At 63.3% G+C, this 57,245-nt stretch carries 55 protein-coding genes (2 of these 55 running past the window's edge); 16 read left to right on the top strand and 39 right to left on the bottom strand.

The genetic code is table 11. The features are described 5' to 3' along the window. On the bottom strand, positions 1–1,838 hold the 5' portion of the coding sequence (locus GCT13_RS07335) for a hybrid sensor histidine kinase/response regulator (protein WP_152756447.1). 604 nt of this gene lie to the left of the window's left edge; 1,838 of the gene's 2,442 nt are visible here — the first part of the coding sequence; the start codon lies at positions 1,836–1,838; its stop codon lies off the left edge, out of view. A gap of 140 nt (positions 1,839–1,978) precedes the next feature. Next, on the bottom strand, positions 1,979–2,500 hold the full coding sequence (locus GCT13_RS07330) for an Lrp/AsnC family transcriptional regulator (RefSeq protein ID WP_152756445.1): 522 nt from the start codon (positions 2,498–2,500) through the stop codon (positions 1,979–1,981). Positions 2,501–2,697: 197 nt separating this feature from the next. On the opposite strand from GCT13_RS07330, the gene GCT13_RS07325 reads away from it, so the two are divergent. Continuing rightward, positions 2,698–3,714 carry a 1-aminocyclopropane-1-carboxylate deaminase gene (locus GCT13_RS07325; protein ID WP_152756443.1) on the top strand — a complete coding sequence of 339 codons (1,017 nt, stop codon included), beginning with the start codon at positions 2,698–2,700 and terminating at the stop codon, positions 3,712–3,714. Between the two features lie 104 nt (positions 3,715–3,818). Here GCT13_RS07325 and GCT13_RS07320 read toward each other — a convergent pair whose 3' ends face one another. After that, positions 3,819–4,586 (bottom strand): DUF4410 domain-containing protein, encoded by a 768-nt coding sequence (locus GCT13_RS07320; protein ID WP_152756441.1) that lies wholly within the window; start codon positions 4,584–4,586, stop codon positions 3,819–3,821. Positions 4,587–4,926: 340 nt separating this feature from the next. Between GCT13_RS07320 and GCT13_RS07315 the strand changes: the two genes are divergently transcribed. Next, positions 4,927–5,742 carry an NAD-dependent epimerase/dehydratase family protein gene (locus GCT13_RS07315; protein ID WP_152756438.1) on the top strand — a complete coding sequence of 272 codons (816 nt, stop codon included), beginning with the start codon at positions 4,927–4,929 and terminating at the stop codon, positions 5,740–5,742. Between the two features lie 90 nt (positions 5,743–5,832). Here GCT13_RS07315 and GCT13_RS07310 read toward each other — a convergent pair whose 3' ends face one another. From GCT13_RS07310 to GCT13_RS07285, 7 genes are all read right to left on the bottom strand, one after another. Beyond that, positions 5,833–7,056 carry a porin gene (locus GCT13_RS07310; RefSeq protein WP_152756436.1) on the bottom strand — a complete coding sequence of 408 codons (1,224 nt, stop codon included), beginning with the start codon at positions 7,054–7,056 and terminating at the stop codon, positions 5,833–5,835. A gap of 163 nt (positions 7,057–7,219) precedes the next feature. After that, positions 7,220–8,980 (bottom strand): L-arabinonate dehydratase, encoded by a 1,761-nt coding sequence (gene araD, locus GCT13_RS07305; protein WP_321574225.1) that lies wholly within the window; start codon positions 8,978–8,980, stop codon positions 7,220–7,222. Positions 8,981–9,123: 143 nt separating this feature from the next. Beyond that, entirely contained in the window at positions 9,124–10,062 is a 939-nt protein-coding gene (locus tag GCT13_RS07300; RefSeq protein WP_152756431.1) for a dihydrodipicolinate synthase family protein, read from the bottom strand. Positions 10,063–10,361: 299 nt separating this feature from the next. Then, on the bottom strand, positions 10,362–11,540 hold the full coding sequence (locus GCT13_RS07295) for a PT domain-containing protein (RefSeq protein ID WP_152756429.1): 1,179 nt from the start codon (positions 11,538–11,540) through the stop codon (positions 10,362–10,364). Between the two features lie 95 nt (positions 11,541–11,635). Beyond that, entirely contained in the window at positions 11,636–12,448 is an 813-nt protein-coding gene (locus GCT13_RS07290; protein WP_152756427.1) for a hypothetical protein, read from the bottom strand. A 179-nt stretch (positions 12,449–12,627) separates the two neighbouring features. After that, the gene (locus tag GCT13_RS48190; protein WP_193727595.1) at positions 12,628–12,771 is read right to left on the bottom strand and encodes a hypothetical protein; all 144 of its coding nucleotides are present in this window, start codon (positions 12,769–12,771) and stop codon (positions 12,628–12,630) included. A 91-nt stretch (positions 12,772–12,862) separates the two neighbouring features. Further along, positions 12,863–14,167 (bottom strand): MFS family transporter, encoded by a 1,305-nt coding sequence (locus tag GCT13_RS07285; protein ID WP_152756425.1) that lies wholly within the window; start codon positions 14,165–14,167, stop codon positions 12,863–12,865. Positions 14,168–14,573: 406 nt separating this feature from the next. Here GCT13_RS07285 and GCT13_RS07280 point away from each other — a divergent pair, with 406 nt between their 5' ends. Together GCT13_RS07280 and GCT13_RS07275 are read left to right on the top strand one after the other, a co-directional pair. Then, on the top strand, positions 14,574–16,988 hold the full coding sequence (locus GCT13_RS07280) for a hypothetical protein (protein WP_152756423.1): 2,415 nt from the start codon (positions 14,574–14,576) through the stop codon (positions 16,986–16,988). Positions 16,989–17,347: 359 nt separating this feature from the next. Next, positions 17,348–18,178 (top strand): DUF1521 domain-containing protein, encoded by an 831-nt coding sequence (locus tag GCT13_RS07275; protein WP_152756421.1) that lies wholly within the window; start codon positions 17,348–17,350, stop codon positions 18,176–18,178. 112 nt (positions 18,179–18,290) lie between these two features. Here GCT13_RS07275 and GCT13_RS07270 read toward each other — a convergent pair whose 3' ends face one another. From GCT13_RS07270 to sctC, 15 genes are all read right to left on the bottom strand, one after another. Beyond that, entirely contained in the window at positions 18,291–18,488 is a 198-nt protein-coding gene (locus GCT13_RS07270) for a hypothetical protein (RefSeq protein WP_152756418.1), read from the bottom strand. 224 nt (positions 18,489–18,712) lie between these two features. Beyond that, positions 18,713–20,029, bottom strand: coding sequence for a FliI/YscN family ATPase (locus GCT13_RS07265; RefSeq protein ID WP_227746743.1), 1,317 nt, complete (start codon positions 20,027–20,029; stop codon positions 18,713–18,715). A gap of 15 nt (positions 20,030–20,044) precedes the next feature. Further along, positions 20,045–22,129: a flagellar biosynthesis protein FlhA gene (locus GCT13_RS07260; RefSeq protein ID WP_152756414.1), complete on the bottom strand. Its 2,085-nt coding sequence runs from the start codon at positions 22,127–22,129 to the stop codon at positions 20,045–20,047. Position 22,130: 1 nt separating this feature from the next. Further along, positions 22,131–22,871, bottom strand: coding sequence for an EscU/YscU/HrcU family type III secretion system export apparatus switch protein (locus tag GCT13_RS07255; protein WP_152756411.1), 741 nt, complete (start codon positions 22,869–22,871; stop codon positions 22,131–22,133). Further along, entirely contained in the window at positions 22,868–23,593 is a 726-nt protein-coding gene (locus GCT13_RS07250; RefSeq protein ID WP_152756409.1) for an EscT/YscT/HrcT family type III secretion system export apparatus protein, read from the bottom strand. The genes GCT13_RS07255 and GCT13_RS07250 overlap by 4 nt, the downstream gene beginning before the upstream one ends. Further along, a complete protein-coding gene (gene sctS / locus GCT13_RS07245; protein WP_152756407.1) occupies positions 23,593–23,868 on the bottom strand; it encodes a type III secretion system export apparatus subunit SctS in 276 nt (91 codons plus the stop codon). Before sctS ends, GCT13_RS07250 begins: the two co-directional genes overlap by 1 nt. Beyond that, entirely contained in the window at positions 23,865–24,512 is a 648-nt protein-coding gene (locus tag GCT13_RS07240) for an EscR/YscR/HrcR family type III secretion system export apparatus protein (protein WP_152756405.1), read from the bottom strand. Before GCT13_RS07240 ends, sctS begins: the two co-directional genes overlap by 4 nt. Continuing rightward, entirely contained in the window at positions 24,509–25,492 is a 984-nt protein-coding gene (locus tag GCT13_RS07235; RefSeq protein ID WP_152756403.1) for a FliM/FliN family flagellar motor switch protein, read from the bottom strand. Before GCT13_RS07235 ends, GCT13_RS07240 begins: the two co-directional genes overlap by 4 nt. Then, complete coding sequence (locus GCT13_RS07230) at positions 25,489–26,220, bottom strand: flagellar biosynthesis protein (RefSeq protein WP_152756401.1); 732 nt, start codon at positions 26,218–26,220, stop codon at positions 25,489–25,491. The genes GCT13_RS07235 and GCT13_RS07230 overlap by 4 nt, the downstream gene beginning before the upstream one ends. Then, on the bottom strand, positions 26,214–26,789 hold the full coding sequence (locus GCT13_RS07225; protein WP_152756399.1) for a hypothetical protein: 576 nt from the start codon (positions 26,787–26,789) through the stop codon (positions 26,214–26,216). Before GCT13_RS07225 ends, GCT13_RS07230 begins: the two co-directional genes overlap by 7 nt. Continuing rightward, positions 26,786–27,607 carry a type III secretion system inner membrane ring lipoprotein SctJ gene (gene sctJ / locus GCT13_RS07220; protein ID WP_152756397.1) on the bottom strand — a complete coding sequence of 274 codons (822 nt, stop codon included), beginning with the start codon at positions 27,605–27,607 and terminating at the stop codon, positions 26,786–26,788. The genes GCT13_RS07225 and sctJ overlap by 4 nt, the downstream gene beginning before the upstream one ends. Next, positions 27,607–27,939, bottom strand: coding sequence for a hypothetical protein (locus GCT13_RS07215; protein WP_152756394.1), 333 nt, complete (start codon positions 27,937–27,939; stop codon positions 27,607–27,609). The genes sctJ and GCT13_RS07215 overlap by 1 nt, the downstream gene beginning before the upstream one ends. A gap of 66 nt (positions 27,940–28,005) precedes the next feature. Then, complete coding sequence (locus GCT13_RS07210; RefSeq protein ID WP_152756392.1) at positions 28,006–28,191, bottom strand: hypothetical protein; 186 nt, start codon at positions 28,189–28,191, stop codon at positions 28,006–28,008. A gap of 102 nt (positions 28,192–28,293) precedes the next feature. Further along, positions 28,294–29,394 (bottom strand): FHA domain-containing protein, encoded by a 1,101-nt coding sequence (locus tag GCT13_RS07205; protein WP_152756390.1) that lies wholly within the window; start codon positions 29,392–29,394, stop codon positions 28,294–28,296. Next, complete coding sequence (gene sctC / locus GCT13_RS07200) at positions 29,391–31,052, bottom strand: type III secretion system outer membrane ring subunit SctC (RefSeq protein WP_321574224.1); 1,662 nt, start codon at positions 31,050–31,052, stop codon at positions 29,391–29,393. Before sctC ends, GCT13_RS07205 begins: the two co-directional genes overlap by 4 nt. A gap of 461 nt (positions 31,053–31,513) precedes the next feature. Between sctC and GCT13_RS07195 the strand changes: the two genes are divergently transcribed. The 4 genes from GCT13_RS07195 to GCT13_RS07180 all read left to right on the top strand — a co-directional run bounded on the left by GCT13_RS07195 (position 31,514) and on the right by GCT13_RS07180 (position 33,458). After that, entirely contained in the window at positions 31,514–31,843 is a 330-nt protein-coding gene (locus GCT13_RS07195) for a ribbon-helix-helix domain-containing protein (RefSeq protein WP_152756384.1), read from the top strand. 86 nt (positions 31,844–31,929) lie between these two features. Further along, positions 31,930–32,286, top strand: a complete 357-nt coding sequence (locus GCT13_RS07190; protein WP_152756382.1) for a hypothetical protein — start codon at positions 31,930–31,932, stop codon at positions 32,284–32,286. Between the two features lie 333 nt (positions 32,287–32,619). Next, positions 32,620–32,928 carry a putative quinol monooxygenase gene (locus GCT13_RS07185; protein WP_090865212.1) on the top strand — a complete coding sequence of 103 codons (309 nt, stop codon included), beginning with the start codon at positions 32,620–32,622 and terminating at the stop codon, positions 32,926–32,928. Between the two features lie 143 nt (positions 32,929–33,071). Next, positions 33,072–33,458, top strand: coding sequence for a DUF488 domain-containing protein (locus tag GCT13_RS07180; RefSeq protein WP_152756380.1), 387 nt, complete (start codon positions 33,072–33,074; stop codon positions 33,456–33,458). Positions 33,459–33,491: 33 nt separating this feature from the next. Here the strand turns inward: GCT13_RS07180 and GCT13_RS07175 are convergent, their stop codons facing one another. Beyond that, a complete protein-coding gene (locus GCT13_RS07175) occupies positions 33,492–34,205 on the bottom strand; it encodes an SDR family oxidoreductase (RefSeq protein WP_152756378.1) in 714 nt (237 codons plus the stop codon). A gap of 173 nt (positions 34,206–34,378) precedes the next feature. On the opposite strand from GCT13_RS07175, the gene GCT13_RS07170 reads away from it, so the two are divergent. Then, positions 34,379–35,293, top strand: coding sequence for a LysR family transcriptional regulator (locus GCT13_RS07170; protein WP_152756377.1), 915 nt, complete (start codon positions 34,379–34,381; stop codon positions 35,291–35,293). Between the two features lie 223 nt (positions 35,294–35,516). Next, positions 35,517–37,190, top strand: coding sequence for a methyl-accepting chemotaxis protein (locus GCT13_RS07165; RefSeq protein WP_152756375.1), 1,674 nt, complete (start codon positions 35,517–35,519; stop codon positions 37,188–37,190). 34 nt (positions 37,191–37,224) lie between these two features. Here GCT13_RS07165 and GCT13_RS07160 read toward each other — a convergent pair whose 3' ends face one another. The 11 genes from GCT13_RS07160 to GCT13_RS07110 form a co-directional block, all read right to left on the bottom strand. Further along, positions 37,225–38,454, bottom strand: coding sequence for an NnrS family protein (locus tag GCT13_RS07160; protein WP_152756373.1), 1,230 nt, complete (start codon positions 38,452–38,454; stop codon positions 37,225–37,227). Positions 38,455–38,520: 66 nt separating this feature from the next. Beyond that, a complete protein-coding gene (locus GCT13_RS07155; RefSeq protein WP_152756370.1) occupies positions 38,521–38,907 on the bottom strand; it encodes a hemerythrin domain-containing protein in 387 nt (128 codons plus the stop codon). 194 nt (positions 38,908–39,101) lie between these two features. Continuing rightward, entirely contained in the window at positions 39,102–39,725 is a 624-nt protein-coding gene (locus tag GCT13_RS07150) for a hypothetical protein (RefSeq protein WP_152756368.1), read from the bottom strand. Positions 39,726–39,815: 90 nt separating this feature from the next. Next, positions 39,816–40,475, bottom strand: a complete 660-nt coding sequence (locus GCT13_RS07145; protein WP_152756366.1) for a hypothetical protein — start codon at positions 40,473–40,475, stop codon at positions 39,816–39,818. A gap of 286 nt (positions 40,476–40,761) precedes the next feature. Continuing rightward, positions 40,762–41,826, bottom strand: a complete 1,065-nt coding sequence (locus tag GCT13_RS07140; RefSeq protein WP_152756364.1) for a LacI family DNA-binding transcriptional regulator — start codon at positions 41,824–41,826, stop codon at positions 40,762–40,764. Between the two features lie 57 nt (positions 41,827–41,883). After that, entirely contained in the window at positions 41,884–43,209 is a 1,326-nt protein-coding gene (locus GCT13_RS07135; RefSeq protein ID WP_321574223.1) for an MFS transporter, read from the bottom strand. 125 nt (positions 43,210–43,334) lie between these two features. Continuing rightward, on the bottom strand, positions 43,335–44,072 hold the full coding sequence (locus GCT13_RS07130) for a ribonuclease activity regulator RraA (RefSeq protein WP_152756359.1): 738 nt from the start codon (positions 44,070–44,072) through the stop codon (positions 43,335–43,337). Between the two features lie 27 nt (positions 44,073–44,099). Next, positions 44,100–45,848, bottom strand: a complete 1,749-nt coding sequence (araD, locus tag GCT13_RS07125) for an L-arabinonate dehydratase (RefSeq protein WP_152756357.1) — start codon at positions 45,846–45,848, stop codon at positions 44,100–44,102. A 248-nt stretch (positions 45,849–46,096) separates the two neighbouring features. Next, a complete protein-coding gene (locus tag GCT13_RS07120; protein ID WP_152756355.1) occupies positions 46,097–46,405 on the bottom strand; it encodes an EthD family reductase in 309 nt (102 codons plus the stop codon). Positions 46,406–46,559: 154 nt separating this feature from the next. Beyond that, positions 46,560–47,594: a transporter gene (locus tag GCT13_RS07115; RefSeq protein ID WP_152756353.1), complete on the bottom strand. Its 1,035-nt coding sequence runs from the start codon at positions 47,592–47,594 to the stop codon at positions 46,560–46,562. 230 nt (positions 47,595–47,824) lie between these two features. Continuing rightward, the gene (locus tag GCT13_RS07110) at positions 47,825–48,568 is read right to left on the bottom strand and encodes an SDR family oxidoreductase (protein WP_152756351.1); all 744 of its coding nucleotides are present in this window, start codon (positions 48,566–48,568) and stop codon (positions 47,825–47,827) included. A gap of 115 nt (positions 48,569–48,683) precedes the next feature. Here GCT13_RS07110 and GCT13_RS07105 point away from each other — a divergent pair, with 115 nt between their 5' ends. Then, complete coding sequence (locus GCT13_RS07105) at positions 48,684–49,607, top strand: LysR family transcriptional regulator (RefSeq protein WP_152756348.1); 924 nt, start codon at positions 48,684–48,686, stop codon at positions 49,605–49,607. 156 nt (positions 49,608–49,763) lie between these two features. After that, positions 49,764–51,338, top strand: coding sequence for a methyl-accepting chemotaxis protein (locus GCT13_RS07100; RefSeq protein WP_152756346.1), 1,575 nt, complete (start codon positions 49,764–49,766; stop codon positions 51,336–51,338). Between the two features lie 71 nt (positions 51,339–51,409). On the opposite strand, the gene GCT13_RS07095 is transcribed toward GCT13_RS07100, so the two are convergent. After that, on the bottom strand, positions 51,410–52,120 hold the full coding sequence (locus GCT13_RS07095; protein WP_193727594.1) for a FadR/GntR family transcriptional regulator: 711 nt from the start codon (positions 52,118–52,120) through the stop codon (positions 51,410–51,412). Positions 52,121–52,271: 151 nt separating this feature from the next. Here GCT13_RS07095 and GCT13_RS07090 point away from each other — a divergent pair, with 151 nt between their 5' ends. The 4 genes from GCT13_RS07090 to GCT13_RS07075 all read left to right on the top strand — a co-directional run bounded on the left by GCT13_RS07090 (position 52,272) and on the right by GCT13_RS07075 (position 57,085). Beyond that, positions 52,272–53,072: a (Fe-S)-binding protein gene (locus tag GCT13_RS07090; RefSeq protein ID WP_152756342.1), complete on the top strand. Its 801-nt coding sequence runs from the start codon at positions 52,272–52,274 to the stop codon at positions 53,070–53,072. After that, entirely contained in the window at positions 53,069–53,800 is a 732-nt protein-coding gene (locus GCT13_RS07085; RefSeq protein ID WP_152756340.1) for a LutC/YkgG family protein, read from the top strand. Before GCT13_RS07090 ends, GCT13_RS07085 begins: the two co-directional genes overlap by 4 nt. Continuing rightward, the gene (locus tag GCT13_RS07080; RefSeq protein WP_152756338.1) at positions 53,797–55,242 is read left to right on the top strand and encodes a LutB/LldF family L-lactate oxidation iron-sulfur protein; all 1,446 of its coding nucleotides are present in this window, start codon (positions 53,797–53,799) and stop codon (positions 55,240–55,242) included. Before GCT13_RS07085 ends, GCT13_RS07080 begins: the two co-directional genes overlap by 4 nt. A gap of 118 nt (positions 55,243–55,360) precedes the next feature. Next, positions 55,361–57,085, top strand: a complete 1,725-nt coding sequence (locus GCT13_RS07075; protein ID WP_152756336.1) for a lactate permease LctP family transporter — start codon at positions 55,361–55,363, stop codon at positions 57,083–57,085. Between the two features lie 50 nt (positions 57,086–57,135). Here the strand turns inward: GCT13_RS07075 and GCT13_RS07070 are convergent, their stop codons facing one another. Next, positions 57,136–57,245, bottom strand: the final stretch of a protein-coding gene (locus tag GCT13_RS07070; RefSeq protein WP_152756334.1) for a Fe2+-dependent dioxygenase. Its footprint extends 574 nt past the window's final position; only the last 110 of its 684 coding nucleotides appear in the window; its start codon lies off the right edge, out of view — the gene reads right to left on this strand; its stop codon occupies positions 57,136–57,138.

The raw sequence follows: 57,245 nt of genomic DNA, 5'->3' as shown, positions 1-57,245 counted from the left end.
TCGCTGAACAGCAAGTCGACTTTCGCGCCGCTGCGCAATACGGTCAGCGCTTCCGACGCATCGTTGGCCGTCAGCACGCTATAGCCGAGCTGCGACAGCATGTCGACCACGGTCAGCTGCACGCGCCGGTCGTCCTCGACGACGAGCACCGTTTCGTGCCCGCGCAAGCCCGTCTCCGGCTCCGTCCCGGCTGGCTCGACGGGCAGCGTGACAGCCGCTTCGAGCGAGCGCGGCAGATAGATCGTCACCGTCGTGCCCACGTCCGGCGTGCTCGACAGTTCGATATGTCCGCCGCTTTGCAGCACGAAACCGTATGCCATGCTTAGTCCGAGGCCCGTGCCCTGGCCCTCGGGCTTCGTCGTGTAGAACGGATCGAACGCGCGCTCGACGACTTCGGCGCTCATGCCCGTGCCCGTATCGGCGACAGTCAGCTTCACGTAGTCGCCGGGCCCGATCTGCGAGGCCGTCGTGGGCTTCCTGTCGAGCACGGCATTCGACAGTTCGAGCGTCAGCACGCCGCCCGCCGGCATCGCGTCGCGCGAGTTGATCGCCAGATTGAGCACGACGTTTTCGAGCTGATGCGTATCGACGAGCACGTTCCACAGTTCGCCGTCCGCAGGCGTGTCGTGGATCTTCACGTGCACGCGTTCGCCGAGCGCGCGGCGCAACAGGTCTTCCATGCCGCGCAGCATGTCGCGCAGATTCGCGACGACGGGCAGCAGCGCCTGGCGGCGCCCGAATGCAAGCAGTTGCGACGCGAGCTTCGATCCGCGCTCGACGGCCTCGATCGCGCGGCCGATGCGTGCCCTGCTCCACGCATCGTCCTGTCGTGCGCCGAGCAGTTCGAGATTGCCGCGCAGCACTTGCAGCACGTTGTTGAAGTCGTGCGCGACGCCGCCCGTCAGCTGGCCGAGCGCTTCCATCTTCTGCGACTGAAACAGCGCGTGGCGCGTCTGGTCGAGCAGTTCGGCTGCCTGGCGGCGCTCGGTGACGTCGCGCGTGATCTTCGCGAAGCCGATCAGCGCGCCGTGATCGTCGCGGATTGCATCGATCACGACGTGCGCCCAGAAGCGGCTGCCGTCGCGCCGCACGCGCCAGCCTTCCGCCTCGAAGCGCCCTTCGCGCGCGGCCGTCGCGAGTCCGCGTTGCGGCACGCCCGCGGCGGCATCTTCCGGCGTGTAGAAGCACGAGAAATGCGAGCCGATGATCTGCTCGTCGGTATAGCCCTTGATGCGCCGCGCGCCCGGGTTCCAGTTCGTCACGCAGCCTTCCGGCGACAGCATGAAGATCGCGTAGTCGTTCACGCCCTGCACGAGCAGGCGAAAGCGCCGGTCGCTTTCCATCGCGGCATCGTACGCGTTCTTCTTGTCGCTGATATCGCGCACGACGCGGCCATAGCCGAGCAGCTCGCCGTCGGGCGAATACAGCGCCGTCATGATGACGTTCGCCCAGAAAAGGCTGCCGTCCTTGCGCACGCGCCAGCCGTCGAATTCATGGCGGCCCTCGTCCCGCGCGTGCCGCAGCCCCGTCTCCGGCAGGCCGGCGCGACGGTCTTCTTCGGTGTACAGCACGCGCACATGCTGGCCGATAATCTCGTCCGCCTTGTAGCCCTGAATGGTCTCGCCGCCGCGGTTCCAGCTGATGATCGTGCCATCCGGCGAGAGTGCAAAGATCGCGTAGTCGGTGGTGGACTCGGCCCACAGGCGCAGCCATTCGGTGCTGAGATTCGTGGCGCGCGCATCCATGCCGCTCGCCGCGTCGCACTGCGTCGCGTGCGGGGTGTGTCGTTCCGCATCGGTTCCGGCAGCATTGCCGGCGAGTTTGCTGTCGTCGCTCATCGCCCAATGTCCGATCGTCCCTTCTGGCCGAACCCGGCCTGGCCTTGCCTTATCTTGCCCGGTCCGCGCGGCTATTGTATAAGCGCGCGCCCGTCGTGGGCATGCCGTTCAAACCCTGACGCCACAGCGCTTTGTGCGTATCACAGCGGAAATCTGGTGCTGGAGAGGATTTCCTTGAGCACCATGAAGCTGCGGATTTGCCGCACGCCGGGCAGGTACAGCAATTGCTCCGCATGCAGACGGTTGAAGCTCTCGCTATCGCGCGTTCGCACCAGCATGAAATAGTCGAACTCGCCCGTGACGACGTGGCATTCCATGCAGCCCGACACCTTTTGCGCGGCCTTTTCGAACGCAGCGAACGTCTCGGGCGTCGAGCGATCGAGCACGACGCCGATTACCACCAGCATCCCCGCGCCGACCGCTTTCGGATCGAGCAGCGCGACCGTCGCGCGGATCAGCCCCATCTCCTTGAGCCTTTCGACGCGCCGCAAGCAGGCGGGCGCGCTCAGCTTCACCTTCGCCGCGAGCGCGACGTTCGAAATCGATGCGTCCTGCTGCAGCTGCTTGAGGATCGCGCGGTCGATGCGATCGAGCTGCGAAAGCGGCGTCTGTTCGGTTCGACTCGTGCCTGTACTCGATCTTCGTAATTTTGTTGCGCACATATGTGTTGGTGAAAAACAAAAGAATGTTGATGTCGGTTGTGGCGTTCCAAAAGTATCTCCAGCCGTTTTATTTCGCAAGCTCATTTCGCCGGGTCTTTTCTATCATGTCTGTCAGCGCGCGGCATCGTTTGCCGCTTCGTTTGCGCGCGAACATCGGGCGCTGATGCGTGCCCTTCCCAGACCAACGGACCTCGACCATGAACCTGCAACGCTTCCCCCGCTATCCCCTGACCTTCGGGCCGACGCCGATCCAGCCGCTCAAGCGGCTCTCGCAGCATCTCGGCGGCAAGGTCGAGCTTTACGCGAAACGCGAGGACTGCAACAGCGGCCTTGCGTTCGGCGGCAACAAGACGCGCAAGCTCGAATACCTGATCCCCGATGCGCTCGCGCAAGGCTGCGATACGCTCGTGTCGATCGGCGGCATCCAGTCGAACCAGACGCGTCAGGTCGCCGCCGTCGCCGCGCATCTCGGCATGAAGTGCGTGCTCGTGCAGGAGAACTGGGTCAACTACTACGACGCCGTGTATGACCGCGTCGGCAATATCCAGATGTCGCGCATCATGGGCGCCGACGTGCGGCTCGTGCCCGACGGCTTCGACATCGGCATTCGCAAGAGCTGGGAAGAGGCGCTCGACAGCGTGCGCGCCGCGGGCGGCAAGCCGTATGCGATTCCCGCCGGCTGCTCGGAACATCCGCTCGGCGGCCTCGGTTTCGTCGGGTTCGCGGAGGAAGTCCGCCAGCAGGAAGCTGAGCTTGGTTTCAGGTTCGACTACATCGTCGTGTGCTCGGTGACGGGCAGCACGCAGGCGGGGATGATCGTCGGCTTCGCGGCCGATGGGCGCGCGGATCGCGTGATCGGCATCGATGCGTCCGCGAAGCCCGAGCAGACGCGCGAGCAGATCACGCGTATCGCGAAGCGCACTGGGGAACTGGTCGATCTGGGCCGCGACATCACCACGCAGGATGTCGTGCTCGATACGCGCTATGGCGGTCCCGAATACGGCTTGCCGAACGAGGGCACGCTGGAGGCGATTCGTCTGTGCGCACGGCTCGAAGGCGTGATGACCGATCCCGTGTACGAAGGCAAGTCGATGCACGGAATGATCGACAAGGTGCGGCTCGGCGAATTTCCCGAGGGCTCGAAGGTGCTGTATGCGCATCTGGGCGGCGTGCCCGCGTTGAGCGCTTATAGCTTCCTGTTCCGCGAAGGCTGATTGCGCGGCTGCGTACAGGCGTCATGCCCTCCAACGAAAAATGGCGATGCCCGCACGGCATCGCCATTTGTTTTTCGCAACGTGTCGCGCTTACTTCCCGAGATTTACTTCACGGTATCGCTCGACATCCATCCTTCCGCGACACCGATCTGCGCGACCTGCTTCGCCACCGAATCGGCGAGCTTCTTCGCATCACTCGTGACGGTGTCGCTCTTGTGCTCCGAGCCGACATGCACCGCGCCGCCCACTGCCGCCGATGTCGCGACGTGTCCCACCGCCGCGCCGACACCCGCCGTTTCCGCGACGCCCGGCATATGGCCACTGTTCGCATCGGCGTCGAAGGTCTGCACGAGCTGCGGCATGCCGCCCGCCGGCTTGTACATCACCTGCACATGCGCCTTCACTTCGCTCTTGCCCGCGCCGAGTCCGATCAGCATGCGACGGCGATGATCGCCCGCGTCGATCGACGCGACGTTGCCTTGCACGATCAGCACGTTCTCGTTGGCGGGCGGCGGCGCGTCGGTACGGATCGCGTGTACGCCCATCGATCGCAGCTTCGCGACCACTTCGTCCGTCAGCTCCTCGCCGGCCGCGACGGCTTCCCTGGTCTGCTGCGACGCTTGCGACGAGCCGGAAAAGCTCGTGGTCAGCTTGTGGACGATGCCGCTGTTGTCGAGCTTCACCGCATCCGGATTGCTCGCGAACGTGTACACGTAGACGTTCTGCGGAGTCGCTTGCGTGAGCGTCGAGTATTGGGCCGTGTTCGTGACGCTGGCTGCTGCGCAGCCGCTCAGCAGCATCGCGCTGAATGCGAGCGCAGCCGAAGCGCTGCGCAGAGTCTTGCCACGAACGGAGTGAAGAGAAGCAAACATGTGAAGTCCTGTCATCGGTCAGAAAATTGCGGGGATCGTCCGATGGCGGGTTGCTTCGCTGGTGGCGGCATCGGCGATTTCACGGTTGCGTGAATCGCCGGTTTCGTTGTGTTCTGCAGCTCAGCACGCGGAACGCAGTATGGGTGTGCGGCCGCGCGAAGGCTATCGACGAATTATGTCGGTTCATGTCATCGGCCACGGGGCCTTGCGGGACGGGCGTTGCGAGCTGTTTCTGCGCGGCCTTTTTCTTCGAGCCGATTGCGGCGCGGATGTGTTGTAATACAACTTGTCGCATTGCCCGGAAGTCCCCTGCTAACCCCTTTGCCACAAGGTTTGGACCATGACGAAAAAGATTGCGTTGAGCGGCGCAGGCGGCCAGTTGGGCCGCTTCCTGCGCGTCGCGTTGAACAGGCGCGGCGTGAATCTGCGTTCGGCGGCGGGTTCGCGCGCGCTCGATCCGCTGTTCGACGGCGAAGATGTGATGCACGGTGATCTGCGCGACCCTGCCGTGGTCGACCGGCTGATGCAGGGCGTCGACGTGCTGATCCATCTGGCTGGCACGAGCGTCGAGCGGCCGCTTGCCGAGATCATCGAGAACAATCTGCGCGCGCTCGTCGAAGTGTACGAAGGCGCGCGCCGCCACGGCGTGCGGCGCATCGTGTTCGCGAGCTCAAATCACGCGATCGGCATGTACCCCGTCGAAGACAAGCTGCCGCTCGACTGCGCATTCCGGCCCGACGGTTTCTACGGGCTCAGCAAGGCATGGGGCGAATCGCTTGCACGCATGTACTGGGACAAGCATGGCATCGAAAGCGTGTGCATCCGCATCGGCAGCTGCATCGAGAAGCCGACCGAATTCAGGCACCTGAGCACGTGGCTCGGACATGACGACTTCCTGCATCTGATCGACCGCTGCATCGACGTGCCGGATATCGGCTTCGCGGTGGTCTGGGGCGTGTCGAACAATACGCGCAGCTACTGGGACAATTCGGGTGCCGCGCGTCTCGGCTACCAGCCGCGCCAGAACTCGGAAGACTACGCCGCCGAGATTCTCGCAAAGCCGAATCCGCTCGATCCCGTCGCGCAGCGTTTTCAAGGCGGCGGATTTGTCACGATCGACTACACGCCCCCCGAGAAACGCAACGTGAAGCGCTGAGCACCCGTGTGCACAACGACTGCGATCAATAAAAAAGCGCCGCAATCGCGGCGCTTTTTGCTGGCTTCAATGCGTGAACAACAGTCGGCATCAGAACCGATGCACGATACCCACGCCCACGCCGACCATGCTGCGCGATGACGAAGGCGTCGAGTTGAAGCCGTCGCCGAGTGTCGCCGTTGCGTTGATGATCGACCGGCCGTTCGTGCCGAGCGTTTGTCCGTTTGCACGCTGATACGCCTGCAATGCATACAGGCCCGTGCGCTTCGACAGCGAGTAGTACTCGGACAAATTGAACTGCTGGTACTGCGCGCTGCTCGTGATGCCGTTGGCCTTCGTCGCGCGCGTGTAGCTGTAGCCCGTCGCGAAGTCCCATGCGGCCGTCGGCTTCCAGTGCAGCACGATGCCGCCCGTGTTCCAGATCGCCTCGCTGTGGAACGCCGAGCCGGCGCCGGGAATGTACTGCACGTTCGTGTACGTCGCCGTGATGTCGAACTGGCTGTTGAACGTATAGCCCGCGCCGACTGCGAAGCGCTGCTGCGCCTGCGCCGTCTGATAGCCGTTGGTCACAGCGGAGATGCCGGCCTGCGCGCCCGCATTCGACGTCGTCGAATCGGCACCGAATGCGCCGCCGCCCACCGTCGAGTTGTTGATGCGTGAGAAGCCCACGGCAACACCGACAGGACCCTGCGCGTATTGGACCGCCGCGCTCCACGTCGAGCCCTGGTTCACGCTGCCCGGCACACCGGCCAACGAATACGAGCCGCTGAACTTGAAGCCATACAGCTGCGGCGACATGTACAGCAGCGTGTTGTTCGCGCGATAGATCGTGTCGAGGCCATCCACGTCGCCGGGGTGGGCGCCGTAGAAACCGGTGAGCCAGGTGGTCGGGCTATACAGCGACAGCAGCTGGTAGTACGACGCATACTGGCGGCCCGCCGTCAGCGTGCCGTACGTGCCGTTCGTCACGCCGACGAACGCCTGGCGGCTGAACATCAGGTTGCTCGTCGACATCGCGCCGCTGTTCGCGCTGAAGCCCTCTTCCAGCGTGAAGATCGCCTTCGTGCCACCGCCCAGATCTTCCGCGCCCTTCAGGCCGAAGCGGCTGCCTGCCCACACGCCCGTGATCATCTTGAACGTCGAGTGGCCGCCCGACGTCGAGCCGAGCGTCGTCGAGCTCGACTGATAACCGATGCCGTTATCGACGATGCCGTACAGCGTCACGCTGCTTTGCGCGAACGCGGGCGCCGCCGTGGCCAGCGACGCGCCGATCACCAGTACCGCCTTCACGCCAGGAAATTGCTTCCTTTCCATCCTTATCTCCTCCTTCACTTCGTCTCGATGTTGTTGCGTGGTGTGATCGCGATGCACGGCATGGCGCCGCGTCCGCGAGGTTGCTTCGTTGCTCGCTTCCATTCTTCAAAAGATCAAAAGACGGCTGGCAGGTGTGTCGCGTCGTTGCGCGTGACCTACGCGCTTAGTGAATCTCCGGCTCACCGGACGTGGTGCCCGCGCCGCCGCGTTGCAGGAAATCGAAATCGCAGCCTTTGTCGGCCTGCAGCACGTGGACCTGATGCATCGCGCCGTAGCCGCGCGAGAAGCGCGGCTCAGGCGCGACCCATTCGGCCTTGCGCCGCGCGAGTTCGTCGTCGGGCACGAGCACATTCAGCTTGCGCTGCGGCACATCGAGCTCGATCAGATCGCCGTCGCGCACCAGCGCAAACGGCCCGCCGATAAACGATTCGGGCGCCACGTGCAGCACGCACGCGCCGTAGCTCGTGCCGCTCATGCGCGCATCGGAAATGCGCAGCATGTCGCGCACGCCCTTTTGGAGCAGCTTCTTCGGGATCGGCAACTGGCCCCACTCGGGCATGCCCGGCGCACCCACGGGGCCCGCATGCTGGAGCACGATCACGCAGCTTTCGTCGATGTCGAGGTCTTCGCTATCGATGCGCGCGGCCATGTCGTTGTAGTCCTCGAACACGACCGCGCGGCCCGTGTGCACGAGCAGATGCGGCTCGGCTGCGCCCGGCTTGATCACCGCGCCGTCGGGCGCGATGTTGCCGCGCAGAACAGCGAGACCGTTGTCCGGCATCAGCGGATTGCTGCGCCGGCGGATCACGTCGTCGTTGAAGATCTGCGCGCCTTCGAGGTTCTCGCCGAGCGTGCGCCCGTTGACCGTCTTCTGCGAGCGGTCGATCAGATCGCCCAGTTCCGCGAGCATCGCCTGCAGGCCGCCCGCGTAATAGAAGTCCTCCATCAGATACGCGCCCGTCGGCCGGATGTTCGCGAGCACGGGCGTGCGGCGCGACAGGCTGTCGTAGCGGTCGAGCGTCAGTTCGATGCCCGCGCGGCGCGCGAGCGCGATCATGTGCACGATCGCATTCGTCGAGCCCGACAGCGCGAGGCAGGTCGTGACCGCGTTGTCGATCGATTGCGTGGTGAGGATGTCCGATGGCTTCAGGTCTTCCCACACCATCTCGACGATGCGCATGCCCGTCTTCGCGGCCATCTGCGCGTGACGCGAGTCGGGCGCCGGAATCGACGCGAAGCCCGGCAGCGTGAAGCCGAGCGCTTCGGCGGCGCTCGTCATCGTCGATGCCGTGCCCATCGTCATGCAGTGGCCCGGCGAGCGCGCGATGCCGCCTTCGACGCCCTGCCAGTCCTCTTCCGTGATCTTGCCCGCGCGCAGATCGGCCCAGTATTTCCATGTGTCCGAGCCGGAGCCGAGCGTCGCGCCGTTCCAGTTGCCCCGCAGCATCGGACCGGCGGGAAGGAAGATGGTCGGCAGGTTCATCGAGATCGCGCCCATCAGCAGCGCGGGCGTGGTCTTGTCGCAGCCGCCCATCAGCACGACGCCATCGGCGGGATACGAGCGCAACGTCTCTTCCGCTTCCATCGCGAGGAAGTTGCGGTAGAGCATCGTCGTGGGCTTCTGGAACGGCTCGGAAAGCGTCTGCACCGGCAACTCGATCGGAAAGCCCCCCGCCTGCCAGATGCCGCGCTTTACTTCTTCCACACGCTGCTTGAAGTGCGTGTGGCACGGGTTCATCTCGCTCCATGTGTTGAGGATCGCGATGACGGGCTTGCCCGCATATTCCTCGCGGCTGTAGCCCATCTGCGCGGTGCGCGAGCGGTGCCCGAACGAGCGCAGATCGTTCACGCCATACCAGCGATGGCTGCGCAGTTCTTCTGGCGTCTTCCTCGCTCTCTTCCGTTCGTTTCCGTCGGTGCTCACGTTCGTTTCACTCCAGATCAAGCTTCTGTTCCGCTGTGATGTATTCCACTGCGATGCGGCTGCACGTCATGCGGATGCGCCGCGCGATCGTCGCGCGGCGCATCCGTGGTCATTCGATTCGGGGCAATCGATTCGTTCATCAATCACGCGCGCGCATTGCCGGCAAGCTCGCGTTCGAACGCGAGCAGTTCGCGCGCGGCCTGCGCAATCGCTGCGTGCTGTTCGACGGGCGCTCCGCTCAGTAGAGGCAGAATCGAGCCCATGTCCGCGATGCCCGACAACGTGACGGCATCGTGCAGCACGCGAATCAGCGAGATCTCGTCGCGCAGCGTTTCGAGCGGCATGAACGCGTCGTAGAGGCCCTGTGCTTCCACGTCGCGGCCGGCCTTGACTGCGGCGAGCAGCGCCATCACCGCGTGCGAAGCGATGCAGCCCGAGCCCGTCGTCCACGAAGCGAGGCCGAAGTCGCGCATGTGCACGAGCGCAGGGCGCTCGCCCATGCCGGAGATCACGCGCGAAGCGCTCACGCTTTCCAGCAGGCGCCGCAGGTACGGATCGTCGGCCGGATTGTCGCGGACGATCGCGTACTTCACCGCGATCAGCGTGCCGCGATCGATGAGGCGCGCGAGCGTATCGACGTCCACGTAGTCTTCGCTCTTGATGTAGAGCGTGAGCGGGATGCCCGCCGTATCGACGATGCGTGTGAGCCCCGCTTCGACGCCCGCAGGCGTCGTGAAGCCGGAGAGCGGCAACACCATCGCGGTGCGATACGACGTCTGCGACAGGATGCGCGCCTGGTCGAGCATCTTGCCGAAGTCCGGACCGATGGCAGGAATCACGCGCGTCGTGGGCGCGGCGCTCGCCGCCAGCATGTCGAGCACTTCGCGGTATTCGCTGACGGCCACGTGATAGAAGTTCGCGTTGCCGCCGTACAGCAGCGTGCGCACACCACCCGCTTCGATATGGCGGATCAGCGTCTGGTTGGCGCCGACATCGAGCGACAAATCGGCGCGGCGCGCGAGCGGCGGGACTGCCATCACGGTCGACGCGAATTCGCGCTCGACGATCTGGGACTCGTTCATAGGATCTCGTGGGTCGGATGGGTGGCTGACAAGCCAGAAAGCTACATTGTCGCCGCGATGTTGTCAAACAACTTTGCGAGCGATTGGTGTTTTCCATGAAATCGTTTGACAACGATTTCCGACATACCAGGTCTGCCCGGCCTTGTTCAAACGCTGCATGTCAGCGGCCTCGACACGACATTGCACCGGCATTGGCCACGCGCAGGGGCGAAAAATCAGACCGTCTTCGTTCGTCGGGTGTGTCCACTGAAAGATCGGGGACACACCCTGCTCTGTTTCAGGTGTCGTAGATTTCCGGCTTACCGTCGATCTGCGTCGTAAGGCTCCGCGACTTCGGCATCCGGATGTTTCCGGTTATACGCTTGCCGGATCGTTTCTTTCAGGTTGTACTCGTTCGTCTCGACCGCTCGTGCATCATGTTGATCGGCCATACCATTGCAAATCGCCCCAACCGTCGCAAGTATGATCGATACAAACGGTCCAACGACGGGAATGAAACCGCTAATTCCGCTGATCAGATTGATGACTGCACCGGCGAAATCGAGTCGGTCCTGTTCAGTGAGCGTTCCCGCACGCTGCTTCTTCAAATAAGTATCGAGCGCAACCCCAAACGATACGGCACCCAGACCCGTATTGACTGCGGACGGTACCATTTGCATACGCAGCGGCTTGGATATTTTCATCCATTCCGGCCAACCGTCCGTTTGCTTCAAGAACGTGCTTTGCTTCCCGGCAAACCATTTTCCGTACTTTTCCGCCCATTCCTTCAACCCCTCTACTCCCCTGCCCTTCAGACTCTGAAGTTCTGCGAACGCTGTCTTCGCTTGCTGGAGCGTTTCCTTGCTGTCGTCCATTACCTGGTTGAACAGATCGTAGGCGGATCGCTTCAGCTCGGCGTAGTGATCAAGTTCGCGGACAAGTTCGAGCGCCTGCGCATTCCCCGACACTCTCGCCGCATGGACGCTATCGAAACCTAGCGCTTTGAGTCGCGAGATTTTCTCTTGCGCCTTCGCGTCGATCTTCATGATATTTTCATGCGTATCTTTCGCGATATCGGCCGCACGTTGGTGGAGACTCTCCCCTATTCCCTGCAATTCAAAGTACTCGGGCGCAATCTCGCGCGTTACATCCTGCAGGACGAGTTGCTGAACGTCCGGGTGCGAAGCTTCAAGTTTCGACAGCACCCTGTCACGCAGGCGTTGCTGCTCCTCGGACACTTGCGCGTCGATAGACTCAGTCTCAGCCTTCTCCCTGGTGTCAATCTGCTCAACAAGCGGATCGTTGGAGCCCAGACTGTCAAATTCATCACCGGACCCCGTCGTGGGCGCGCCGCTGGGTCCTGGCGTAGGTGCGCGGCTGGGTCCTGGCGTGGGCGCGCTGCTGGGACCTGGCTTGGGCGAAGGCTGTGTCGGTCCCTGTACCGGAACGGATTTAGCTTTTTGTTTATCCGCATACACCTTGGCGAGATGATTGCCCAAGTCGGCGCCAACGCCCAAGGTCAACTCGTTAACCCCTTGACCCAAACTCGTAGCCGCCGTGGCGAAATCTTTCCACGCGTCCTTGTCACCCCTGCTCAACTTGTCCAACCCACTGAGAATCGAATAGATCCCTTTTGTGATGTAACTTCCTGCCGCCGCGCCGCGCCGCGCGTCGCCAGCAAGAGACCTGGCCGCGTGTAGGGGCCTAGCTGACTGAGCCCTGCCCAGTCCGGACGTTGCAGCAGTCGCCCCAGCCACGTGCCCTTCAGCAGATTCGAATTGTGGAACCGCGCCCAATCGAAGATTACCGCGCGTGGATAGGTGCTCGCCAGCTTTCCATACTTGATTTCATTGTCCGCGGCTGAGTGATGCGCAACCCGCGACAGGTTGACATTGGACTTTTTCCCGATCGAATCGAGCGAATCTCCGGGGGCGGCATTCTCGATAGCGCGTTTTACCCGACCGATTTTCTCCTTCTGTTCCGGCGAAGGGCTGTCGGCGGTATATATCTCCATCATGCGATTAGCCGCGCCCGCAAGCTTGATCACATCGTCGGTAATGTCCCTGTTGTTTTGGATATCGTCTACGATCGACTGCAACGCTGCGTTGTACTCGTCGAGTGCTTCCGTCATATCCTCGGCCACGACCGCGTCCGTTGCTACCGTCTCGATTTCCTTATCGAGCGGATCGGACTTGGCCTCAGTTACAGCCGCTTTACCTGTCGGTGCATCCGATTTCTTCCGGGCAGGCACCGGCAAGGTGCCGGTGTGCGGCGATTCTCGCGCTGCATGCCTCGCCGGAGCCTCCTTCCTCCCAGCAACTTGAGTGTGTGTGTCCGGGGCATTGTCCGGTTCTTCGGGTTGAGGCTGATCGACCCACGAAGGGTTGCTTTGGGCATTGACTTTCATGAGAACTCCTGCGGAAACGTGCCTCCACTGTCTCATCAAGCCGCCGAGGCACATATGAGCGGCAATTCATTCTCATTTGGTCGCGCACACCGGCACCCATGAACTTACATTTTGTAGCGCCCTATGTAACGTTCTCCGGAATTCAAGTACTTTGAGAAGGCTGGCTGTCGTCGAGCATCTCATGCGGGGCGAGAAGGCTGGAATACGCCAGACAGGTCGGACGCAAGCGCAAGATGCGCCGACAGCAAGATTGCGTCGGCGAGGAAGCTGCTGGCCAGCGGCGTGCCGCCCCAAGCCCTGGCCAGCAATCTGAGCGTATCCATTCAGGCGGTGTATCGGTGGATGTCAGCCTCAGCGTACGTGTTTCTTGTGAGCGCTGAGGCGCCCGATCATCCGCCGGTCCGAGTACGACACTCAATACTCGTTGCGCAAGTAACCTTCTTTCGATGGATCGCGCATGCGGAACGATACGAGACCCGCAATCGCGCATAGAACGGTCACGTACCAGTAGAACATCGGTTCACTGCCCGCCTGCTTGAGCCACAGCGCAACATATTCCGCCGAGCCACCGAAGATCGCGTTCGCGACCGCATATGACAGACCCACGCCCAACGCGCGCACTTCGGGCGGGAACATCTCGGCCTTGATCAGGCCGCTGATCGACGTGTAGAAGCTGACGATGGCGAGCGCGATTACGACCAGCACGAACGCCATGACGGGACTCGTCACGTCCTTCAGCGCATGCAGCAGCGGCACCGTACCGATCGTCGCGAAGAAGCCGAACAGCAGCATCGAATTGCGGCGGCCGATACGGTCGGACAATGCGCCGAAGGCGGGCTGCAGAACCATGAACACGAAGAGCGCAGCCGTCATCACGTAGCTCGCCGTCTTCGCATGCATGCCCGCCGTGTTGACCAGGTACTTCTGCATGTACGTCGTGAACGTGTAGAAGACCAGCGAGCCGCCCGCCGTGAAGCCGAGCACCGTAAAGAACGCGCCCTTGTGCTGCCACATCCCGTGCAGCGTGCCGGCTTCCTTGCGCTGACGCATCTCGGCCGTCGTCGTTTCGTCGAGCGAGCGGCGCAGGTACAGCGCGACGAGCGCCGAGATCGCGCCGACCACGAACGGAATCCGCCAGCCCCATGCCTTCAGCTCTTCCGTCGTCAGCAGCTGTTGCAGGATCACGAGCACCAGCAACGCGAACAGCTGGCCGCCGATCAGCGTCACGTACTGGAACGACGCAAAAAAGCCGCGGCGTCCCTTGAGTGCGACTTCACTCATATACGTGGCGCTCGTGCCGTACTCGCCGCCCACGGACAGTCCCTGGAACAGACGGGCAACCAGTAGCAGCGCGGGTGCAAGCGCGCCGATCTGCGCATAGGTGGGCAAGACGGCGATCACGAGCGAGCCGCCGCACATCATGAACACCGACACCATCATCGAGAAACGCCGGCCGCGTTTATCGGCGAGACGCCCGAAGAACCAGCCGCCGATCGGACGCATCAGGAAGCCCGCCGCGAACACGCCCGCCGTGTTCAGCAGCTGCGTCGTCGTGTTGCCGCTCGGAAAGAACGCGGGCGCAAAGTACAGCGCGCAGAACGAGTAGACGTAGAAGTCGAACCATTCGACGAGGTTGCCCGATGACGCGCCGACAATAGCCATTACACGACGCCGGGTTTCATTTTCTTGAATTTCGATAGGACTATTAAGATTAGTCATAGATTGCTGTTCTCCATTAAATCTCCTGCCTCATTGTGAATATGGACATCGTCTTGCTAAACGCTCTTCCTGGCGCCTTCGTTCGGCATTCTAAATGAATATGAAAGACTATTGTTTGTCGATGAAAAACCAGCCATTGATGATGAACTGTGGGCACTGACCGAACCGCTTTTTGCCTCCGGCAAAGCCACGCGGCCTTCGATATCCCGGTCGCAACCGGTGCCGGACGGAGCAACGTGCGCGCGGACCGGCGCGACGGCCATGGCAAGTACCGCCGCATTCTCGAAAGGCTCCTGTACTGCCTCCTGTAACACATAGAGCCTGGACAGACGAGCTTTAATGAGCTGTGGTCCGGCGCTTTCCTGGTGCCGGGCCCATGTGTGTCCACAACATCCTTGGAGCAATCATGAGCGTATCCACAATCGGCCCGACTTACCCGGTCTACAAGATCGACCACGATGGACAGGACCAACCGACTCCAGACAATTCGGGCCGCTACGGCGGCGACTATCTGCATCCCGAAAGTAAGAAAACGGATAACCCGGGCGGTGACGTGCAACCCACGACGCCCCAAAAAGTACCCACGCCCCCGAAGACGCCCATCGGCAGTTCGGCTCGTGAGCCGTTGGCAGGTGCAACTTCAGACGAACTTCTGCACTTGAGCTACGTATTCGATTCGACGGCGCAAGGTCGTCAAGGAATGCCGCTTGGGGTGTCCAACGATGCGGGCATAGCGGATAAACTGCAGAAGGTGTGCGAGATGGATATGGCCGGCTATCCGCCCGACGTGCAGGACTTCGAGAGTCGCGTATGGGACTCGCAGGCGCTGCTCGCCGCGTTGTCGCCCACTGCCCGCGAGTTCTACGCAGGCGCGCTTGCCACGCTCGACGCCGTATACCGGAATGCCACATCAGCGGATGCGAAAAACCTGATCAAGGCGAAGCTGCTGTCGCTTCAGGATGACATTCGGAACGAATACAACAATGCGATCAACGATCCGCTGGAACGCGTGCTTTCTGTGTTCAACGAGCCCCTCGGCGCGGGCTATCTGAACGCTGACGACAAGCAACGGCTCGCACAGCTCAAGGAGATGCGCCAGAAGTTCCTCGACGCACCGGATGCAGCATCAAGGGAAAAAATCTTCAGGGATGCGGTATCGCTGAAATCCGTGTTGCAGCAGACAGCGATGATCGGCATCGACAAGTACGTCGCCGAGGATAAAAAAAAGTGGGAGGATGCAAACCGGTACGTCAGCCAGATTATCGAGGAGGCAGGCCAGATCACCGATCCGCTGGCGCGCTACAAATCGATCGGCGACAAGCTCTTTTCGCTGAACGCCGGCATGGGCGAGGATGACGTCGCGGACCGCCGCATCCTTGCCTTCACTCAGCGGATGCGCGACGACGTAGATTTGCGCAGCATGCTCGACAAATGGGCAGTCCAGGCCGGCATACCACTCAACGAAGCCGGCGTCGGTGGCGCGCCAAATTACACGGGCATTCTGAATGATCCCCCGCCTGCCGGCCCCGACTACATACGCGATCTTGCCGACCGATATACAGGGGTCCTCAAGGACACGACCAAAGCGGAGCTCGAGGCGAGCAACCGGAAAGTACGGCCGTATCTACAGGTTGCGGAGGGATTCATCCGCTTCGTGCTTGGCATGACGCCGCTGGCTCCGCTCACGGCCGTTCTCGACGAAGCTTCGGTTCTCTCGCCTGAGGCCCGTATGGGGATCGAGTTCGCATCCGGCATATTGGGCTTCCTCGATCCGGCCGGTTTCGTTGAGACGCGGATTGCCTCCTTTGTTTCGGACGTCGCCAGGGAAGCTGAAGAAGACGGCAATGGGGGCTCCACACTGGTGCGCTTGTCGACAGGCACGGCAAGGACGACAGGCGAAGGGGCCGTGGGCGGCACGACCGAAGAGGTGGCAGGCACGGTGCAACCCCGTTACCTACAGGTTCCGGAAGGGCCGACGTACGACCCGGCGCTACTCGCCGCGAAAGCGCGCATCAAGGGCGAGTCGCTGCCCGTGCCCGAAGGCTATCGGGTGCAGGTCGACGCAACCAGTCTGAAACCGGATGAAAATGCCCCGGGCGTTTACACGGACGATCAGTTCCGCCACTACATCAAGAACGGCGATCAACATTACGCGGTCGACTACGATGCCGCCAACGATACGTGGCGCGTGGTTCATCCGGACTCGCCGGGCCGCTACGCCTATCCGGTGAAATACGATCCGGCCAGCCGCACGTGGATGATCAACCCCGACGTCGGCCTGAAAGGCGGCAGCCCGTTGTCGCGGCTGGTTTCGCTGAAGCGTTTCATGAGCGATCCGCGCGTCGCCAAACTGGTTCAGTCGAAGATGCTGAAGCCTCAGAATCCTCATACCTGCTTCCTCGATCACGGCAGCGTGGCAAAGCATGCGGCCGACGTGCCCGATGGGCGCCTTATCCCCGTTTCCACTGGACGGCTCACCGCACAGCAGTTGCGCGCCGAACTCGATAAAGGGCCAGTCGTCCTCAGCGCCCGTAACATCGCGCGGCCCGACTCCAATTACTCGGGGATGCACACCGTCGTGCTGCTCAAGACAGTGAAGGAGGACGGCCGCGAATACGTGCTTGGCATCGACCTCGACGACACCGTGACGCGCAACGGGCAGGCCCAGAGTCTGGACGAAGGCGATTTCGGCGGTGTCGAATATGACATCAACAAGCTGGTCGACGAGGCAGCGCCGTACGTCGATGAAGATACAGGCAACACCCTGGAGATGTATCACCGTCCGGAGCAGAGATCGGGGCTGTGGAGCTGGTGGAAATAGATGCGATCCGCTCCGCCCGAGCGCGACCGGACGCCCCTTCATCGCGCCCGGTGCGGCGTTATCGATCGGGCGGAACACCTGTGCTGTGCGATGGCGTCGCCTGCGTTCGGTGCACGTTGTCGCGAGGAGAGCGGGAGCGGCTTCGCAGCCGTCGCGCGCTCACCCGGCGAGCGCCTCGGCGCGCTAACGCTGCCATGCGCGTATCTCAGCTCTCAGGCGTGATCGTTTCATCGTCTGGCGCAATTCGCGATGCGTTATCTATTCAGTACATGCGGCAGGCCATTGATCTCTAGACTACGCCTACCGGATCGAACAGGCCCGAGCCTGTTTTTTCCGGCAGTTGCAAACAACCATCCTGATTGAAGAATCAACCGTTCAAGGAATCATCCATGCAAGCAACATTCGACAGTACCGCCCACGCATTCATCGACATGTCATCCGCATTCACGGGGACCCGCGCCCTGTCTCAAAGCGTGATGCAACCGTTCAATCCCATCCCGTTTGAACCTGGCTTTGGCGGTAACTTCATGCCGAGCCAGGAAATCGATGCAACGAGTTATTCGCAGCAGTATTCGCAAACGCCGCATGGCATCTCTGAGCAGATGTCCGCGAGCAACTTTCACCAGTCCAGTGGCCCGTTTGGTTTTGAGCAGTCGTTCAGTTACGACAGCTTCCGGTACCAGCAAGACGCTCCGACCTGTGGTGGCCAGAACAACAACTGGAGCAATACGGAGGTCAAGGACGGCAAGTCGTCCATCGATCTTGGCGACTACAAGCTCGATCTGAACAAGAAAGACTCGTCGATCAACATGACGAACAAGCAGACGGCCGAGACGACCCGTATCTGGGGTGATCCTCACATCGACACCAATGGCACGTCGGGCATGTTCAAAGGCCCAATGTCGTTCAATCTGCCTAATGGGACGAAGGTGACTGTCGGGACACAGTCGCAGGGCAATGTCAGCTACGCCGACAATGTGACGATCACGCGGGGCAACGACGCTTACGTGGTTCACGGTCTGAGCGAGAAGGACAGCAATCCGCTGACCGTGCAACACCAACACAACGGTCGCCAGCTCGACGCAGAGACACCGGACGGCTATTCGCTCGTCTCCAATGGCAAGGGCAAAGGCTGGATCGATCCGCAGACGGGCCGCGCGCCGACTGCGGGGGACTTCAGCAAGCACTGATCGTAGTCAGGGTCGCCGGAATACGGCGACCCAATGAGTGATCTTTCCGTACCGCAAGAGTGCCGCAAGCTCGCACAGCCGATAACAGCGTGCTCCATTCACCGTTTGACCATCAGTCTTCTGGATCGCCGCCCTCCTGCTGCGCAGCCTTGAGACGGCGTCCGCGCTCCCGTGCATCGGCCGCGCCAAACATTTCCCGCTGCAAGGCGCGGGACGCGGATACGACCTGCACCTCTGCCAGCCGTTCGGCGCGTAACGCGACAGCAAGCGCCTCTTCCAGTGCGAACCTGCCGGCGTCGTGCCGATGCAAGGCCAGCCGCCACAGCGGCGCCCTTCGATCACCATACGCGCATGCGGCGAGAATCTCGCAGCGCCTTGCCTCATGACACGCGATCGCATTTCTTTGCCGCGCGGTTTCGGCTGCTGCGCGCTGGACCTGAACGCGAGCCTCGTTCAAGAGGCGGCGCTTGCGCTCGACTCGTAGCTGCCGGACGCGTGCAAGCAGCGCCCACAAGCGCAGCTGCGCCGCGTCCTTCATTTGCGCGGCTCACGGCAAAGCGCGCGCAGCGACGCAATCGTGTTCTCCCAGTCGCAATATTCGTCATGACGCTGACGAAGAAAGCGCTCGATCATCTCGTGCCGCTCGATTGCCTGATCGCTTGCGAGATCATTTCCACGCCGGTATTCGCCGATCTGCAGCAGCAACTCGAGTTCCTGATACCGGCTCATCCAGCCACGCACCCGGCTGGCATTGTCGCGATGCGCGAGGTCCGTCACGCGCGTCATCACGCGGCTCTTGCTCTTCAGCACATCGATGGCCGGATAGTGTCCTGCCGCGCCGAGGCGACCCGACAGCTGGATGTGCCCGTCGAGCAGCGAGCGCGCCTCTTCCGCGATAGGGTCCGACATCTCTTCGTCTTCGGCCAGCACGGTGAAGAACGCAGTGACCGCGCCCTGCCGCGTGAGCCCCGCCGCTTCGACTAGCTTCGGCATCTCGGCGAATACGCGCGGAGGATAGCCGCGGCGCACGGGCGGCTCGCCGACCGCAAGTCCGACCTCACGCAGCGCGCGCGCATAGCGCGTCAGGGAATCGAACAGCAGCAGAACCTGCTTTCCGTCGGCGCGCAGTTCGCTCGCGACGCTGCACGCAAGCTCGGCGGCCTTGATGCGCTCCGCCGCCGGCCGCTCGGACGTCGACGCGATTACCACCGACGACGCGCGCCGTGAACCGAGGTGATCGTGAATGAACTCGGCCACTTCGCGGCCACGCTCGCCGATCAGCGCGACGACAATCGCATCGACGGTCGCGCCATTCGCGATCATGCCCATCAGCGTGCTCTTGCCGCCGCCTGCCGGCGCGAAGATGCCGACCCGCTGACCGACTCCACAGGACAAGAGGCCGTCGATTGCCCGCACACCCGTCGCGAATGGCGTGGAAATCACCGGGCGGTCGAGTGGATTGATACGCATCAGCCCGCCCGCCGACTGCCGCGCGCTTGCCGTTGCTGGAGTCGGGCCGCCGTCGAGCGGCCGGCCTAGCCCGTCGACCACCCGCCCGAGCAACGCGGGCGCGTCGACGCGCCCCCATTCGAGCCCGCAGCCTTCGACCCTGGTGATATTCGACAATCCCGCGAGCCCGTCGAGCGGCACGACGAGTGCCCCGTCCTGAGTGAAGCCGACCACCTCGCCGAGTTGCGCTTCGAGCGTATCGGGCCGGATAAGCCGCACCATTTCGCCGATGCGCAGCGACGCGCCCACTACACGAACGACGACGCCCCGGGCTTCGACGATCCTGGCATTGAGCGCCGGCGGGCTCGACAGCAGCCGCGGCGCTGGCACGAGCGTTTTCATCTTGTCGTTCATCGATTACAAAGATCGAGCCGGCGCGAGCGTCGCGATCACGCGGACGCGATACGTGTCGCGTGGAATTTCCTCCATCGCGAGCACTTCGGTGCGAATGCCCAGCATGCGCAGAACGTGCGCGAGATGAGGACGCAGACGAGCCGTCGTCACGACGACGCGCGCCGTACTGTTTTGAGCCGCAAAAACCCGCTGCACGCTTTCCAGTTGATCGGCGTCGAGCGCGCATTGCGGCTCGCCGTTGGGATCATCGGCAATTTGCGCTTCGAGATCGGCTTCCCATGATGGTTCGAGCACGGCGGCGTTCACTTCCCAGTTGTTCAGATCCGCGTGTGAGCGCACCAGTTGCGGCGCGAGCGCGATGCGTGCCTCGCGCACCATCCGGTCGAGCGAGCGCTCGCCGTCCGGCACGCGAACGATGGCTTCGAGAATGCCGCGCAGATTGCGGATCGGCACTCGCTGCTCAAGCAGACTGCGCAGCACGGAAGCAAGCTGTACCGTGGTGACCGCCTGTTGAACCTGCGTCACGAGTTCGCGGAATTCGAGGTTGATCTGATTCAGCAGAAAGCGCGTCTCCTGTGTGCCGACAAACGACGCGGCACGCTGCTCGCACACCTCCGTCAGGTGATCGCAGAGCGCTGCGTCGGCACTCGATTTCGTGACTTGCGCGTCGTCGATCGCAGCGGCCGACTGCGCGGGCACCCACACCGACTTCTCCGCGCGAGGGTGATAGCCCGGCATGCCGTCTATCGTCACGCGCGCCGCATCGCCGCTCATCAGCACGTGGCCCGCGACGAGCGAGCCGCCGGAGACGGGCACGTCGTCGATATCGACGATATAGCGATGTTCTTCGAGACGTGTATCGCGCAACAGTCCAAGGCCCGGAAACGGCACGCCGAGACGCACCGTCAGGTCGCGGCGCAATTGCGCGAGCCGCCGGTTGAGTTCGTCCGGACGCAGCGCTTCGCAGGCCGCTGCGCCAAGCCGCACCCGAAGCAGCGAGCTCGTGCCCAGCTCCACGTCGTCGAGAAGGCGCTGCACGTAGCTTGCGCCATCGCGCGTCATCGCCGGCATTTTCGGCCGCACCGAGCGGTCCGTCGCTGCACGCTCGCGTATCATCGCCACGGCCATGCCGATCAGCGCGGCCGCCGCGAGAACGAACTGGACGTGAGGAAACCCGGGAATCGCCGCGAGCGCAAGACATGCGGTGCCCGCCATCGCCAGCGCCTTCGGATGCAGCGAGAGCTGCCTGAAGATATCTCCGCCGAGATTCCCGCCACCGCTGCCCGACGACACACGCGTGACCAGCAAGCCCGCCGAGATGGATACGATCAGCGACGGAATCTGCGACACGAGACCATCGCCAACCGTCAGGATCGTGTACGTGTGCAGCGCGTCGCTGAACGACATGCCTCGTTGAGCGATGCCAACGGCAAGACCGCCGGCGATATTCACAAGCGCGACGACGAGCCCCGCAATGGCGTCGCCCTTGACGAACTTCATCGCGCCGTCGAGCGAGCCATAGAAATAGGTTTCGCGTTCCAGCTCGCCACGCAGCCGGCCGGCGTCGGACGGAGCGATCAGCCCGCTGCGCAGATCGGCGTCGATGCTCATCTGGCGACCGGGAATGCCGTCGAGCGTAAAGCGTGCCGACACTTCGGCGACGCGGTCCGCTCCCTTCGCGACAACGATGAACTGGATCGCCGACAACACGACGAACACCACGATACCGACGGCCACATTGCCGCCAACCACTATCTCGCCAAAAGCACCGATGATCTGTCCGGCATGCGCGTTGAGCAGAATCATCTTTGTCGACGCAATCGCGAGCGCGAGCCTCAATAATGTCGTCACGAGAAGCAAGGACGGAAAGCTCGATAGCTCCACCGGCCTCGCGGCGTAGATCGTCGCCGTGAGCATCACGAAGCTGGCCGTGAAACTCACGCAGATGAACAGATCGAGTATGAATGGGGGAACGGGCAGGATCAGCAACATCAGCACGCAGAGCAGGCCACCCCCCGCCGCGAGATCAGCATGTCGTGCAATCAGGCCCGGCACGTCGATGCCGCCCAACTTCGAATTCTTCATCATGTCAGCGGCTCAACTCCCTGTGCATGGCTCGGCGGCGACCCTTGATGTGCGGATCGCCCTCTTCGTCGCGGTATTCACGCTTGATTTCGTTCTTGTCCATTCTCAGCCGCCGCCGCCACTGAAAGCGCTGCAATCCGAAGTCGACAGCGGCGGGTGCGAGTTGCGACACGCTCATCATGGCCAGCAGACGCGCAAGCGACTGGCCTGTTGCGCTCAGCTGTCCAGCGAACGAAAGCGCAAACGAGGGCAGCAGCTGCGTGCACCATGTCGCGAGCGCATGCCAGAAGATGAACAGCAAGATGGAAAACTGCGCCAGCGTGATCGCGGTGTCGATCAGCGTCTTCAGGCCGAACAGGTTCTTGATTCCTGTCACCGGATTCAGGCGTTTGATGTCCGGCAGCACGCGCTTGAAGGCGATCACACCGCCTGTTTGCGCTGCTTCGGGCACGACGATCGCAAGCGCGCCGACGCCGAGCGTCGCGAGCACGACGGTCAGCGCCTCTGCGAGCGCGCCCGTTACCTGCACGTAGCGCTCGGCGAACGGCCGCGTCTGATCGATCTGCACGACCGTTTCCACCACATGTACGCAGACCTGATAGACATGCGGCGCTTCGATCACCAGAAACAGCCACCAGAAGAGGCCGCTCACCGCCGTCGTCACGTGCGCGCTCTTCGCGATGTCCCCTTCCTTGCGCGCGCGTCGCAGCCTTTGAGGAGTCGTGGCTTCTGTCTTGTCGCTCATTTCAGTATCGCGCTTCGCAGGAAGATAGCGTTGAGTCGCTCGAACAGGACCGGCACGCAGAAGACAATCGTGAACGAAAGCACGATTGCCTTCACGGTGCGTGCGGTGGTGAACGGGTTGATCCGCTTCGCGTAGCGGGACATCAATCCCAGCGAGACATCGACGAGCAGCATCAGGCCGATGAGCGGCATCGCGAACTGGACGCCCTCGGTGATCGACAGCGCCAGTCTTTGCTCCGCCAGCTCGCGCATCACGCGCATGTAATCGGGACGCGGCGCGCCTGCCGGCCAGAGCGCCCATGCATCGGCGAAAAAACCGTAGACAGCCCGCAGCCCTGTGCCGGTGAAAAACGTCAACGTGGCGAACCAGACGAAGAGCCTCTCGAAGAGCGCCGACTCGTCGCGAAAGTTCGGGTCATAGGCCGCGCCGATCGTGTAGCCGCCTTGCTGATCGATCAACGCGCCGGCCGCGGCGGCGGCATGAAATGCCACGCTCAGCAGCAGGCCGAGCGTCAGACCGACCAGCACTTCAACCGCAGTCGCGGCGATCGGGTTGGCCGGCCAGCCGATCTGCTGCGGCAGCGTCGCGAACATCAGCATCAACGGCACCCGCAACGTGATGCCGAGCGACTCCTTGCCTCCAAACGGAATCAGCGATAGCGCGATGGCCGGCCGGATGCTGCAGAACGCGAACCCTTCGATATATCCGATGACATCGGCCATCACTGCAACCTGCCCGCCGCGATATAGGACAACGCATGCTCCAGAAAACGGGCGACCTCATTGTTGCCCCACGGCATCGCGACGATCATCACCAGCCCCACACCGATGATCTTCGCGCCATACGGCAGAGCCTGATCCTGAATTTGCGTGATGGATTGCACGAGCCCGAGCAGAACACCGATCGCCGTGGCGACCGCGAGCGCGGGTAGCGAGAGCCAGAAGACGAGCAGCAATGCATCGCTCGACAGCGAACCAAGGGAAGGATATGAATTCATTTTGCGTAACTGACGATCAGGCCGTGCATCAGCTTTGAAATGCCTGAGACGGACACGAGCACAAAGAGCTTCAACGGTGTCGAAACCGTGGTGGGCGACAGCATCACCATGCCCATTGCCGTCAGCACGTTGGCCACGACGAGGTCGATGATGAGAAACGTCATGTAAAGCAGGAAGCCCGCTTCGAAGCCGCTCGAAATTTCGCTGATCATGAACGCGGGGATCAGCAGCGAGAAGTCGGTCTCCTGTGCGTCGCGCGCGGGGTCAATGCGCTTTGCCGCCGTCACCATGAAGGCGCGCTCGGCGGGCCGCGAATGTTCGAGCATGAATTCGCCGAGCGGCCCGCGCACGGCCCGATAGACCTCCGTGACGTCGGGCAGCTCGCCGCGCTCGATGCGCTCGTCGAGTGACAGATCGGCGCCGATCTTGCCCACGGTCGGCGCCATCACGACGAGCGTAGCCGCGAGCGCCAACGCCGAAATCGCCATGTTGCCCGGCGCCTGCTGTACGCCAAGCGCGGAACGCAGCAGTGTCAACACGATGCTGAACTTGGTGAACGACGTGGTCATCGTCACAATCAACGGAAGCAGTCCGAGGACAAAAAACAGAACGATGATCTGGAAGTTGACAGCCTGCTCTCTCATGATCCCGTCTGTGTATCCGCCATGTGTGCCAGGTCGACGATGCGTACACCCAGAGCGTCGTCGATGTCGATCAGTTCGCCGCGCGCAAATGGAACGCCCTGGCATAGCAACAAGACCGTGTGCCTGCGCACCGGCAATTGCAAGGACACGATCGAACCGGCTCGCAAGCGCGTCAGCTCATCGAGCGTCAGCGACAGCGTGCCGATCACGGCATCGAAAGAAAACGTGAGCGCGCTGGCGGGAATCAGTTCGCTCGTCATCTCGGCGGATGCGTTGGCATCGTCGATCATCGGACGGTCTATCGACATGTAATCTCCTGAAGGTTGAAGCAGAATGCGGCGCGCGCCGTGGCGAAGCGGCAGGCGCATGTACTGTGACGTACGGTTGAGAAGCAGCGCATCGCCGCGCCTGATCTTGCGCAGGCGCCGCAGCGTCAAGGCGGGTCCCGCCATGCACACGGACACGGGCAGCACGAGCCGACGCGCGAGCGGTGTCGGGTCTTCGATGGGAACCGGCTGGCGCTTCAGCCATTGATCGACTGCAGGGCTGTCCAGCGCAAAGTGCGCAGCACGATGGCTTCTTGCATGCGTGACGACAAGGCCGTATGCGCCAGGCTGCGGCACCGCATCGAATGACACGCCCGTCACGCTGATCGCGAATCCGAACACGCCTTCGAGCGCGCTCAGCCAGTCATCGAAGGCTTCCTCGATTAGCAGGTGGGCACTCTCTCCCGCCTGCGCCAGCGATTGCCGGGCCAATTCGGGAAACAGCGCCTGCGCGTCGCAATCGAGCGTAAGCGGCGTGCCCACGGCTTGTGCATGAAGCCGCAACGGATAGCTCGCGCGACAGGGTTCGAATTGCATCGTGAACGTTCGCTTGCCCACGCTGACCGAGTAGGCCATGCCAAAGTGCAGCGCGGCAATGTTGTGGCGCTCCGCGTGGATGAGCGAGATCCGCTCCATGTCTCGCCACGGACTCATTTGAAATCTCCGCCATACTGCATTTCACAAGGCCGCGCGAGAACGTCGATCACGTCGCGCAAGCCGCTCTCGACCACGGCGAACTTCTTCGCTGATTCGCCGTCGATGTAGCGGTACTCGTCCAGCACCGCCGCGATCGCGTCTCTCATGCCGCGCTCCAGCGCGCGCAGTTGCGGCGTCAAGCTGCCGTCGATCACGCCGCGCTCGGTTTCGATGACGAGCGAATGAGGCGGCAAGCCCGCGTCGGCCAGCACCACGAATAGCGGGACGTCGAGCTCATGTTCGAGCGCGCTGACGATGCGCTGTGTCTCTTCGCAATCGTCCGCAGATACCCGCACCGACAACACCTGTTGCGTACGCGACGCACCAATGCAGCGCCGCAGCCGGTTCCGCAGCAACATGCCGGCAGGGAGTTCGCCGACTATCTCGACGATCGCTTCCAGTGCGACACCGGCGAGACGCTCTTCCAGACAGCGGGATGCGAACGATGCGGCGGCGGACGGCGCAAGGAATTCGTGAAGTGCGGCCTCGCGTCCCGCGTCATATCCGCGGCGCCACGCCCGGCGCTTCAACGCACGCGCGCGCTGCGCGAGACAGGCGCTCGCGTATTCGGCGTCCCGCGCGCGGGATGCTTCGACTTCCCGCAAACCCTCCAGCCCGCAGAGCTCGGCGGACGACACGTAGCCATCCGACTCCACACGCCACTCGCCCTTCCGGCAGATCAACATGCTTCACCTCCTGCAAGCGCGTACGCGGCATCGAGCAGATCGCAGGCGTTCTGGGCGCTCATGCCGCCGACCCGAAAGTGCGCCGCGCGTTGCGCGAGCGCGCACGGCAGGCGCAATTCCGTCAGCACGCGCAGCGCCGGATCGCCCAACGCGTGCAGCGCGAGCCGCAGGCCGGCCGCCGTCATGTCGGCGCGATCGAACACATTGAGCGTCGCCCCCAGGTCCGCGTCCTCGTATTCGCCGCGCGAATCACGTTGAATTGCGCACAGCACACGCGGCGCAACGAGGGAAGCGAACGTCTCATGCGCCGCTCCGCTGATCACCCTGCGCAGCGAACGCGCGTGTGCGAGCGCCGCGGTCACGCGCAAGACCTTCGCGCATGCCGGGCGCGGCAACGTGGCAAACCGTGGCGCGGGCGGCATCGCGTGCACGGCAGTCAATTGAGGAAAGCGCGCGAGCAGACGGGCGTTCGCATCGGCCTGCGCCCGCTCGGTGAGAGCGGGTACGCCGCGCGGCAGCCAGCTGTGGTGCGCCCACTTCGACAGGGCAAGGACGGGGACGCGGGTCATGATGCTCCTCCGCCGTCGGAGGAGTCCGGCTGTTCGTCAGCAAGCGCCTCTGCCGTCTTCTTGAGCTTTCGTCGCTGGTAGAAGGTCGGCGTGAACGAGCGAATACCTTTGTGCCAGACCCACGCCGATACGATCAGCAACATGGCCATCACCGTCATGGCGATCAACGTCAACGTGGCGTCGTGGCGCGCTGCCTCACCGGGTGCGGCAACGTATGCGCCGCTGTCGCTGCCCGCGTCGCGTGATTCAACAACTGGCGTGACGGGAATGAACGTCAGGTACACATGATCAGGCGTCAGCCCTTCGACGCTGCCCGCGACGAGGCCGCGAATCTTGTCCCTCATGTATTCGAGGTTGTAGTCGCTGCGATAGCGCAGCATCACCGACGCCGACGGTGGCGTGACCTGCCGCATCAGCGGATCACGCTCCGGCTGCACGATGTGCACGCGCGCCACCAGCACTCCGTCGATCTTTTCGAGAGTTTCCGATAGCTCCTGCGTCAAGCCGTACACATAACGCACCCGGTCTTCGTCGGGATTCGAAATCAACCCCTGCCGGCTGAACAGATCACCGAGATTCGCATGACTGCCGTGAGGCAGTGCATATTCGCGCGTAATCTCGGTTGCGGTGACGATGTCATCGCTTTCGACAGACACGTTCCACGTCTTGTCGGTGTTGCGTTCCTTGGCTCCCTCGATGCCGTGCTGGCTCAGCACGGCAATGATCTGGTTGGCCTGGTCCTCTTCCAGGCCCTCGAACAGTGACGATTTGCAGCCGACGAGGAATAGCAGCGGCAGCAGGATCAGTGCGTAGCGCATCAGTTTCTCTGTGTAAGTGTGTTGAGTGCCTGGTCGAATTTTTCCGCGATATTTTTCGCCATCGCGGCAGTTTCCTGCATGTGATCGAGGTCTCTCTGCAGATCAAGAAGAATGAGCAGCCTGGCCGTCGAGGACCGGCTTCTCGCATACGCGTTTTGATCGCTTGCGATACGCTTGTCCTGACTTTTGCAGATTTCCTCCGCACGATCGAACATCTGGCCGACGAGCGAACCCCCGGCATCGCCAAACGGGTTGTCGGGCGATTGAACCGATCTGGGATCCGAAGCGGAATCCGGCGGGAACAAGTTCATCACCACTGGTTGCAATTGCATGTCGTTGCCTCTCTTCAACGATGGATCGATTGGAGGCGCCGTAAATACAGCGCCTCTTTCACACGATTACTTCATGTTCTGCAGCACGGACATGCGGTCCTGGTGCTTTCTCGCTTGCTCATTGCTTGCTTTCGTGATTGCCTCCGAAGTAGAGTCTTGAGCCTTCTGATCGTTAAGATCCTGGCCGACCTGAGCGTTGGGAGTACCGCCGTTTGCGTACGGCGACGGCGTTGCAGCATTTGTCACATTCATGATTAAGACTCCAAATTAAAATAGTCACGCGCGTATTATTTTTCTACGACTAATCACACCGAGTCACGCGCAAACACTCGGCGAGAAAACCTGTCCTGATGCTCAGCTACATTTGCCGCTGACTTTTCCGCCCTTGGCGGAGAACTCGTATGCCGTTCCGTCGTCATTGCGCATGATCGTCACCGTGCAACGCGAGATGCTCGTGATCCTGCCGAGCTGCAATTGCGCGCCACTGAAATAGCGCACGCCTTTGCTGTCGACGAGCCACGTCCCATGCGCCGAACGCCCCAGGTTCATGCCGATGGCTTCGAGGGGCGCGCGCACGGGACCGTTATCCACCACATGTCCCGCAAACCTGATGTCCCGCAAACCGATGATCGATTCGCGCGCAAGGCGCGCAACGCGTCCGTAATCCCACGACTCCGGCAGAACGTATGCATCTTCGGCCGGCGGAACGATCGTGAACGAGCCCGGCGCGCCCGGCTCGATCCGCGCGTCGCGGTAGTACTTCTGCAGAAAGTCCGCAAGCTGCTCCTTCAGCTGATCGACTGCGATCACGCGTATCACGGGTGCACGCGTATCGCGGCGGGCATTCGCGATCAATGAGGCAAGATCCGGCGAACCCGGCACATAGCCTTCGTAGACGTATGCATGCGTCTTCGGATCTTCATGCACGGTCACAAAGCGGAATGCACCTTCAAGGCGCGGCGGCTTGCGCTCGACGTCGTGCGGACCGTAGATCCCATATATCGCCCCTGCTCCCGCCGACATCATCAACAGCAGCAGCGTCAGCTTCGTGCCGCGCGAGGCCAGCGCCCAACGCTTCGCGACATACGCGAGCGGCGCATGCGCCAGCAACCACGCAAGCTCGGCGTGGCGCACCGCATCCGGCGTCAGCAGATCGCGTCCGCTGAACTGCAATTGCGCATCGCCCACCGTGAAGGACGCACCGCGCGTCAACACCGTGGCCTTGCCCGGTGCCAATGGATAGCCGAATACCGACACGCCGTCATGAAGCGCAGTCAGCTTCAGCACGTTGCCGCTCAGGCGAACGGTTGCGTGGTGAGGGGCGATGCCGTTGTCGACGAGCACGAGATTCGCAGCCTCTGCGCTGCCGATCGTCAAATCGTGGCCGTCGGACAGCAGCACGCTGGCGCCAGCATGAATGCCGACCGTAACGGCAATGATTCCGCCTGTGCTCATCGAATCTGCCCCTTGGTCGCAGTTGCGCCGGGCGGAAGGCCAGGCGGAAGCGGGGGAAGCGCACCCATCCACGCCGGCACGCTGGCCGCGCGCTGCCGCATTGGCGCGCGCGCGGTCGCGTCGCTACCGACCAACTCGGGTGACGGCTGCGCGGGCGCCGAAGACAAAGGCGCACTCGCGGCGGCAGGCTGCGCAGCCTGGTTCGTCATCGGCTTGATGCGCGGTGTAATCAGGATGAGCCGTTCAAGACGCTCGACCCGCGTCTGCTTGTCGCGAAACAATGCGCCCATGTACGGCAGATCCCCCAGCACGGGCACTTGCGAGGTGGACGTTTCGCTGTGCTCATATTGGTATCCGCCGAGGAGCAGGCTCTCTCCGTCCGCGATGACGGCTTGCGTCATGATCGAGTGGTTATTGACCTTGGGAATGCCATCGACGGAGAGCGACGAATCGAATGCACCATCGTCGATCTGCACGCTCAGCAGAACGTTCTTCGCGCCATCCGGCATGGACTCGACAGTAGGCGTGACCTTCAGCGTCAGCCCCGTATCGACGTTGTAGAGGTCTACGTCCTGATTGCCTGCGACTCGCACGTACACGGAGTTGCGCGAGGACAGAACCGCCTCCGAGTTGTTCAACGTCAACACCTGCGGCCGGGACAGGATGCGCGCCTTGCCGCTGGTTTCCAGCGCGTGAATCCTTGCGAACAGGTAGCTCGCCGAATTGCCGATCATCGTGGCCAGATTCACGCCAGCCAGCACAGGTACGATCGACGCATCCGTTGCCGCGTAAGCGGCACCCCAATCGCCCTTCGATCCGCCGCCCCAGCGTATGCCCAGCTCGCTCGCAGCATCCGTCGACACATCGATGATGACCGCCGTGATCTCGACGAGATCCTCCGGCTTGTCGAGCATTGCGATCGTGCGCTCGTAGCTCGGCATCATCGACGGCACGTCATGGATCACAACCGAATTCGTGCGCGCATCGGCGACGATGTTGCGTCGCATCGGCGTCGCATCGGTGCGAATCGCTTCAGCGTCCGGCAACGGCGTGTCGATCGCGGGCGCCGCATCGGCCAGGCCCAACCCGCGCAGGCTCGGCAACGGCGGCGGCCCGCCGCGCGCGACGCGCGGCTGGTTGCGCAACCTCATGGAGGCCTCCCGGGCCGGCACGGAAACGGGAACATCGGCCATCAGCTTGCGCAACAGCGACGCCACACCTGGCACGATCTGCTGCCGGTTGCCAGATGTGTATGTGATGTCCTGTGCCTGCGCATAGTGAAGTGGAAAGACGCGAATCTCCGTCTCGTCGGCGGCAGGGCTGACGGTGGTCTGCTGCTGCGCCTGCGCGATGGCGTCGGCAATCGCATCGACGAATTCCGACGGGCCGGACGCGACGGCTGTGACATCCGAATACCGAACGGGGAGGTGGCTGTCGTCGAGGCCGAGGCTCGACAGCAAGCTGGCCACGGCTTCGCGTGTCATCGGAGCAAACGGGATCGTCCGGCGTCGGATATCTGACGCGGACGAGACATGAATCACATGACCGTCGAAGTACCAGGCGAGTCCGTACGCTTCGATCAGTCTGGCGAACACGCGCGCAGGCGGTTCGTCGAACGCGCCGTTGACAGGGTCCTTCAGGCCGCGTGCGACTTTCACCTGAAGATCACCTGCGCTCGCCACCTCTCTCAACACATCGGACAGCGGTGTATCCCGTGCGAAGTAATGCATCGCCTCCGTGCGCCAGACCGGTTCTACAGCACTGCCCGACGATGCGTGCAACACGATTCCCGCAACCACGGCGCGACGTATGCCTGCGGCGGCTACATATCGCCTTGCACGCCTTCTTCCGCTTTTTGCGCGTACGTCACGCCGCGTCATGAACATATGATTTTCCTCGTAGACCTGTCGAATGCGACTTGACGAGAATTTATCTTCGCCTGCGCTTGTCAGGTCATACGGATATACCACCGCGACAGGCGTGAGTCAGCGAGCATTGCAAGCATGATCTCTGTATGGAGGCTAAAACAAAATTCAATATTCCTAACTATATGGAATACCTTGAAGTTTCACGAAAAAAGAAATTCCCGTAGGGATGTCAAAGAAATTGTGAGAATCAAATGGCAAGCACAACGTATTGCAGCTTCAACGCTGATCTGCTGAAACCAAGACAGAGGTCAGTTCGCGTTAACGGTCTCGCGACGTGTCTCAGGCTGGAAGAAATCTACTGGTCGATCATTGAGGAACTTGCCCGTGAAGAATCGCTGAGTGTCGGCAAGTTGATATCACGATGGGCGATGGAAATGGATCTTTCACACGAGTACGTGTGGAACTTTACCGGCTACGTACGTGTGATCTGCGTCGTGCAGTTGATCAAGCGCGTAGGTTCAGCTCATCTGATGGATTTCGACCCATCACCTGCGTCGCCTAAAACGCGGAACGTTCGATAGCGCCTGGCGCTCAACACACGCATTCACTCTTCGGGAGGTTCCATGTAAATAATTGTCGCTGCTCTCCAGCATAGCGGACACTGCATGTGTCCATCGCAACACTCGCCCTTCCTGAATGGGCTTACCTCAAGGAAACAAAAATGTCAGTCAGCATTTCGAACTCAACTGCCACGCAAACCTCCGTCATTGGCGGCCACAATCATTCTGCCCCGTCGGCTGATGGGTTTGCAGGCAATTCTTCTCAAGCGTCCAATCAATCACCGCAGATGTATTCGCCGGATTCTGGCGACGGCGCGCAATCGGCAGGTGGCGGTGGCGGTGGCGGCGGCGGCAATCTGCTCGGTGACCTGATGAACCTGCTCAAAGATCTGATGAGCCTCGCGAGCCAGGCCATGGGAATGGGTGGAGGTGGAGGCGCAGGTGCAGGCGGCATGATGGGCTAACGCGCATCCCTTGCCATTGTGACGGCCGCCGCAGCGAAGATATCGATTGGGGGAATACCCGGTATCTGGACTTGCGGCGGCCGCCAGAGACAGGCAGTTCCGAGGGGACGACCTCGCCCCACCTCGCGCCGAAAGGGATAGACTGACTTGGGCATTTACAGGCACATATGTCGAGAAGACAAGGCTGTAGCGAGGCGATGTCGACGGCGAGGCCGCCTGGAAGACTGTCGACGGATCGAAAGACGATAATTCCGGGCTCGTCGCCGTGGACCGCAATGATCGAATTGGTCAAGATTTTCGGCGCAGTAGTGTTCACCATCACAGGAGAGTCAGATGACCATCAAGTACGCATTGTTCGCACGTTTCGAAGCGAAGCCCGGCAAAGAAGCGGAAGTCGAAGCGTTCCTGCAGAAAGGGCTCGAACTGGCGAACCAGGAAACCACGACGCCGATCTGGTTCGCGCTGAAGATCGCGGAGCACACTTACGGCGTATTCGATGCGTTCCCCGACGAGGCCGGCCGCCAGGCGCATCTCGACGGCCCGATCGCGAAAGCGCTAATGGGCGTCGCCAACGATCTGTTCACGGGGCCGCCGCAAATCGGCCGCATCGACGTGCTCGGCATGAAGAACACGCTCGGCTGAGGCAAGCTCGGCTGACCGCGCGCCCGGCGCAGGCGCGCAAGCCGTCTGCGCCAGCGGCAGCGCTCAGGCCACCCAGCATGAAACCAAATACGAACCGCCGCGAGACAACCTAAAACCACAACCCACTCAAGAGACCTCACCCCATGTCCATTCGTATCGTTCAGCTCGGATCGGATCGTGCGCCCGAAGAAGGCGTGCGCATCGGCACGGTGCGGCGGCCGCCGCGCGGCGTGCCGAAGGCCGAGTTCGGCAGCCGCAACTACTACGACGTCTGGCTGCCGATCCTGTCGCCGACACCCGAACTCGTCACTCAGGCGCTCGCTGCGAAGACCGACGCCGAGTGGCACGCGTTCGTGCGCAAGTTCCGCGCGGAGATGAACAACGGCGATGCGTCGAAGGTGCTCGACACGCTCGCCGCGTTGTCCGGGACGGCGAATTTTTCGGTCGGCTGCTACTGCGAGGACGAGAACCGCTGCCACCGCAGCGTACTGCGCCAACTGCTTGCCGACCGGGGCGCAAAGCTCGCATAGCGCCCGCCTCCGCGCGATAAGCGTCGCGCGCGCTCACGCAATCGCGCCGCCTCCGTCGACGAGCACCGTCGAGCCCGTCGCGTAAGGCGTCGTCGCGAGATAGACGATCGCGTTCGCGACGTCTTCCGGTTGACCGACGCGCTTCGCCGGCAGACGGTTCGCGGCGCCTTCGAACATCGCGTCGCGCGCGTCGTCGGCGAGCTTCGACCATAAAGGCGTCGCGATCAGTCCCGGCGACACCGTATTCACCCGCACGGGCGACAGCTCGAGCGCAAGGCCGCGCGCGAGCGCTTCGAGTGCGGCGTTGATCGCGCCTTGCAGCACCGACGTCTTGCTCGGACGCACGGCAAGAAAGCCCGATATGAATGTCAGCGATCCGCCTTGCGCGATCTTCGCGGCGCGCGCGACGCGGTAGGCGCCCCAGAACTTGCTGTCCATTGCCCTGTAGGCGTCGTCGAGCGGCAACTCGCGCACGGGGCCCGATGGCGTCTGCGCGGCCGAGATCACGACATGATCGAACGGCGGTTGCGGGGCGAAGAACGCGTCGACGGCGGCCGCGTCCGTGGTGTCGAGCGTGGCCGTCTGCACGCCGTGTCCGATGTCGGCGGCGGCGTCTGCCAGCTTTTGCGCGTTGCGCGACGCGATCGTCACCTGCGCACCGAGCGCCGCGAAAGCCTTGGCTGCCGCCGCGCCGATGCCCGAGCTGCCGCCGACGATCAGCACACGTATGGATTGAGGCGAGTTCATGGAGGGATCTCCTGTCGTAGAGGGTCAATGAATGAGGTCGAGGAAACAGGTTGATCAAATGCGCGCCGCATCGCGACGACGCCAGGCTGTCGCCCGAACTCACCTATGCTAGTCTTCGCGCCACGGAAGAAATACCGCTTCCGGATTGACGAATCCTTTCTTTTTTGAGAAGAATGAACCCTACCCGGATCGACAGCCTGCCCGCGCTGATCGCGTTCTCCCGTGTCGTGTCGGCGGGCAGTCTGTCGGCAGCCGCGCGGGAAATGGACCTGCCGCTGTCGGTGGTCAGCAAGCGGCTCGCGCAGCTGGAGAGAAGCGTCGGCGTGCGGCTGATCCAGCGCACCACGCGCCGTCAGACGCTGACGGAAGAAGGCGCGCTGTTTCATGCGCGCGTCGTGCGAATCATCGACGAAATCGAGCAGGCGGAAGAGTTGCTGTCGCAACGCCGCCATGAAGTCAGCGGACTGCTGCGCGTGACGGCACCAGGCCAGCTCGGGCGCCAGAAAATCGCGCCGCTGGTCGCCGGTTTTCAGCGGCTGCATCCGCAGCTCGACGTGCAACTGGAATTGACGGATGCCGTCGTCGATCTCGTCGAAAGCGGGTTCGATCTCGCGATCCGCTTCGGCAGCCTCGCGGATTCATCGCTGATCGCCCGGACGCTTGCGCCGAATTTTCGCGTGCTGTGCGCGTCGCCGGCTTATCTGCAGCAGCACGGCGTGCCGCGGCATCCGCACGATCTTGCCTCGCACCGCTGCATTCTGATCGGCGACCAGCGGCGCGCGGAATGGCGCTTCGAAGGCGACGAAAGCATCGCGGTGCGCGTCGACGGCGCGATCGTCACGAACGACGGTGAAGCCGCGCATCTGCTCGCGCTCGCCGATGCGGGCATCGCCGTAAAGTCGATCTGGGATGTCGGCGACGACATACTCAGCGGCCGGCTGCGTCGCGTGCTGCCGCATCATTCGATGTCGACGGCGCCGTTGCATGCGATTTATCCGCATAGCCAGCATCTCGCGCCGCGCGTGCGCGTGTTCGTCGATTATCTGCGTGAGCGTTTGGTGCAGGCATGGCGCTGGGACGCGTTGTAGCGCGGTTGTAGCGGCGCGATCCGGCCGTGCGATCGAACGCGTTGCGCATGGAACCACCCGGCGCATACGTTGCAAAGTCCCGAGTTGACGCTGATTTCCGGCGCCTTTTGCGATAATGAACGGCCATCTGATCGTGTAGTTTCCCCATAGCGCCGGCGTGGACCGTCAGGACATTCGACAACCCGCGCCCCGCCTCACAATTTCACCGGAAAAGTCACCCGCAATGGCCACTGCGACGTCCCGCACAAGCGACACCGATCTGCCCGACCCGAAGCGCGGCGCCCGCCTGACGCTCGGCAGCCGGATCGTGCTGAGCTTCGGCGTGCTGTTCGTGCTGATGCTCGCGATGGCCGCCATCTCGTACACGTGGCTGCGCGTGATGGACGACGAGGCGCTCAGCATGGGCCGCGACTCCGTGCCCGGCCTCTATCTCGCGACCACGCTGCGCGCGACGGCAAACAGTGGCTATTCGACGCTCGAACGCGCGCTCTTCGTCGACGACGATGACGCGACGAAGCGCGATCTCGACCACCTGCCGCAGATCATGCGCCAGTTCGATCAGGTGTCGGCCGAATATCAGGCGACGCTCTTTCGCGACCAGGACCGCGCGCACTTTCGCGACTTCAAGGCCGCCTGGGACGAGTACCTTCCGCAACAGCACGAAGCGATGCTTCTTGCCGCGACGTCGAAGCCCGATGCGCAGGCGGCGTTCATCAAGCTCGCGCCCGCGTGGGAGAACGTGCAGCGCACGGCGAACGAGCTCGTCACCGAGAACCGCGGACAGGCCGACGATTCCGCGAAATCGATCCGCGATTCAGTGACGAGCATGGAGATCACGCTCGCGACGGCGCTCGGCGTGACGTTGCTCGTCGCGCTCGTGACGGGCTATTCGCTGTACCGGGCGATCACGGTACCGATGTCGAGTGTCGTCGAAGTGCACAACGTGATGCGCTCAGGCAATCTCACGCAGCGGCTGAGGCTCGGACGCCGCGACGAATTCGGCGCGCTCGAAGACGGCTTCAACCGGATGGCCGACGAGCTCAACAGCCTCGTCGCGCAGACGCAGAAGTCGTCGCTGCAAGTGACGACTTCCGTCGCCGAGATCGCGGCGACGTCGAAGGAGCAGCACGCGACGGCTAGCGAAACGGCCGTGACCACGGCCGGCATCGGCGCGGCCTCGCGCGAAATCGCCGCGACCTCGCGCGATCTGCTGCACGCGATGAACGGGTTGTCGCTGATCGCGGAGCAGTCGGCGGTGCGCGCGGACACGAGTCAGGCCGGCCTCGCGCACATCGAAGAGACGATGCGCAGCGTAATCGAAGCGGCGGACTCGCTGAACGCGAAGCTCGCGATCCTCAGTGAAAACGCCGTGAACATCAATCAGGTGGTCGCGACGATCGCGAAGGTCGCGGATCAGGCCAACCTGCTGTCATTGAACGCGGCGACCGAGGCGGAAAAGGCCGGCGAACACGGGCGGGGCTTTGCCGTCGTCGCCACGGAAACACGGCGTCTCGCGGATCAGGCGGCCGTCGCCGCTCATGACATCGAACAGGCTGTGAAGGAGATTCAGTCGGCTGCAGCGGCGTGCGTGACGGGCATGGACGCGTTCTCCGAAGAAGCGCGGCGCGGGATGCGCGACGTGCATCAGATGAGCGGACAACTATCGCAGATCATTCGCGACGCGCAGACGCTCGCGCCGCGCTTCCCGCTCGTCAACGAAGGCATGCGGACCCAGGCCGCGAGCGCCGCGCAGATGACGCACGCGCTGTCGCAACTGTCCGAGACCGCGCAACTGACGGCGGAGTCGCTGCGCCAGTCGTCGCAGGCAATCGACGATCTGACGCTCGTCGCCAATCAACTGCGCACGGGCGTTTCGCGCTTCAAGATCGAAGGGTAACGGCGCCGGCGCTATCGACGGGATCGAAAGCGCCCTAGCCCGGCTTGCCGTCCTCGCGCGGACGCATCAGCGGCAGCGCATACGCGTGCGCGTAGATGACGAACGCGGCGATCCAGCACAGGCCCGCGCTCCAGATCCACACGTGATAAAGGTCAGGCGCGACGAACGGACCGACGATGCGCAACGCCGAGCCCAGTGTGACGAGCGCATAGCTCGCGACGTCGCGCGTATCGGCGACGAGCGGCCTGCCCGTGTGTCCGCGCGCCGTGCGCGTGATCATCGCGATGATCGCGCCGCCGATCACGCCCGCCGTGAACGCATGCAACGCGACGGAATGCGGCACGAACCCGAGCGCGCTCGCGCCGAGCAGCGCAAAGCCGACGGGCATCCACGCATAGGCGACGTGCAGGATCAGCAGAATCGCGGGACCGCGCACCTTGTACGAGCGCCAGCCGATCAGGCGCGCGCAGTGGACCGCGCAGGCCGCGAACGCCAGCGCCGCGACAATGACGGGATGCGCGACGGGATGCACGGCGGCTGCGTCGGCGAACAGCGCGCCGAGCGTCAGCGGCGCAGCGATCGTTTCGACCGGCTTCCAGCGGCGCGTGACGAAACCAGGAATCGCGTTCGACGTGAACATCGGAATCACGCGCGCGCCGATCACGCTGACCAGCAGTACGACGATGCCCGCCGCCGCGTACAGGCAACGCAGCGCGAGATCGGGCCGGCCCGTCTGCACGAGGACATGAAACGCGACGTTGAGCGCGCCAAACAGCAGCAGCACCGGCACGAGAAAATAGTTGCGGCGGCTGCCCGCCTTCCTCAGCACGCGCAGCAGCACGCAGGCGACGGCGGGCAGAAACGCGCTGTCGACGATCGCGGCGGGCACGGCGGGCCCGCTCCACACCAACACGCGCGCGCACAGCCACAACAGCACAAGCGCGGCGAGCACGCGATGGCTCGTCGTCTGCATGCCAGTCCATGCGCGCACGGCCGTCAGCAGAAAGCCCGCGACGATCGACGCGGCGAAGCCATACACCATTTCGTGCGCGTGCCAGCCGATCGGGTCGATCCTCAGCAGGTAGTTGCCGTTGACGGGCACGCCCGCGAGCATCAGCAGCCAAACGGTCAGCGCAAGCGCCGCAAAGACGGCGCCCGCCAGATAGAACGGTCGAAAGCCAAGGTTGAACAGCGCGAAGCGCCGTCCGGGCCGGTAGCGTTCGGGGAACGGGACGAAGGTTGAACGCGGTTCGACGATTTTCATGATTCGCTCGTTTCAGGCATCGGAAGAACGGGAAGCGGCGCGGCCGCTACGTCGCTCGTGACGGGCTTACTCGCAGTGCGTCTCGAATGCGGGATACAGACGCACTTCTTCGCGCGTCATCCGTTGACGCAGATGCGCGATCACGCGGCCGATTTCACGCGCGAACTCGAGGCCTGAGCGACCGCTTTCGAGTCTGTCGAAAAAGCCGAGAATCTCCGACGAAATCGCGCGCATCTCCTGTGAGTACATCTCGCCGAGCGCGCGCGTCTCGTCGTGCTTGCGCATCTCGGGATACAGCTTGTCGTCTTCGCGCTTCAGGTGCGCGGAGACAACGCCGCGCACCTGCCTGAGCTTGCGGCGCCCCTCGTCGGTGACGACGCCGAGCGCGCGGCATTCGTCGAGCAAACGGAAGATCTCTTCGTGATCGTGCTTGAGCGTGGTGATCAGTGACATGTTGTTGGCCTGCGTTTTTTCGTGTTGACAGAGTCGCGGCCTCGCATGGCCGCGTAAACCCCTATACACGTTTCGTGCCAACTGTAAATCTTTTAAGAAACAGTCATCTGCATTTGATGCTAGTCGTTTTGACAGCAGTCTTTTTGACTAGAAGACGAGTTGAAATGACTGGGGAGCCGGTCATCGCATATCGTTCAATGCGCGTCGTTGAGGATGGCGTACGCGTCAGGTTGAATCTTTGCAAATGTCCCCCTGGACGCGATTGCGTCCGCATGACCCGCAACGAACTCGCACACCTGCCTTTTAGACATCCTTCCCTTGGCCGCCGCATCAGCGGCCTCTTGGGCGATGACTTCGCGCATTTGCGGCTTCATCAACTCCGTAGCGTGTTCTACTGTTGTCGGAAAATCGGCAGACAGCTTTTTCGCCTTCTGCAGCAAATCGACGTGCCTGCTTTCGAATGCTTTTACGAAGGGGCCAATGTCTACGCCTAGCTCGCGACAGTACTCTGTGCGCACGACTGTGTTCGCTTCATAGAACCCGTAAAACACGGCCGCTGCACGCAACTGCCGCTTCTTCTCATCCGACTCGTTGTGCAGTTCGGCGCTCATCCGGGCAGATGCGTCCTTCGCCATCGCCAACGACAGCGGCTGGTCAGGATGTCTTGCGGCCGCTTCCCGTCTGATTTGTTCGGTTTCCTGCTGTACGCGCGCAACTGCGCGCTTTTCCAGATAAAACCTGGAGCCAACAACCGCAATTGCGAAGAAACAGACCACGCCAGCCACGCCAGCAATAACACGTCTATCGATCATTTTCATTTTTTGCGTTCCTGCTCTCCTCGCCCCGATGAGCGAGCCATACGATGACATGCGTTCGCGAAAACCCGAAAGTCCCGCGACGCCCGCTGGTTATGCGTGCGCCGTTTGAGCGGACAGTTTGTATTGGCGAATCGTGCGGAAATAGCCGATCAAAATCAGCACGAAGAGAGCACGCGCGACGATAAACCCGGGATTGAAATGCGTGCCGTCGTCGAGCTGCGATGCGACGCTCACGACAGCATCGCCGATCAGGATAGCAATCGAGACGCCCAATGCGATCAGCGAGAGCTTGCGCTGGACGAAAAGGCCTAGCACGCCCAGCAACGCTGCCATGGCGATTAATGGCAATGCGTTGCTGGCGGCGAAGAGCCCGTCGCTGTTCGAGTACGTCGCAACCAACCCAGCGACGAAGTTCAAGACTGCCAGGAAGTACAGGACTTGGCCGCCGCTCTTCGCCGTCAGTACGGCATGTTCCGGCGTGCCGATGGAGCCCGGCAGCGGCTTGCCGTCGCGGAGTACCTCGAGACCGCTTGCTTGAGCGCGAAAGGCACCGGCAACAAGCTTGATAGCCAGATGCGAGCCGTCGGGCAACGAAACGGATACGCCTTGTTTTATCTGCTCGGAGGTCGCGCCCGCGAGCAAGGATTGTCCGTCGAGCGTGATATCGGCCTTGTTGAATTTGAAGTTACCTGTCTTGATGACAAGACGGTCGGAACCGCCTTGTTCCAAGGGAAAACGATGCGTCGGCATGATCGAGGCCTGTGATGTTGTCTAATCTGGGAAGTTGGCGGATCGCTTCGGGCTGGTGTCGCAGAGACACCAGCAAGACCGCCCTGAGATTAGGCACTCGTCACGCGCGATGCGAATCGCCGGTCGGCATGTTAAGGGGAAGAAGCACCGCGAGATGTCAGAGAATTCTTAAACTGTCGCGTGCGCGATAGAACGCACGGCAACGGTTAAAGACCGTCGCGAGTGTCTCAATCGGAGATGACGGCCTTGAGTTGCGCCAGCACGACTTCTGTCCGTCGCAGATCGCTTACGCCGACTCCCGCTCCACCACGCTAAACCCGACATCGACGAACGCGGGCTCGTGCACGCCATTCAGCCGGTCGAGCAGAAACCGCGCGGCGCTCACACCGATGCGCGTGCCGTCGACGCGCACCGTCGTCAGTTGCGGCGACGTTTCCGACGCGAAGTCGAGATCGCCGAAGCCGCAAATCGCCAGCCGCGACGGCACTTCGAGGCCCAAGCCCTTCGCCGCGCCCAGCGCGCCGATCGCGAGCAGATCGGAGCCGCAGAACACGGCATCGACTCGCGGCGCGCGCTCGAGCAGTTGCGGCAGCGCGGCCTTGCCCGTCGCCAGCGAGCTCGGCGGCTCGACGATCACTTCGGCGACGTCCGTCATCCCCGCTTTCGCCAGCCGGTCGCGAAACCCGGCGCGGCGCGCGAGCGCGCGCGCATCGCTCGCCGATATCAGCGCGGGCCGCTTCACGCCACGCGATAGAAAACGCTCCGCTACAGCAACGCCGATCTGGTAGTGCGAAAAGCCCACCAGCATGTCGATGGGCGTATCCGTCATGTCCCATGTCTCGACGACGGGAATGCCGACGTTGCGCAAGCGCTCGCGCAATGAATCGGTGTGCGCGACGCCCGTCAGCAGCACGCCTTCGGGACGGCGGCTCAGTACGGTATCGAGCAGGCTTTCTTCGTTGGTGTCGCTATAGCCGCTCAGCGCGAGCAGCACTTCATATCCCGCGCGCGACATCGTCTCGCTGAACACCTGGATGGTCTCGGAGAACAGCGAGTGCGCAATGGTCGGCACGATGGCCGCGATCAGCCGCGAGCGCGCCGACGACAGGCCGCCCGCAAGCCGGTTCGGCACGTAGCCGAGCTTCTGCACGACCTGGCGCACGCGTTCGAGCGTTTCGGGCGCCACAGAAGCGGGATTGTTGAACACGCGCGATACCGTGATCGGCGACACGCCCGCCTGCGCCGCGACATCCGTGATGCGCAGGCCCTTCGGACCGCCGCGCGTGCGACGCGCGGTCGTGGCGCTGTCCTTGAGCTCGTTCGAAGCGTCGGTTGGCTTGGTGGTCGGCATGAATGTGTGCACCCGAAAATGTTGCGCGGCTATTGTAGCCAATGCCTCAAAGCGGCTTCACTCCGTCGCGGGCGCGGTGCTCACGTTTTGCACCGCATTGCCGCTACGTCGCAGAACGAAGCTCGTCACGATCGCGAAGATCAGCATGCAGGTGGCGGGAATCAGCATCGGCGCCTGCGTGCTGCCCGTCGTCTGCTTGACGAACGGCACGAGGTTCTGCGCGATGAAGCCGCCGATATTGCCGAGCGAATTGATCGCCGCGATGCCCGCTGCGGCGCGCGCGCCGAACAGGAACTTCGGCGGCAGCGTCCAGAAGCACGGGATCAGCAGATACATGCACGGCGCGCCGAAGCACAGCGCGATGAAGCGCAGCGTATTGGTCGGCATGAACACCGACGACAGAAAGAACACCATGCCGAGCAGCGCCGACGCGAGCATCGCGATGATCGCGCGATTGCCCGCGCGCAGTTTCGACGGCAGCCATGCGAGCACGATCGTCGCCATCAGCCACGGAATGATGTTGAGGAAACCGTTCGTCGTGTTGCTGACGCCGAAGCCCTTCACGAGCGTCGGCAGCCAGTAGCTGACGCCGTACACGGAGATCGACAGCATCATGTAGTAGAGCGCCATGCCGATCACGCGCGGCTCGGCGAGCACACTCAGCAGCGATGCATGATGCGCGGCGTTCTTGCGGGCCTGTGCGCTTTCCGCTTCGAGCGTGCGCGTGAGCCATGCCTTCTCGTCGTCCGAGAGGAACGTCGCTTCACGCGGCGACGCGGGCAGCAGGAACAGCACGACGAGCGTCAGCAGCACGGATGGAATGCCCGTGACGACGAACACGAGCTGCCAGCCCTGCAGGCCGAGGAAGCCGCCCTTGTCGAGCAGCCATCCGCAGATCGGCGCGCCGACCATGTTGCCCAGGCTGCTGCCGACCGTGAAATAGCCGAGCATGCGCACGCGATGCCGTTGCGGAAACCACAGCGTCAGGAAATAGATCACACCCGGATAGAGCCCCGCCTCCGACGCGCCCAGCAGAAAGCGCAGCACGTAGAACATCGTCGCGTTCTTCGTGAACGCGAGCAGGATCGTCACGACGCCCCACGTGAACATGATGCGCGCCATCCACTTCGGCGCGCCGTACTTGTGAAGCATGACATTGCTCGGCACCTCGAAGATCAGGTAGCCGATGAAGAACAGCGATGCGCCGAGTCCATACGCCACTTCGGAGAGCCCGAGGCTGCCGAGCATCTGCAGCTTCGCGAAGCTGATGTTCGAACGGTCGATATACGCGACCAGATACAGAAGGCCGAGCAACGGCATGAGCCGCAGCCCGAGCCGGTTGATGAGGCGCGATTCGTCGATCGCTGAAGTGACGGTGTTCACGATGTCTCCTGGGCCCGCTGCATGCGCGCGGGCCTCGTTGTTCAAGTTGTGTTCGTGACGGATGGTGCTTTGCTTCGGCTGCTTTGCTTCGGCTGCATTGCTTCGGCTGCTTTGCTTCGGCCGCGTTACTTCTGCTCTTCGCGCCACGCGTCGTAAGCGGCAAGCGTTTCGTCGTTCGGCGGATAGTTGCCGCGCAGCGGATTGCCTTGCGCGATGCGCTCCGTGATGAACGCTTCGAGCCGTTCCTGCTCGATCGCATCGCGCGCGACTGCTTCGGCCATTTCGCGCGGCACGATCACGACGCCGTCGACATCCGCGACGACGATATCGCCCGGATACACGGGCACGCCACCACATGCGATCGGCACGTTCATGTCGACGGCGTGATGCTTCGCGAGATTCAGCGGCGCGCTCGCGCCCGCGCACCAGATGGGCAGGCCGAGTTCCGAAATCGAGCCGCTATCGCGCACGGGACCGTCGGACACCATGCCCGCGACGCCGCGCTTCGCGAGCCGCAACGCGAGAATCGAGCCGACGGATGCGACCGAGCGCTCGCCGCGGCAGTCCTGCACGAGCACGCTGCCGGGCGGCGCCGTTTCGACGGCCTTGCGCTGCGGATGATCCGGGTCCTGGAACACGCCGACATGATCGAGGTCTTCGCGCGCGGGAATATTGCGCAGCGTAAACGCGGGGCCGACGAGATTCGGCGCGCCAGGCGCGGGCTTCGCGAGCGGCGCGACGCCCTGCAGGAACACGTTGCGCAGGCCGCGCTTGAAGAGTTGCGTGGTGAGTGTCGCCGTGCTGACGTGGCGGAGTTGGTCGAGCGCTTCGGCGCTCACGGTCTGCTGTTCGGATGCGGTCATTTTCGGTGGCTTATGACGTAGTTTGCGTTAATGGATTTCCGGCTCGTCGCGGTTCGCTTCCGGCGACGCCGCGAGTTTTTCTTCGAGGAAGTCGAAGTCGCAACCCTTGTTTGCCTGCGTGACGTGCAGTTGATGCATCACGCCGAAGCCGCGCTCGAACGGACGCTTCGGCGGCGTCCACGCTTGCCTGCGCTTCGCCAGTTCCGCGTCGCTGACGTCGACATGCAGGCGCCGCGCGGCGACATCGAGTTCGATGATGTCGCCGTCCTTCACGAGCGCGAGCGGCCCGCCGACGAACGATTCAGGTGCGACGTGCAGCACGCACGCGCCGTAGCTGGTGCCGCTCATGCGCGCGTCGGAGATACGCACCATGTCGCGCACGCCCGCTTTCAACAGCTTCTGCGGAATCGGCAGCTGACCCCATTCGGGCATGCCCGGCGCGCCGACGGGGCCCGCATGCTGCAGCACGATCACCGAGTCGGCCGTTACGTCGAGTTCTTCGCTGTCGATGCGCGCGGCCATGTCGTTGTAGTCCTTGAACACGACGGCGGGGCCACGATGCTTCAGCAGATGCTGCTCCATCGCGGCGGGCTTGATCACGGCGCCGTCGGGCGCGAGATTGCCCGTCAGCACGGCGAGACCGTCGCGCTCGACGAGGGGATTGCTGCGCTTGCGGATCACGTCGTCGTTGAAGATCTCCGCGCCCGCGATGTTCTCGCCGAGCGTCGAGCCGTTCACGGTCATCTGCGTTCCGTCGATCAGCTCGCCCAGCTCGACCAGCAGCGCGCGCAGGCCGCCCGCGTAATAGAAGTCCTCCATCAGATACTGACCGGCGGGACGGATGTTGCCGAGCACGGGCGTCACGCGCGCGAGCTCGTCGAAGCGCGCGGTCGTCAGATCGATGCCCGCGCGGCGCGCGACGGCTACGAGGTGCACGATCGCGTTCGTCGAACCCGACATCGCGAGCACCGTCGTGACGGCGTTATCGAAGGACTTCGCGGTGAGAATGTCCGACGGCTTCTGATCGGTCCACACCATCTCGACGATGCGCTGGCCCGTCAGCGACGCGTACTGCGCGTGCCGCGAATCCGCCGCGGGAATCGACGAAAAACCCGGCAGCGTGAGACCGAGCGCTTCCGTCGCGCTCGTCATCGTCGATGCCGTGCCCATCGTCATGCAGTGGCCCGGCGAGCGCGCAATGCCGCTCTCGATGCCCTTCCATTCGTCCTCGGTGATCTTGCCCGCGCGCAGCTCGGCCCAGTACTTCCATGTGTCCGACCCGCTGCCGAGCGTGCGGCCGTTCCAGTTGCCGCGCAGCATCGGACCGGCGGGCAGATAGATCGCGGGCAGGGCCATGCTGATCGCGCCCATCAGCAGGCCCGGTGTGGTCTTGTCGCAGCCGCCCATCAGCACGCAGCCGTCGAACGGATACGACTTGAGCAGCTCTTCCGTCTCCATTGCGAGGAAGTTGCGATAGAGCATCGTGGTCGGCTTCTGGAACGGCTCGGCGAGCGTCATTACGGGCATTTCGACGGGAAAGCCGCCCGCCTGCCAGATGCCGCGCTTCACTTCCTCGACGCGCTGCTTGAAGTGCGTGTGGCACGAGTTGATCTCGCTCCACGTGTTGACGACGGCGATCACCGGCTTGCCCATGTAATCGGACGAGTGGTAGCCCATCTGAGCGGTGCGCGAGCGATGGCCGAACGAACGGAGATCGTTGACGCCGTACCAGCGGTAGCTGCGCAACTCTTCCGGCTTCTTGCGATTCGAGGACAAATGAGTCTCCTTGGTAACGCTATCATTTCCGCTCGAAGCAAAGCGCGCGGACGCGACGGGCGTTCTTTCTGTGCGGATCGATGACGATGGGATGAACGGATGGTAGCGTTATCATCCGGAGCAGTCCGCCAGGGATTACACGTAGATGCAGCCTGCAAAAAATGGGCGTGCGCGGAGCAAGGCCGCGAGCGGCATAGACACGCGGCGTACGACGCACGACGCGAACGCGCAGCGCGGCGCGTTCCGCGTCAGACCTCCTTCGTGTCGAACACGAGCAGTTCGACGCCTGCCTGCGCGAAGTTCTGCAGGTCGGCGGTGGTCGCCGCCGCTTCGGGCGTGGTCATCGCCTGTTGAAGCGCGTCGAAGCTGTCGAAGCTGAGGATTGCGGCGAGTGCGTACGGCGATTCGCCTTTCGCGCTCGCGACGGGCCCCACGCTCACTTCATAGCGGCGCAGGCCCGGAATGGATTTGGCGAGCGGTACGTGTTTCTCGAAGTAATAGGCGTCGAATGCGTTGCGGTCTGCGGGTACGTTGTACAGCGCGACGAGCTTTGCCATGTCATGCCTCCTGAAACGGGCGTCCAGCGTGCAGTGTCGTTCCTCTCGAACGGCCCACGATTTTACCCCCGGCCTTTGCGATCCATTTGTCAAGGGGACGCGTTTTCGAGTGCCGCGCGGGCCACGTGCGCCATGCTCAGCACACTCAGCACACTCAGCGCGGCATGCGGCGCCGCAACCCCCACCAGCCCGCGAGCAGCGTGAAGCTGACGACGAGCAGCACCATCATCCAGAAGCCGTGCTTGTTCTCCGCGAGCGGAATGCCGCCGACGTTCATCCCGAACAGCCCCGCGATGATATTGATGGGTAGCGCGAGCACCGTGACGATGGTCAGCGTGAACAGCGTGCGGTTGGTCTGCTCGTTCAGGCGCGCGGCGATTTCTTCCTGCAGCAGCTTGATGCGCTCCGCGAGGCCGGACAGATCGCCGAGCACCAGCGAGAACTCTTCCGTCGAATCGCGCAGGCTCTGGACGTCGGCGGGCAACAGCCACGCGGGCGGCCGCACCAGCAGACGAAAGATTGATCCGGGCTCCGGCGCGAGCAGCCTTTGCAGACGCACGAGCACGCGCCGCATCGCGCCGAGATCGCGACGGCTCTCATACGCGCGCAGCGACAGGAAATGATCTTCGACGCGGTCCACTTCGATGCTCGTTCTACGCACGATCTCGACGAGCAGGTCGGCCTGATCGCGCAGCAGATGGATCAGCAGTTCGGCCGCCGTATCAAAGCTCTCCCCGTTGCGCACCGACGCGCGCAGCCGGTCGACGGAGCGCAGCTGCTTCAGGCGCGCCGTGACCATGATGCGCTTGTGCGTGTAGACCCAGAGCGTCGAGATGTCGGAAGGCGTCTGCTCGAAGTCGTACATCACATCGTTGACGACGGCGAGCAGCGCGCCGTACTGATGCTCGATGCGCGTCGAGTGCGAGCCTTCGCGAAACGCTTCGAAAAAGCTTTCGGGCAGGTCGAGATGCGTGCGCATCCAGCGTTCGCTCGACACATGCGCGAGATTGAAATGGAGCCACAGGAACTCGACCGGATTCGCGTTCGGTGCCTTCGCAACCTCGTCGAGCCATTCGGCGGCGGAGTCGGCATCGAGAGCAATGCCGGGCTTGTCGGGAGCAAAACGAAAGCCGCAGACGAGGCCGGAGCGGTCGGCCCCATACGTGGCGGGCGCCAGGTTCAGATTCATGTGCGTTTCGAGGGTGGGGTCCACGAAAGCGCCATTCTGACATGAGCTTGCGGCACTCGCGTTACGTGACAGCCGCTTGACGGCTGCTTGACGGCTTTTTGACGGGAGAGTTTTGACTGGTGAAGAAGTACGGCTCGCCGACGGCGCGGCGCGAGCGCACGCGCCGATGCGACGCCATGCATGATGAAACGGGCCGTCCGCGTCGCCCGCGGACGGCCCTGCTCAGTCGATCAGGCGTTGAAGCCACCGTCGATCGTAAGGCTTGCGCCCGTCACGAATCCCGCTTCCGGGCTCGCGACATACGCGACCATGCCCGCGATTTCCTCGGGACGCGCATGACGGCCGATCGCCATCAGACCATGCAGCGAAGCGGCGAACTCGCTCGTCTCGGGGTTCATGTCGGTATCGGTCGGACCGGGCTGCACGTTGTTGACGGTGATGCCCTTCGGCCCCAGATCGCGCGCGAGACCTTGCACGAGACCTTGCAGCGCCGACTTGCTCATCGCGTACGCGGCGCCGCCCGCGAACGGAATGCGCTCGGCGTTGCAACTGCCGATGTTGACGATCCGCCCGCCCTGCCCCATGTGCGGCAGCACGGCCTTCGACGCGACGAACACGGCGCGCACGTTCACCTGCAAGGTCGCGTCGAAATCCTCGAGCGAGAACGTGTCGATCGTGCCGAGACGCAGCACGCCGGCGTTATTGACGAGGATGTCGATCTTGCCGAGCTGGCGCGCCGTCTCGTTGATCGCATTGGTCAGCGAAGCGGGGTCCGCGACATCGGCCTTGACGGCAACTGCGCGGCCGCCCGCCTTCTCGACGCTCGCGACCAGGTCGTTCGCGCCCGCAGCCGAACTGTGATACGTGAAAGCCACCGTCGCGCCCTCGCTGGCGAGCCGGCGTACCACGGCCGCGCCGATGCCGCGCGCGCCGCCCGTGACGAAAGCGATCTTGCCTTGCAGATTCGTGCTCATGTTGTGTGCTCCATGTGTGATGTTGAAGTGAGTGGAGTATGGCAAGCGGATTCACATATCGGTAGGATCGAATGTGGACTAACAGTTTCAACCACAGGTATAAGCCGACATCGCGATGGAAGCGCTCAATCTCATCGAATCGTTCATCCAGACGGCCGAAACGGGCAGCTTTTCGGCTGCGGCGCGGCGGCTCGGCCTCACGCCCGCCGCCGTCAGCAAGAACATCGCGCGGCTCGAAGCGCATCTGGGCGCGCGGCTCTTTCATTGCAGCACCCGCAAGCTCACGATGACGCCGGCCGGCGAGCAGCTGTGGGCCGACGCGAGCGGGCCGTTCACGAGCCTGCAGGATGCGTTCGAACGGGCCGCGCAGCACGACGGCAAGCCATCGGGCATGCTGAAGGTGAGCATGGCCGTCGCGTTCGGGCGCGAGTATCTGGTGCCGCTGCTCGGCGAATTCCTGCAGCGCTATCCCGACATCGTGCCCGACTGGCACTTCGACAACCGCGCCGTCGACCTGATCGCGGGCGGCTTCGATGCCGCGATCGGCGGCGGAATCGAACTGACGCAAGGCGTGATCGCACGCGAGCTGGCGCGGCCGTGCGTGATCATCGCGGCGTCGCCGGCGTATATGGCGGGAAGGCCGATGCCCGCGCATCCATCCGGGCTGGCCGAACTGGACGGCATCGCGCGCCGCTCGAGCACCACGGGCCGCGTGCGCGCGTGGACCATGCGTAACCAGATCGGCGAAGAGGCGCTCGCGGAATGCCGCGTCCGCATGATCTTCGACGACCCGGAAGCAATGGCGCATGCCGCGATGCAAGGGCTCGGCATCGCGTTCCTGCCGACGCCGCATGCCGCGCCGTGGCTCGAGAACGGCAAGCTCGTGCGGCTGCTGCCCGGCTGGCACGGGGAACTGAGCCCGCTCACGCTCTACTACCCGAATCGCAAACTGCTGCCCGCGAAGACACGTGTGTTCATCGACTTCATCGTCGGCGCGTTTCGCGAAAGACGGCTCGCCGCGCGCTTCGACGCCCGCTGACAAACCGCGCGCCCCTATCCGCATCCCTGCCCGGTAGCAGGGTTTCCCACTACACAAGTGACGGCAACATTGGTCGATATATCAGGCGGAGACATGCGCGTGTCACGTTCCTCAGCGCGCCCATTTTAAGAATCGCCCACTCTGAGAGGCGTCCCAATGCTGAAGTTGAGTTTTACCCAGAAACTGTGGTTGCCGCTCGTCATCAGCCTGATCGCGTTGTTGCTGGTGTCGTTGTCGGCGGCATGGCTGTCGCGCGAGACGCGCATCGAGGAACGAAAGAACGATCTGGTCAACGTCGCGCATGTCGGCCTGTCGCTGGTCAAGGAATACGCGGCGCTCGCGCAGAACGGCAAGATGAGCGAGGCCGACGCCCGCAAGCAGGCGCTCGACCGCCTGCGCGAAGTCCGTTACGGCGAGGACGGCTACTTCCTCGTGATCGATTCGACGCCGCGCATGGTCATGCATCCGATCAAGCCCGCGATCAACGGCAAGGATCTCGCGGGCACCGCCGACGCCGACGGCCGCCATCACTACGTGAGCTTCGCGAAGGTCGCGCAGTCGCCCGAAGGCGGCTTCGTCGACTACGTGTTTCCGCATTCGAAGTCCGCGTCCTCGTCGGGACCGGCGGAAGCCGTCGCCAAGATCGGCTATGTCGTGCGCTTCGCGCCGTGGGACTGGATCATCGCGACGGGCGCCTATGTCGACGATATCGACGCCGCGTTCATGCGCTCGCTGTATTGGATCGGTGCGGTGTTCATCGGCATTGCACTGCTGCTCGTCGCGCTCGTCGCGCTCACGAACCGCAGCATTCAACGCACGATAGGCGGCGATCCCGGCTATGCGGCCGATGTCGCGAATGCGATCGCCGTCGGCGACCTGACCGTTTCGATCGACACGCGCCACAACGACGAACAGAGCCTGTTGCGCGAGATACGCCGCATGCGCGACACGTTGACGGACACGATCCGCGCGATCAAGCATGCCGCCGATCACGTCGCGACGGGCGCGCATGAAATCGCGAGCGGCAATGCGGACCTGTCGTCGCGCACCGAAAACCAGGCGGCGTCGTTGCAGGAGACGGCGGCGAGCATGGAGCAGATGACGTCGATGGTCCGTCAGACGGCCGAGAACGCCAAGACCGCGAGCGAACTCGCGGAGCGCGCCGCGCGGATCGCGAACGAAGGCAGCGAGATGGTCGGCGAGGCCGTGTCGACCATGCGCGACATTTCCACCGAATCGCAGAAGATGGTCGATGTGATCGCGGTGATCGAGAGCATCGCGTTCCAGACGAATATCCTCGCGCTGAACGCAGCCGTCGAAGCCGCGCGCGCGGGCGAACAGGGACGCGGCTTCGCGGTCGTCGCGGGCGAGGTTCGCACGCTCGCGCATCGCAGCGCGGGCGCCGCGAAGGAAGTGCGCCAACTGATCAGCCGCGCCGTCGACAAGGTCGGCAACGGCGCGGGCCTCGTCGAGCGCACGGGCACGACGATCGAACAGGCACGCGACGCGATCGCGAGCGTGACGAGCGTGATGCAGGAAATCGCCGCTGCGGCGGCCGAGCAGAGCGCGGGCATCGATCAGGTCAATCACGCCGTCACGCAGATGGACAGCCTCACGCAGGAAAACGCGGCGCTCGTCGAACAGGCGGCGGCTGCCGCGCATTCGCTGACCGAGCAGGCAGGGCGGCTGAAGACTTCCGTCGACGCGTTCCAGGTTGCCGAAGCCGCCTGACATGCCCGACGCGCGACGGATGCAGCGTCGCGCGAATCTGGTTGGACCAGTTTTCGAGCGCCGGCTTCGACTCAATCCTCCCGATCGCGAATGCTGCGCACGTAGTCGATATGCGTGTGCATGGCCGTGCGCGCTTCTTCCGGGCGCCGCGTGCAGATCGCGTCGCAGACCGCGCGATGCTGGACCAGCAGTTGCCCGGATGCCTCGCGGCCGCGCAAGCGCACGTCCGTGCCACTGATCGTGATGTGCTCGCGCAGCATGCCGAGCACGCTCGTATGCAGATGCAGGAACATCGTGTTGTGCGACGCGAGCGCGATGGCGTCGTGCAGTTGCGCATCGGCGGCGGCTTCACTTTCCTTGTCGTCGCACGCGTGCGAGCGCTCCAGCTCGCGCATCAGCGAACGGATGCGCTTGATGTCGGCGGAACTCGCGCGCATCGCCGCGAAATAGGCGGTCGCGCCTTCCAGCACGCGGCGGAATTCCAGAATGTCGTCGCGCAGCACGGGATGATCGGCGACCAGCTGACCCCACGGCGACGCGATGCCCGCGCGCAGCTGATCCGTCGCGAACACGCCCGCGCCGCGCCGGCTCTGCAACAGACCGCGCGCCGCGAGCCGCTGGATCGCCTCGCGCACCGTGTTGCGCGACACGTCGTACAGCCCGGCGAGCGCGCGCTCGGCGGGCAGGCGCGAACCCGGCGGCCACGTGCCGTCGAGCAGCGCCGTTTCCATCTTGCGCATCACGCCTTCCACCCTGCCCCTGCTTCTCGTCCCCGTCGCCATGCGGTTTCCCCTGCTTGAATCGCGTCCAGTGGTCCAACCAATTTGAATTGTCGCGCAGATTTCGGAATCATGCGCCAACGATGCAAGCGATCCGCGAAAGCCGCATGCAAATGCAGGCAACGCAAAAAACGGACGCATTCTGGAGCGAGATATGAAGGAAAGGCAATATCCGGCGGCCACGCGCGACGTCTATCTGTTCGCGACCTGCCTCGTCGATCTGTTCGTGCCAGAAGCCGGACTCGACGCCGTCAGGCTGCTCGAACGCGAAGGGCTCGTGGTGCACTTTCCTCAGGAGCAAAGCTGCTGCGGCCAGCCCGCGTATAGCAGCGGCAATCCCGAACAGGCGCGCGATGTCGCGCGCGCCCAGCTGGATCTATTCGCGAAGCCGTGGCCCGTCATCGTGCCGTCGGGTTCATGCGCGGGCATGATGCGCCATCACTGGCCGAAGCTCTTCGCCGACGAACCGGCGCTAGCGGAAAGAGCGCGCGAGCTTGGCGAGCGCGTGTACGAGCTGAGCGAATTCCTGCTGCGCGTGCTGCATATCGAGCTCCCCTCCACCACTGACGCGCCCGCTGAACGCGTCGTGCTGCATACCTCGTGCGCGGCGCGGCGCGAAATGGGCACGCGCGTGCATGGCGTCGAACTCGTCGATGCGTTGCCGGGCGTCACGCGCATCGAGCACGAACGCGAATCGGAATGCTGCGGTTTTGGCGGCACGTTTTCGTTGAAGCATCCCGACATCTCGGGCGCGATGGTGCGCGACAAGGTGGCCTCCGCTTGCGCGACGGGCTGCGAGCGGATCGTTTCCGCCGACTGCGGTTGTCTGCTGAACATCGGACACGCGGCACGCCACCAGGGCGCGCCCATCGAAGTCGAACATCTCGCGAGCTTCCTGTGGCGGCGCACGCAAAGCTCCACGGCTCGCAACGAGGGCAACGGAGGCAAGGCATGAATGCGCGCGAACGCATGCTCGGACGGTTGCGCGCGGCCGCGCCCACCGACGTTTCCAGCGACGAACTGAAGCGTCTCGACGCGCGCATCGATCTGCATTACGACCGCCGACGCGCCGCGCGCCCGGCCGTCGAGCTATCGACGCATGCGCTAGTCGAATCGATGCAGGCCGCGCTCGCCGCCTCGCATGCCGAGGTGTTTCGCGCGACGGCGCGCACATGGCCCGCGCTGATCGCGCAACGGCTCGCCGATGCGAACGCGAAGCGCGTGCTGCTCGATACGTTGCGTGCGGAAGGCGCGGCGTTGCAACGGGCGTTGCCGCTCTCCGTCGCGACACACACTTACGACCGGCCGATTGAAAACTGGAAAGCCGAGCTTTTCGAAACGATCGACGCCGGCTTCACGGTCGCGCGCTCGGGCATTGCGTCGACGGGCACGCTGATTGTCTCGCCGGATGCGGGCTCGCCGCGCACGATGTCGCTCGTGCCGCCGCTGCATATCGCACTCGTCTACGCCGATTCGCTGCACACGGACCTGCATGCAGCGATGCGAGCCGAGCAGTGGCAAGCCGGCATGCCGACGAATCTCGTGCTGGTCTCCGGGCCGTCGAAGACGTCCGATATCCAGCAGACGCTCGCTTACGGCGCGCATGGTCCGCGCGAACTGTGGGTCGTGATCGTCGAACGCGAGGCCAACAACGCTAGCGACACGCACGGAGACGCCGCATGAACGCCACCCCGATGCACTTCGTGCCGACGCAGGACTTCAAGGCGCGCGCGCGTGCCGCGCTCGACGACTCGAAACTGCGCAGCAGCTTTCGCGGCGCAATGGATTTTCTGCAAACCAAGCGCCGCTCGCAGTTTCCCGACGACGACGAGTTGCAGCATCTACGCGATCTCGGCGAAGCGGTGCGACGTCATGCGTTGTCGCGCCTGCCCGACCTGCTCGTACAGCTCGAAGAAAAGCTCACGGCGCGCGGCGTGCACGTGCACTGGGCCGAAACGGCCGCCGACGCCACCTCGATCATTCACGGCATCGCGCAAGCACATGACGCGAAGCGCGTGATCAAGGGCAAGTCGATGGCGAGCGAGGAGATCGAGCTCAACCATTACCTCGAAGCGCGCGGCATCGACTGCATCGAGTCGGATATGGGCGAGTACATCGTGCAACTCGCGCACGAAAAGCCGTCGCATATCGTGATGCCCGCGATTCACAAGACCAAGGCCGACATCGCGGAGCTGTTCGAAGCGCACATTCCCGACACGCGCTATACGGAAGATGTCGACGAACTGATCCAGACGGGCCGCCGCGCATTGCGGCGCGCGTTCGTCGATGCGGATATCGGCCTGTCGGGTGTCAACTTCGCCGCCGCCGACACGGGCACTTTGTGGCTCGTCGAAAACGAAGGCAACGGACGCCTGTCCACGACCGTGCCCGACGTGCACATCGCGATCATGGGCATGGAGAAAGTGGTCGGGAAGCTATCGCACATCGTGCCGCTGTCGAGCTTGTTGACGCGCTCCGCAACGGGCCAGGCGATCACGACATACTTCAATCTGATCACGGGCCCGCGACGCGAAGGCGAACGCGACGGTCCGCGCGAGATGCATGTCGTGCTGCTCGACAACGGCCGCACGCAGGCCTACGCCGACGAACAGTTGCGCGCGACGCTGCAATGCATCCGCTGCGGCGCATGCATGAATCATTGCCCCGTCTATACGCGCATCGGCGGACATGCGTACGGCACGACGTATCCGGGCCCGATCGGCAAGATCATTTCGCCGCATCTGCTGGGCCTCGACGAAACGGCCGATCTGCCGACGGCATCGAGCCTGTGCGGCGCATGCGGCGAAGTGTGCCCCGTGCGCATTCCGATTCCCGAACTGCTCGTGCGTCTACGCACGGAAGCGAACCGCAATCCGAACGAAGTGGTCGCGCATCCGTTGCGTGGACAGGGCGCGAAGTTCAGCCGCGAGGAACAGTTCGTGTGGCGCTTCTGGAGCGGCGCATTCGCGCATCCGCGCGCCTACCGGATGCTGCGCTGGGCCGCGACGCGCCTGCGCGTGTTCGCACCGAAGAACCAGATGGGCTGGACGCAGCACCGCGAACCGCTGAAGCCCGCGGCGCGCAGCCTGCATGACCTGATGCGCGAACGCCGACAGCCCGAGTAGCCCGCGCCCTTCGCAACCCACACCGACGCGCACGCATCGCCCATGAGTAGCGGTGCGTCCGCACGCGGCTGCGCGCCGCCGACAACGATTCATTGACGCATATTCGGAGGAGACCGACATGCACCCGTGGTATCAGACCTATCTGCCGCTCGGCAGTCTATGGCTCTCCGCGCTCGCGGCCAGCATCCCGATCATCTTTTTCTTCGTCGCGCTCGCGGGACTGCGCCTGAAGGGGCATGTCGCGGCGGCGGGCACGCTGCTGCTGTCGCTTGCGGTGGCCGTGTTCGCGTACGGCATGCCCGTGCAACAGGCGCTGGCCGCAGCGGGCTTCGGCTTCGCATACGGCTTGTGGCCGATTGCGTGGATCATCGTGACGGCCGTGTTCCTCTACAAGCTCGTCGTGAAGACGGGGCAGTTCGACATCATCCGCGCATCGGTGCTCGCGCTGACGGATGATCAACGCCTGCAACTGCTGCTGATCGGCTTTTCGTTCGGCGCGTTCCTCGAAGGCGCGGCGGGCTTCGGCGCGCCCGTCGCGATCACGGCGGCGCTGCTCGTCGGCCTCGGCTTCGATCCGCTGAAGGCGGCAGGCCTCTGCCTGATCGCGAATACGGCGCCCGTCGCGTTCGGCGCGATGGGCATCCCCATCATCGTCGCGGGCCAGGTGACGGGCATCGATCCGTTCCTGATCGGTGCGATGGCGGGCCGCCAGTTGCCGCTGCTCTCGCTCGCCGTGCCGTTCTGGCTCGTGTTCATGATGGACGGCAAGCGCGGCGTCAAGGAAACGTGGCCGGCCGCGCTGGTCGCGGGCGGCAGCTTCGCGATCACGCAGTACTTCACGTCGAATCACATCGGGCCCGAACTACCGGACATCACGTCGGCGCTCGTGAGCCTCGTTGCACTCGCATCGTTCCTGAAGGTGTGGCAACCGCGCCGCGCAAACGATACGGCACGCGGCACGGTCAGCGGCGGCACAGCGGCGCTGTCGGGTTTCGGCGGAGGATTCGGCGGCGGCATGGGCGGTGCGAATGGCGCAGCGGGCATGAGCCGCCGCGCGTCGCCCTACACGATTGCGCAGACCATCCGCGCATGGGCGCCGTTCGGCATTCTGACGGCCGTCGTGACCGTGTGGAGCCTGCAACCGTTCAAGGCGCTGTTCGCCGCGAAGGGCGCGCTCGCCGGCACGATCCTCAAGTTCAACGTGCCCGGTCTCGACCAGCTCGTGATGAAGACGGCGCCCATCGTCGCGACGCCGAAGGCCTATGAAGCCGTGCTGAAGATCGATCTGCTCTCGGCCGTCGGCACGGCGATTCTCGTGACGGCGCTGATCTCGATGGTGTTGCTGCGCGTGAAGCCCCGCGATGCGCTCGCGACGTTCGGCGAGACGGCCAAGGAATTGCGTCGCCCCGTGCTGTCGATTGGTCTCGTGCTGTCGTTCGCGTTTGTCGCCAACTATTCGGGCATGTCGTCGACGCTCGCGCTGCTGCTGGCCGGCACGGGCGCCGCGTTCCCGTTCTTCTCGCCGGTGCTCGGCTGGCTCGGCGTGTTCCTGACGGGCTCGGACACGTCGTCGAATGCGCTCTTCTGCTCGCTTCAGCACACGACCGCGCATCAGATCGGCGTGTCGGACACGTTGCTCGTGGCCGCGAATACGTCGGGCGGCGTGACGGGCAAGATGATCTCGCCGCAGTCGATTGCCGTTGCGTGCGCGGCGACGGGCCTCGTCGGACGCGAGTCGGAGCTGTTCCGCTTCACCGTGAAGCATAGTCTGCTGTTCGCATTCGTGGTCGGCTTGATCACGCTGTTGCAGGCTTATGTGCTGACGGGCATGGTGCCGGGCTGATTCGCTGTCGCTCGTTGTTGGCATGAACGCCCGCTGTCATGCGGGCGTTTTTACGTCTCGCTCCACATACGCAGCAGATTGTGATAACAGCCGACCAGCGTGCGGCGCGCGGCTTCATCGCCATTCGATGCGTTGAGCCGCTGGATCGCGCCGTCAAGAT

Source organism: Paraburkholderia franconis (assembly GCF_009362735.1).
Taxonomy (GTDB): Bacteria; Pseudomonadota; Gammaproteobacteria; order Burkholderiales; family Burkholderiaceae; genus Paraburkholderia; species Paraburkholderia franconis.
Note: the sequence above shows the minus strand (reverse complement) of the source record. Positions and strands in the feature narration are given on the sequence as shown.

Excerpts from the sequence above, each read along its gene's own strand:
- GCT13_RS07330 (WP_152756445.1), bottom strand. The coding sequence starts at position 2,500 with ATGTGCGCAACAAAATTACGAAGATCGAGTACAGGCACGAGTCGAACC.
- GCT13_RS07325 (WP_152756443.1), top strand. The coding sequence starts at position 2,698 with ATGAACCTGCAACGCTTCCCCCGCTATCCCCTGACCTTCGGGCCGACG.
- GCT13_RS07320 (WP_152756441.1), bottom strand. The coding sequence starts at position 4,586 with ATGTTTGCTTCTCTTCACTCCGTTCGTGGCAAGACTCTGCGCAGCGCT.
- GCT13_RS07315 (WP_152756438.1), top strand. The coding sequence starts at position 4,927 with ATGACGAAAAAGATTGCGTTGAGCGGCGCAGGCGGCCAGTTGGGCCGC.
- GCT13_RS07310 (WP_152756436.1), bottom strand. The coding sequence starts at position 7,056 with ATGGAAAGGAAGCAATTTCCTGGCGTGAAGGCGGTACTGGTGATCGGC.
- GCT13_RS07300 (WP_152756431.1), bottom strand. The coding sequence starts at position 10,062 with ATGAACGAGTCCCAGATCGTCGAGCGCGAATTCGCGTCGACCGTGATG.
- GCT13_RS07290 (WP_152756427.1), bottom strand. The coding sequence starts at position 12,448 with ATGAAAGTCAATGCCCAAAGCAACCCTTCGTGGGTCGATCAGCCTCAA.
- GCT13_RS48190 (WP_193727595.1), bottom strand. The coding sequence starts at position 12,771 with ATGGATACGCTCAGATTGCTGGCCAGGGCTTGGGGCGGCACGCCGCTG.
- GCT13_RS07285 (WP_152756425.1), bottom strand. The coding sequence starts at position 14,167 with ATGACTAATCTTAATAGTCCTATCGAAATTCAAGAAAATGAAACCCGG.
- GCT13_RS07280 (WP_152756423.1), top strand. The coding sequence starts at position 14,574 with ATGAGCGTATCCACAATCGGCCCGACTTACCCGGTCTACAAGATCGAC.
- GCT13_RS07265 (WP_227746743.1), bottom strand. The coding sequence starts at position 20,029 with ATGAAAACGCTCGTGCCAGCGCCGCGGCTGCTGTCGAGCCCGCCGGCG.
- GCT13_RS07260 (WP_152756414.1), bottom strand. The coding sequence starts at position 22,129 with ATGATGAAGAATTCGAAGTTGGGCGGCATCGACGTGCCGGGCCTGATT.
- GCT13_RS07255 (WP_152756411.1), bottom strand. The coding sequence starts at position 22,871 with ATGAGCGACAAGACAGAAGCCACGACTCCTCAAAGGCTGCGACGCGCG.
- GCT13_RS07250 (WP_152756409.1), bottom strand. The coding sequence starts at position 23,593 with ATGGCCGATGTCATCGGATATATCGAAGGGTTCGCGTTCTGCAGCATC.
- sctS (WP_152756407.1), bottom strand. The coding sequence starts at position 23,868 with ATGAATTCATATCCTTCCCTTGGTTCGCTGTCGAGCGATGCATTGCTG.
- GCT13_RS07240 (WP_152756405.1), bottom strand. The coding sequence starts at position 24,512 with ATGAGAGAGCAGGCTGTCAACTTCCAGATCATCGTTCTGTTTTTTGTC.
- GCT13_RS07235 (WP_152756403.1), bottom strand. The coding sequence starts at position 25,492 with ATGAGTCCGTGGCGAGACATGGAGCGGATCTCGCTCATCCACGCGGAG.
- GCT13_RS07230 (WP_152756401.1), bottom strand. The coding sequence starts at position 26,220 with ATGTTGATCTGCCGGAAGGGCGAGTGGCGTGTGGAGTCGGATGGCTAC.
- GCT13_RS07225 (WP_152756399.1), bottom strand. The coding sequence starts at position 26,789 with ATGACCCGCGTCCCCGTCCTTGCCCTGTCGAAGTGGGCGCACCACAGC.
- sctJ (WP_152756397.1), bottom strand. The coding sequence starts at position 27,607 with ATGCGCTACGCACTGATCCTGCTGCCGCTGCTATTCCTCGTCGGCTGC.
- GCT13_RS07215 (WP_152756394.1), bottom strand. The coding sequence starts at position 27,939 with ATGCAATTGCAACCAGTGGTGATGAACTTGTTCCCGCCGGATTCCGCT.
- GCT13_RS07210 (WP_152756392.1), bottom strand. The coding sequence starts at position 28,191 with ATGAATGTGACAAATGCTGCAACGCCGTCGCCGTACGCAAACGGCGGT.
- GCT13_RS07205 (WP_152756390.1), bottom strand. The coding sequence starts at position 29,394 with ATGAGCACAGGCGGAATCATTGCCGTTACGGTCGGCATTCATGCTGGC.
- GCT13_RS07195 (WP_152756384.1), top strand. The coding sequence starts at position 31,514 with ATGGCAAGCACAACGTATTGCAGCTTCAACGCTGATCTGCTGAAACCA.
- GCT13_RS07185 (WP_090865212.1), top strand. The coding sequence starts at position 32,620 with ATGACCATCAAGTACGCATTGTTCGCACGTTTCGAAGCGAAGCCCGGC.
- GCT13_RS07180 (WP_152756380.1), top strand. The coding sequence starts at position 33,072 with ATGTCCATTCGTATCGTTCAGCTCGGATCGGATCGTGCGCCCGAAGAA.
- GCT13_RS07175 (WP_152756378.1), bottom strand. The coding sequence starts at position 34,205 with ATGAACTCGCCTCAATCCATACGTGTGCTGATCGTCGGCGGCAGCTCG.
- GCT13_RS07170 (WP_152756377.1), top strand. The coding sequence starts at position 34,379 with ATGAACCCTACCCGGATCGACAGCCTGCCCGCGCTGATCGCGTTCTCC.
- GCT13_RS07165 (WP_152756375.1), top strand. The coding sequence starts at position 35,517 with ATGGCCACTGCGACGTCCCGCACAAGCGACACCGATCTGCCCGACCCG.
- GCT13_RS07160 (WP_152756373.1), bottom strand. The coding sequence starts at position 38,454 with ATGAAAATCGTCGAACCGCGTTCAACCTTCGTCCCGTTCCCCGAACGC.
- GCT13_RS07155 (WP_152756370.1), bottom strand. The coding sequence starts at position 38,907 with ATGTCACTGATCACCACGCTCAAGCACGATCACGAAGAGATCTTCCGT.
- GCT13_RS07150 (WP_152756368.1), bottom strand. The coding sequence starts at position 39,725 with ATGAAAATGATCGATAGACGTGTTATTGCTGGCGTGGCTGGCGTGGTC.
- GCT13_RS07145 (WP_152756366.1), bottom strand. The coding sequence starts at position 40,475 with ATGCCGACGCATCGTTTTCCCTTGGAACAAGGCGGTTCCGACCGTCTT.
- GCT13_RS07140 (WP_152756364.1), bottom strand. The coding sequence starts at position 41,826 with ATGCCGACCACCAAGCCAACCGACGCTTCGAACGAGCTCAAGGACAGC.
- GCT13_RS07130 (WP_152756359.1), bottom strand. The coding sequence starts at position 44,072 with ATGACCGCATCCGAACAGCAGACCGTGAGCGCCGAAGCGCTCGACCAA.
- GCT13_RS07120 (WP_152756355.1), bottom strand. The coding sequence starts at position 46,405 with ATGGCAAAGCTCGTCGCGCTGTACAACGTACCCGCAGACCGCAACGCA.
- GCT13_RS07115 (WP_152756353.1), bottom strand. The coding sequence starts at position 47,594 with ATGAATCTGAACCTGGCGCCCGCCACGTATGGGGCCGACCGCTCCGGC.
- GCT13_RS07110 (WP_152756351.1), bottom strand. The coding sequence starts at position 48,568 with ATGAGCACGAATCTGCAAGGCAAGATCGCTTTCGTCACGGGCGGCGCG.
- GCT13_RS07105 (WP_152756348.1), top strand. The coding sequence starts at position 48,684 with ATGGAAGCGCTCAATCTCATCGAATCGTTCATCCAGACGGCCGAAACG.
- GCT13_RS07100 (WP_152756346.1), top strand. The coding sequence starts at position 49,764 with ATGCTGAAGTTGAGTTTTACCCAGAAACTGTGGTTGCCGCTCGTCATC.
- GCT13_RS07095 (WP_193727594.1), bottom strand. The coding sequence starts at position 52,120 with ATGGCGACGGGGACGAGAAGCAGGGGCAGGGTGGAAGGCGTGATGCGC.
- GCT13_RS07090 (WP_152756342.1), top strand. The coding sequence starts at position 52,272 with ATGAAGGAAAGGCAATATCCGGCGGCCACGCGCGACGTCTATCTGTTC.
- GCT13_RS07085 (WP_152756340.1), top strand. The coding sequence starts at position 53,069 with ATGAATGCGCGCGAACGCATGCTCGGACGGTTGCGCGCGGCCGCGCCC.
- GCT13_RS07080 (WP_152756338.1), top strand. The coding sequence starts at position 53,797 with ATGAACGCCACCCCGATGCACTTCGTGCCGACGCAGGACTTCAAGGCG.
- GCT13_RS07075 (WP_152756336.1), top strand. The coding sequence starts at position 55,361 with ATGCACCCGTGGTATCAGACCTATCTGCCGCTCGGCAGTCTATGGCTC.